Raw genomic sequence first — 57,671 nt, 5'->3', positions numbered from 1 at the left:
CCACGCGCATATACGGGTTCAGCGAGGTCATTGGGTCCTGGAAAATCATCGAGATCTGCTCGGCGCGCAGTTTGTTCAGCGCCTGCTCCGGCAGGTTAAGGATCTCTTTGCCGTTGAACGTCGCCGAGCCGCCAATGCGCCCGTTCGCCGCCAGCAACCCCATCAGAGCAAACGCCGTCTGGGATTTACCGGAACCCGATTCACCCACGATACCCAGTGTTTCACCGGCACGCAGCGAGAAGTTCAGGTCATTCACCGCCGTGACGTCGCCATCCGGGGTCTGGAAGGTCACTCGCAGATCTTTCACGTCCAGCAGGAGATTGGATTGCTGCTGCGTCGCCGACGCGAATGAGGTTTCAGTTATGCTCATAACAGCACTCCTTAACGGTCTTTCGGATCGAGGGCATCACGCAGGCCATCGCCGATAAAGTTAAAACAGAACAAAGTGATAACCAGGAAACCTGCCGGGAACAGCAGCAACCACGGCGACACTTCCATCGAGTTCGCACCATCGCTTAACAGCGCGCCCCAGCTGCTTAGCGGCTCCTGGGTACCCAGACCGAGGAAGCTCAGGAAGGATTCGAACAGGATCATGCTTGGCACCAGCAGTGAGGCATACACCACCACCACGCCCAGTACGTTTGGCACAATGTGGCGCACAACAATATTAGCGGTAGAAACCCCGCCGACCTGCGCCGCTTCGATAAACTCTTTCCGTTTCAGGCTCAGGGTCTGACCACGCACAATACGCGCCATATCGAGCCAGGAAACCATGCCGATAGCAACAAAGATGAGCAGAATGTTTTGCCCAAAGAACGTCACCAGCAGGATCACAAAGAACATAAACGGGAAGGAGTTGAGGATCTCCAGCAAACGCATCATCACCGAGTCCGTTTTGCCGCCCAGGTAGCCGGAAAGTGAACCGTACAGCGTTCCCAGGATAACGGCCACCAGCGCCGCAGCGATACCCACCATCAGCGAGATACGTCCGCCGATTGCCACACGCACCAGCAGGTCGCGCCCCGAAGAGTCAGTACCAAAATAGTGACCGGACTCCATATCCGGCTTGCTGGACATCATGCCCCAGTCGGTATCGAAATAACTAAACTGCGACAGCATCGGTGCTAATGTCACAAACAGGGCTATCAGCAGCAATACGATCAGGCTTGCTACCGCAGCACGGTTATGCATAAAGCGACGGCGTGCGTCCTGCCACAGGCTTCGTCCTTCGACTTCCAGTTTCTCACTGAAGTTTTCCAGCGCCTCGCTGTTTTTCTTACTTAACATCATGGCGAACTCCAGTATTAATAACGAATCTTCGGATCGATAACGGCATACAGCACATCAACAATCGCGTTAAACAGAATGGTCAGCGTGCCAACCAGAATGGTCAGGCTCAGCACCAGCGAATAGTCACGGTTCAGCGCGCCGTTAACGAACAGCTGGCCGATACCCGGCAGACCATAAATGGTCTCGATAACCATGGAACCGGTAATGATGCCGACAAACGCCGGGCCCATATAGGAGAGCACTGGCAGCAGCGCGGGTTTGAGCGCGTGGCGGAAAATGATCCGGCGCATCGGCAACCCTTTGGCACGCGCAGTGCGAATAAAGTTTGAGTGCAAAACTTCAATCATCGAACCGCGAGTGATACGTGCAATGCTGGCAATATAAGCCAGAGACAACGCCACCATCGGCAGGATCATGAATTTCAGTGCCCCGCCATTCCAGCCGCCCGCGGGCAGCCACTTCAGCACGATGGCGAAGATCATCACCAATAACGGCGCGACAACGAAGCTCGGGATAACGACCCCGGTCATTGCCAGCCCCATCACCGTATAGTCCCATCGGGTATTCTGGTTAAGCGCGGCTACGACACCGGCCGTAACGCCAAAGACAATCGCCAGAATAAATGCCGCCGCACCTAATTTTGCGGAAACCGGGAAGCTTGCCGCTACCAGGTCATTCACAGTGTAGTCTTTGTATTTGAATGACGGCCCGAAATCGAAATGCGCCAGCTGTTTCAGATAACTGAAATATTGCGTGGTGATCGGGTCGTTTAAATGATATTTCGCTTCAATATTCGCCATGACCTCTGGCGCCAGCGCACGTTCACCGGTGAATGGACTTCCCGGCGCGAGACGCATCATAAAGAACGAGATGGTAATAAGAATGAAAAGTGTTGGGATCGCTTCAAGACAGCGACGTAGGATAAATTTCAACATTGCCCGTACCTTCTGGCCTGTGCCTTTTACACATTCTCTTTCAGGCGGTTAAGCCTGCGACCGATGTGTGTTCTGGTGCGATAAAATAAGACACTGTGGGGCAGGTCGCCCTACCCCACTCATTGCCATTAATGCTTGATAATATACAAGTTTTTAACGTAGATATTATCCATCGGGTCTTTACCGGTGTAGCCACCAACCCAGGTTTTCACCAGACGGGCGTTCACGTAGTAGTAAACCGGAACGATCGCCGAGTCTTTATCCAGTTGCTGTTCAGCTTTGGAATAAAGTTCGCTGCGCTGTGCTTCGTCAGTGACTTTCAGCGTGTCGCCGATCAGCTTGTCAAACGCCGGGCTCTTATAGTGCGCGGTGTTGTTGGAGCTGTCAGAAAGCATGGTATTCAGGAAGGAGGTCGGTTCGTTGTAGTCCGCACACCAGCCCGCACGTGCAACATCAAAAGTGCCCTGATGACGCGTGTCGAGGAAAGTTTTCCACTCCTGGTTTTCCAGCTTAACGTCTACGCCAAGGTTTTTCTTCCAGATGGAAGCCACAGCGATCGCCAGTTTTTTATGCAGATCGGAGGTGTTATACAGCAGGCTGAACGACAGCGGTTTGTCTGCGGTGTAGCCAGCTTCGGCCAGCAGTTTTTTCGCTTCCGCGTTACGCTGTTCCTGGGTCATTTTGAACCAGGCCGGTTCAGTCAATTTTGCGCCATCGGTGTACGGCGGCGTGTAGCTGTATGCCGGCAGATCGCCCTGGTTTTTCACTTTGTTGACGATGATGTCGCGATCCAGCGCCAGTTTCAGCGCGGTACGAACGCGAACGTCAGTGAACGGGGCTTTCTGGTTGTTGATTTCGTAGTAATAAGTACACAGGTACGGGTCGACGTGTACTTCTTTAGGAATCTCTTTTTTCAGCTTCTGGAACAGTTCGATCGGCATGTTGTTATAAGTCATGTCGATTTCGCCGCTGCGGTAGCGGTTAACGTCTGTCACTTCAGAAGAGATTGGCAGGTACGTTACCTGGTTAATAACGGTTTTCGCGTTATCCCAGTAGTTGGTGTTGCGCTCAAGAACGATACGTTCGTTGACCACCCAATCTTTCAGTTTGTAAGCACCGTTGGTCACGATGTTAGCCGGCTGGGTCCATTTTTCGCCGAATTTTTCAATGGTGGCTTTAGGCACAGCGGAAACAGATGGGTGAACCAGCAGTTTATAGAAATAAGGAACCGGCTCGCTCAGGGTGACTTCAAAGGTGTAATCATCAATTGCTTTTACGCCAAGATCGCTGGTCGGTTTTTTGCCAGCGATAACATCGTCGATATTGGCGATGTGGCCGTACTGCAGATAGCTCGCATACGGAGAAGCGGTTTTCGGATCCGCCAGACGCTGCCAGCTATAAACAAAATCATGCGCCGTTACAGGCGTACCGTCGGACCATTTCGCGTTTTTACGCAGATGGAAGGTCCAGACTTTAAAATCTTTATTATCCCACGACTCTGCGACACCGGCAGTCGGGTGACCCTGAACATCGGAGATCAGCAGACCTTCAAACAGGTCGCGGTTGATGTTGGATTCAGGAACCCCTTCGATTTTATGCGGATCGAGAGATTGCACTTCAGAACCGTTGTTACGAACCAGCGTTTGCTTCTCCGCCAGTTGTACTCCTGCCGGTACATCGGCAGCCATTGCCGCGTTACCGGTAATTAGTGCAGCCAAAATCCCCGCAGCTACCAGACTTTTCTTTGTGATGATGGACATTGTGTTGTTACTCCACTCATTATAATTACTGACGTTCACGCCAGCGTGTTTCATCCCCTGTTGGGGGCCTGTATAGCGCAGGAGCTTTTTGGCGCTATCAGACATCTTTTTTACTGCTGCTATCACCGACTTTTTTTATTACGGACTGCTCAAACGGCAATCTTGCGTCGATTCTGTTACGCGTCTCCCCTGTCGAGACGCGCGGTATTCATTATGACGAGCGTTTCATATGAAAACGATTCTCATCTGAGCTGTTTATTCTGCAAATTATAAGGTCGAGAAACATAATGGGCGGAAAATAACAAATGCCCTCTGCTGCCGCCAATACATTTTGCAAATTTGTTAACCATTTCTCTTTTACGACACAGCATCAAGCGCAAGGCGATAGCTTTTCAGCCTCCCTGTTAAATTTTTATCTATTATTATCAATGAGATAAATGAACATCACCACCATGTGATGTTTTTCGACTGACGCTGCGCTTTTTTGCACAAAAAAGCAACAATTGACTACTTTTTAGCACATTCATCTGCGAGAAGATTGAAAGTACTAATATCATTTCAATTATGTCACGGCAAGCCCAATAGTATTATGTGACAGAAATAACAGGTGCGATTGCGCGAATTCCGCACAGCAGAGATTCGTTATACTTATAATTCGCTGATTGACAACAGATTTTCTGATTAGTGTAATTTATTATACTTTCCGCCGTTTTGCGCTTTCGTCATATGTTTTGCTGATTTTGCGCGTTCCTTGACAGCCATTTTGCAACGTAAAACGGTCATCGCTATATAGAAGAAAGCATAACGACAACCTTTTTATTTCCTTATTAAAGGAAGAAGTGAATCAGTTCAGCAAACCAGGAAATAGCGATCTCGCCCCCGCGACAATAAACTCAATACCCAGCGCCATAAGTAACAATCCCATAATACGCGTAATGACGTTGATTCCCGTTTGCCCAAGCAAACGCACCAGCCAGGGCGCGATACGAAATAGCCCCCAGGAGCTGAGCGCAAACAGCGCGATCGCAACGGTAAAACCGATCAGATGCTCAACGGTGTGGTAGCGTGTTCCCCAGACAATGGTGGAACTGATCGCCCCCGGCCCCGCCATCAGAGGCAAAGCTAACGGTACAACGCCAATACTTTCGCGGATGGCTGTCTCTGACTTTTCTTGTTTATTCTGCTTATCTTCACCCAGTTTCCCGCTGATCATCGACATGGCAATAGTCACCACCAAAATGCCCCCGGCAATGCGGAACGAATCGATCGAAATACCAAACAGCTGCAATATGGCATCGCCAAGAAACAGAGACGTCCAGAGAATAATGGCCACGGACAGATTGGCGGTGAGATTCGTTTTATTGCGTGCGGCGGTCATCTGGTAGCTGGTCATGCTAATAAAGACCGGAATAATGCCGACCGGATTGACCAACGCAAACAGGCCAATAAAAAATTTAAAATAGAGGGGAAGATCGAACACGATGTGCTCCACAGTAGGTTTCGTAACATTGTCAGATAAATAACCTATCGGCACGACAGGAAAATCCATGCAGAAGATACGCGTTTTCGCTGCGTAGTTCATCATGATTTCCGTGGAAATTCGCAGCAATACAGCATGTTATTCAGTTGTGGGAATTGTGATAATCTTAGAGCGCGCCTGGCCATATGCCATTAACATTTGCTACAAACGCCCAAAAATGGGCTGCTGAAAGGTGTCAGCTTCGCTGAAATTTGATGTAGATCACGCAACGCTTACTCAGAAGTGGGTAATCTTGATGACACGAAAAGAGCTCAAAAGTGTCAGTAAGTGCGTAGTATCCTCGAGGCTCTTTCAGTAAATCAGTGGTGGATGGTTTAGCGTTAACTCTTTGTTTTTATGAAATTTACGCAACCTGCAGCCGGTCTGTCTATACTATCCAATTAGGCAGCTGGTTTACTAAAAGAGTTTAAACATTATCAGGAGAGCATTATGGCTGTTACTAATGTCGCTGAACTTAACGCACTCGTTGAACGCGTGAAGAAAGCCCAGCGTGAATATGCCAACTTTACTCAAGAGCAAGTAGATAAAATCTTCCGTGCTGCCGCTCTGGCCGCCGCAGATGCTCGTATCCCGCTGGCAAAAATGGCGGTTGCCGAATCCGGCATGGGTATTGTTGAAGACAAAGTGATTAAAAACCACTTCGCTTCCGAATATATTTACAACGCGTATAAAGACGAGAAAACCTGCGGCGTTCTGTCAGAAGATGATACCTTCGGCACCATTACCATTGCAGAACCAATCGGCATTATCTGTGGTATCGTTCCGACCACTAACCCAACCTCTACCGCTATCTTTAAATCACTGATTAGCCTGAAGACCCGTAACGCCATCATTTTCTCCCCGCATCCGCGCGCTAAAGATGCCACCAACAAAGCAGCTGATATCGTACTGCAAGCAGCCATTGCCGCTGGCGCCCCGAAAGATTTGATCGGCTGGATTGACCAACCGTCTGTCGAACTGTCTAACGCATTAATGCACCACCCGGATATCAACCTGATCCTCGCCACTGGCGGCCCAGGCATGGTAAAAGCGGCGTACAGCTCCGGTAAACCAGCGATCGGTGTAGGTGCAGGTAACACCCCGGTTGTGATTGATGAAACTGCTGATATTAAACGCGCAGTGGCATCCGTACTGATGTCTAAAACCTTCGATAACGGCGTTATCTGTGCTTCTGAACAGTCCGTAGTTGTAGTTGATTCTGTCTACGATGCGGTTCGTGAGCGTTTCGCCAGCCACGGCGGTTACCTGCTTCAGGGCAAAGAGTTGAAAGCCGTTCAGGACATCATCCTGAAAAATGGCGCGCTCAACGCCGCTATTGTTGGTCAGCCTGCTTATAAAATCGCTGAACTGGCCGGTTTCACCGTTCCAACAACCACTAAGATCCTGATTGGTGAAGTGAAAGTTGTCGATGAGAGCGAACCGTTCGCCCACGAAAAATTGTCCCCGACGCTTGCCATGTACCGCGCGAAAGATTTCGAAGACGCGGTCGAAAAAGCAGAGAAACTTGTCGCCATGGGCGGTATCGGTCATACCTCTTGCCTGTATACCGACCAGGATAACCAGCCAGATCGCGTTGCTCACTTCGGCCAGAAGATGAAAACCGCGCGTATCCTGATTAACACCCCGGCTTCTCAGGGTGGTATCGGTGACCTGTATAACTTTAAACTCGCGCCTTCCCTGACTCTGGGTTGTGGTTCCTGGGGTGGTAACTCCATCTCTGAAAACGTTGGTCCGAAACACCTGATCAACAAGAAAACCGTTGCTAAGCGAGCTGAAAACATGTTGTGGCACAAACTTCCGAAATCTATCTACTTCCGCCGTGGCTCTCTGCCAATCGCGCTGGATGAAGTGATTACTGATGGTCACAAACGCGCGCTTATCGTGACTGACCGTTTCCTGTTCAACAATGGTTATGCAGATCAGATTACTTCTGTACTGAAAGCGGCCGGCGTTGAAACCGAAGTGTTCTTTGAAGTTGAAGCAGACCCAACACTGACCATCGTACGTAAAGGCGCTGAGCTGGCGAACTCCTTTAAACCAGACGTGATTATCGCGCTGGGTGGCGGTTCCCCGATGGACGCCGCGAAAATTATGTGGGTGATGTACGAACATCCGGAAACCCATTTTGAAGAACTGGCGCTGCGCTTTATGGATATCCGTAAACGTATCTACAAGTTCCCGAAAATGGGCGTGAAAGCGAAAATGATCGCTATCACCACCACTTCCGGTACCGGTTCTGAAGTTACGCCGTTTGCGGTAGTAACCGATGATGCCACCGGTCAGAAATATCCACTGGCAGACTATGCTCTGACGCCGGATATGGCGATTGTTGACGCCAACCTGGTGATGGATATGCCGAAATCCCTGTGCGCCTTCGGTGGCCTGGATGCGGTCACTCACGCACTGGAAGCTTACGTATCCGTACTGGCTTCGGAGTTCTCTGACGGCCAGGCGCTGCAAGCGCTGAAATTGCTGAAAGAGAACCTGCCAGCGTCTTACAACGAAGGTTCAAAAAACCCGGTTGCTCGTGAACGCGTTCACAGTGCCGCTACCATTGCCGGTATCGCCTTTGCCAACGCCTTCCTTGGTGTGTGCCACTCCATGGCGCACAAACTGGGTTCGCAGTTCCACATTCCGCACGGTCTGGCTAACGCCCTGCTTATCTGTAACGTTATTCGCTATAACGCGAACGACAACCCGACTAAGCAGACCGCGTTCAGCCAGTATGACCGCCCGCAGGCACGCCGCCGTTATGCAGAAATCGCTGACCATTTAGGTCTGACTTCTGCCGGTGACCGTACTGCAGCGAAAATCGAAAAACTGCTGGCATGGCTGGAAAGCATCAAAGCTGAACTGGGTATTCCGAAATCTATCCGTGAAGCTGGTGTACAGGAAGCTGACTTCCTGGCTAACGTGGATAAGCTGTCTGAAGATGCGTTTGATGACCAGTGTACTGGTGCGAACCCGCGCTACCCGCTGATCTCCGAACTGAAACAGATCCTGCTGGATACTTTCTACGGTCGTGAATACAAAGAAGGTGAAGTGGCGGTAGTAAAAGCTGAAGCTGCTCCAGTTAAAGCAGACAAAAAAGCGAAGAAACCCGCTTAATTGTTAACGCTAATAAAAAACCCGCTTCGGCGGGTTTTTTTATTGCGAAAGAGAGGAAACAAAAACTAACCTCTGAAGCGTTGCTGAATCGTCGTTAAAGAGCCCTCTTGCAGCGCTTCTTTGTAGTGTTTGCGGCACACGGACACATAGCGTTCATTGCCGCCAATGACCACCTGTTCTCCTTCGTTATAAGGGCGCCCTTCTTGATCAAGGCGCAGCACCATACTGGCTTTACGCCCGCAGAAACAGACAGTTTTCAGCTCAACCAGTTTATCTGACCAGGCCAGCAAATATTGGCTGCCTACAAATAACTCACCGCGAAAATCCGTACGCAAACCGTAACAGAGCACCGGAATATCCAGTTGATCGACAACTTCCGATAACGCATGAACCTGTTCACGCGTTAAAAACTGGCACTCGTCGACCAGAACACAGTGCACAGCTTGTTGTTGATGCTCTGCGTTGATTTCGTCAAACAACGAGGAGTTGTGATTAAACAACCGCGCGGGTGAAGATAAACCGATACGAGAGCTAACCTTGCCTGCTCCGAAACGATCGTCAATTTCGGCGGTGTAAACCACCGTGCGCATCCCTCTTTCTTGATAATTGTAAGAGGATTGTAGTAACGCTGTTGATTTCCCCGCATTCATTGCTGAATAGTAGAAATAAAGCTGTGCCATTGCGTGCAAAACCCCAATCAAAGTGTGATATTCCCGGCGAGGAGTGTACCATATTTTATCTGCTCCTCCTGTGGTCGCTCCGCGATTGAAGTAAATCCATCCTCAATAGCAGACTCATAGATATTCCAATAGTTAATCCTTTGAGTTGTTACTGCCAAAGAAACAGCAATAAGAAATTCATGATCTTACAAATTTTTTTAATCGGAACATTCTCACCCAGGCATACGGAAATTATTAATAATTTAAGGAAGAAGCACTTTCAACGCTGGAATACTTAAGGTCGATATTTATCCATAATGGCTATAAACACCGATCAGATTAATCAGAAGTTCATGCATAAACACGCCGTAAACGGCGCTGCCAGTACATCGGTATAAGTGGTTTTTTGTGCGTTTCTTCAAGAAAAATTTAAGTTAGCGATATTTATAAATCGACTTAATAAAGCGGCATTTTGAATTCCTTACATTCACAGCTATTGCACTGACGAAATTAACGCTCTATTATTAGCCCGACAAACCACCCCAATATAAGTTTGAGATTACTACAATGAGCGAAGCACTTAAAATTCTGAACAACATCCGTACTCTTCGTGCGCAAGCAAGAGAATGCACTCTGGAAACGCTCGAAGAGATGCTGGAGAAATTAGAAGTTGTGGTTAATGAGCGCCGCGAGGAAGAAAGCGCTGCCGCAGCTGAAGTTGAAGAACGTACGCGTAAATTACAACAATATCGTGAAATGCTGATCGCTGACGGTATTGATCCGAACGAATTGCTGAACAGCATGGTTACCGCTAAGACTGGTACTAAAGCAAAACGTGCAGCACGCCCGGCTAAATATAGCTATGTTGATGAAAATGGCGAGACTAAAACCTGGACAGGTCAGGGTCGTACTCCAGCAGTAATCAAAAAAGCAATGGACGAACAAGGCAAACAACTCGACGATTTCCTGATCGAAGAGTAATCAAGCCAGATTTCAAAAGGATCCCGCCAACTGGCGGGATTTTTTTGATAAAGCACACATTCTCTTCACAAATATAGTGTATGGCATCTGGAATATAGGTTTCTCAAATGCGTGCTGCTCAAATCCTGGTCAATTCATTTATTGTTTTGTGCGGTATCTTCTGCACCGCTTTGACATAACCTTTTCATTAGGAACATTCACAAATAAAAAAGGCCGGAGATAAGCGGTGCGATGCACTATTATCTCCGGCCTTATTCAGACTACTAAAGAAAGCGTATTATGCTTTCCCGGCGCCGACAGTTTCTTCGAGCCAGGCTTTAAATTCCTCGCCCAGCGAATTGTGACGAATACCGTACTCTACAAATGCGCGCATATAGCCAAGTTTATTACCGCAGTCATGGCTTTTGCCTTTCATATGATAGGCTTCTACGGTTTCTTTCTCGATTAGCATGTCGATAGCATCGGTAAGCTGGATCTCATCACCTGCTCCCGGAGGTGTTTTCGCCAGCAGCGGCCAAATTTCTGCGCTCAGAACATAGCGACCCACAACGGCAAGATTAGAAGGTGCGACATTAGCTTTCGGTTTTTCAACCACGCCCACCATTGGAACGCTATCACCCGGGTTCAGCGTTGCGCCTTTGCAATCCACTACGCCGTAAGCAGTAACATCATCCACAGGCTCAACCATGATCTGGCTGGCACCGGTTTCATCAAAACGTTTAATCATCTCAGCCAGGTTATCCTGGGAGAGATCGGATTCGTATTCATCCAGAATAACGTCCGGCAGAATAACCGCTACGGGCTCGTTACCTACTACCGGGTGCGCGCACAATACGGCATGTCCCAGACCTTTCGCCAGCCCCTGACGCACCTGCATAATGGTTACGTGCGGCGGGCAAATAGACTGAACTTCTTCCAGCAACTGACGTTTTACGCGTTTTTCCAACATTGCTTCGAGTTCGAAGCTGGTATCGAAGTGGTTTTCGATAGAGTTTTTAGATGAATGTGTTACCAGAACGATTTCAGTAATGCCGGCAGCGATACACTCATTTACGACATACTGAATTAATGGCTTATCAACCAGCGGTAACATTTCTTTAGGAATTGCCTTAGTCGCTGGTAACATCCTGGTTCCCAATCCCGCAACCGGGATTACTGCTTTAGTCACTTTCGAATTTATTGCAGCCATTGAAAATCTCCTGGACTGTCCATGCTTGAACATGTTCATGAATTAACTCGCGTCTGAGTATATCAGTACCAACCCATTGACCAGGTCTGAAAAGGACGCGCTAACATCTAATTAGGACTAATACGCATAAACTGCGGCGATAGTACCACCCGTTTTTATGCGGAGGGTAAATCTATCTGCAAAGTATGATTCGATCGCTCATTCCGCGCTCAACATTAAACGCAGCCGGCCGCCGGCGCCCCACACCTGACATTGCCAGGAGTCGCAACGCTGGCTCAGCTGATTTAAATAGGTATTGCCAAGCGTACCGAGAGGCACACCATTGCTGATTTGAATTTGATGATCGCCGGTATTTAACGTTGCGTTAAGACCAGCCGAAACAAGTATCAGGTTTTTCAGTTCACTGTGGTAATAACCGACAAGCAGTGGAAACTGACCGGGTAAATTAGCCTGATGCAATAATTGGTTTACCTGCTTGAGCAGCGCGCCCATCTCGGGTAAACGCTGGCGCTGGTGAGAAAGCTGTTCTTGCAGTAATCCATTAAATAAGGCGCGCAACAACAGCGCCGCCAGCACACCGTTATTTTCTGCACGCGTCACGTCCAGGCAATAAAACGCCAGGTCCTGACCTGATATCGGTGCGATATCAAGCACCAGGCCAGGGCTTTCAACAGAAACCAGTTGCCGATAATTGACCCGGCAACCGGAAATAACTTGCTGCACCGGAGGCTGAAGTTCCTGCAACAAATTCGCCGCGGCCTGAGGATTATCGACCAGCGCATCCCAGTCCTGGAACAAGCGCTCCTCTTCCTCAACGCGTGAATTAAACATATTGGGATAAAGACAAGCGAAAAGCGTTTCTTTTAAACGATTAAGATCTTTAACGGGTTTAAGAACGACATCCTGAACGCCAAGACGCAATGCTTTAGCGATATCCGCCATATTTTCTGTCGCCGATATCACAAGCACCGGCGTTTGCATGCCCCGATTGCGTAACGTCTCAATGAGGACCAGGCCATTCATGCGCGGCATAGCAAGATCGCAAATCATCAGATCGGGATTATTTGCTGCCAACAGCTCAAGCGCGACAACCCCATCTTCTGCCAGCAGCGTTATCGCGCCTAAAGATTGCAACCACGAATCCAGCAGAGAGCGGAAAACGGGCTCGTCTTCAACGATCAGTATCTGTTTTCCGGCCAACGGCTGCGTCATCTTATCTCCCCTGCCTGACGATAGATCAATAGTGGCATGCTTCGCCGATAATCGCCTGTCAGAATTTGCTGAAGTCTATAAAAAATCTACTTACGAAAGGGTCCGTACTAAAGGAAGCAACTCATCCATTTTCTTTTCTGTCGCCAGTTGCCCCGCAGCAATAGCAGCATCAGCTCGATGAAAATCGAGTGTCGAAATTTGTGGGCAGAGAGGTTGCAACAGAATATCTGGCGGATCGCCAGCCATACGATTACGTTTGAGCCGGTTTTCAAGCACCTGAATCGAGGTACTCATGATTTCCATCGCCGTCGGCGCGATCGGCCGTTTTGGCGCGATCCGCCCCAGCCGTTCACGCAGACGTTGATGCCAGCGCTGCGTGGCAACCGTGTCGCTGTCTTTATCATTATTAGAAAGATTCACCGACAGCAGATCTTGCTGCATCAGATGGGCGTCATGCTGCAAATCTACGGCAATCACCACATCCGCACCTAACGCGCGGGTAAGGGAAACCGGTACGGGATTCACTACCGCGCCATCTACCAGCCAGTAACCGTTATGCGGAACCGGTGACATTAACCCGGGCATACTACAGGAGGCGCGAACAGCATGATGTAAATCCCCTTCAGTGAACCATAGCTCGCGCCCTGTGCTAAGGTTAGTTGCCACCGCGCCGAAGCGTTTCTGGCAATGGTTAAAATCCGCGAACGGCAGCAACTGGCGATACTGATTGAACACGCGTTCACCGCGCAACAGACCACCACGCTGCCAGGAGAGATCCATCAGTCGCAACACATCCCAGTAGCCAAAAGAGCGTACCCATTTCTCCAGTGCCGGCAGACGACCACACGCGTAAGCGGCACCGACCAGTGAGCCAATGGAACACCCCGCTACAATATCAATTTCGATACCGGCACGCTGTAATGCGTTAATCACGCCGATATGCGCCCAACCTCTGGCCGCGCCGGAACCGAGCGCCAGACCAATTTTCACCTTTCTCATAACGCTTATTTTACTTCCCCCGGCTTACTGTAGCCACAGCGCTACGGCTCAGTTAACATATCGCTACCCTGGCGCTAACGCGCCGTTATTTTTATTCCTGGAATGCTATTTTGTCACAATCTTGCCCTTGCGGTAGCGCTCTGGAGTATAGCCTATGTTGCCAGCCTTATCTGTCTGGTGCGCAGCTTGCGCCGGATCCGTCACGCCTGATGCGATCGCGCTATACGGCTTTTGTGTTACATCAGTCAGAGTACCTGGTAAAAACCTGGCACCCATCTTGTGGCGCGGAGGCGTTCCGCCAGCAAATTGAAGCGGGCTTCGCGGCGACCACATGGCGCGGGCTGACGGTATTTGAGCATGCTTACGACGAAAATGATAATGAAGGCTTCGTCAGCTTCGTGGCGCGGTTTAATGAGCACGGCAAAGACGGCGCAATTATCGAGCGTTCCCGATTCTTAAAGGAGAACGGCCAGTGGTACTATATCGACGGAACGCGGCCGCAATTTGGCCGTAACGATCCCTGCCCTTGTGGGTCAGGTAAAAAATTCAAAAAGTGCTGCGGGCAATAGGCCTGCCAGCACCTTATAGCAAACACCATCAACAGGATTTACCCGGCAATGCATTCAACACAACGTAAAATTTTGCGCACCATTTGCCCCGATCAGAAAGGCCTCATCGCGCGAATCACCAATATTTGTTACAAGCACGAACTGAACATTGTGCAGAATAATGAATTTGTCGATCACCGCACCGGTCGTTTCTTTATGCGTACCGAGCTCGAAGGTATTTTTAACGACGCCACATTGCTTGCGGATCTCGATAGTGCGCTCCCGGAAGGTTCGGTACGCGAGCTGAATCCAGCCGGTCGCCGCCGCGTTGTCATTCTGGTCACCAAAGAGGCGCATTGCCTTGGCGATCTGCTGATGAAAGCAAATTACGGTGGCCTGGATGTCGATATTGCCGCCGTGATTGGCAACCATGAAACGCTGCGTTCTCTGGTTGAACGGTTTGATATTCCGTTTGAACTGGTTAGTCATGAAGGCCTGACGCGTGAAGCCCATGACCAGCAGATGGCACAGGCCATTGAAGCACACCAGCCGGATTACGTGGTACTGGCGAAATATATGCGCGTATTAACGCCAGAATTCGTGTCCCGCTTTCCGAATAAAATCATCAATATTCACCACTCGTTCCTGCCCGCTTTCATTGGCGCCCGCCCCTATCATCAGGCTTACGAGCGCGGCGTGAAGATAATCGGTGCCACTGCGCACTATGTGAATGACAATCTGGATGAAGGCCCAATCATTATGCAGGACGTGATCCATGTGGATCACACCTATACCGCCGAAGATATGATGCGCGCGGGCCGCGATGTCGAGAAGAACGTATTGAGCCGCGCGCTGTATCAGGTGTTAGCGCAACGCGTGTTCGTTTACGGCAATCGCACGATTATTCTTTAACCATTAATAAAATGTGTTGTTCGGCTTTGCAGCGTTACGGGCAAAAAGCAGACAACTGATTCATTTTTCTCGTTTCAACGCTTTACAGCGGCGCGTCATTTGATATGATGCGCCGCGCTTCCCGAGATGGAAGCAGGCCAGTAAGAAATAGCTTTACTCCGTGGTGGGGTTCCCGAGCGAGCATAAGGTAGCTGACTGCAAATCTGCCGTCATCGACTTCAAAGGTTCGACTCGAGTGCCAGCGAGAGAACGTTGCCAGAGGCAACGCCCCGAAGGGTGAGGAGCGTTAGCTCCGAATAATCCTTACCTTTCGCAACATCACAATACTGTAGTAGCCCCGTGGTGGGGTTCCCGAGCGGCCAAAGGGAGCAGACTGTAAATCTGCCGTCATCGACTTCGAAGGTTCGAATCCTTCCCCCACCACCATTATTCATCACAGCGATGTGATAACACCGTTAAGTGGTTTTGATGCATGCACTTAGTGGGAAGGGTGAGAACCTTCGATTAAGGTTCGACTCGAGCGAAGGCGAGAGAACGTTGCCAGAGGCAACGGCCCGAAGGGTGAGGAACAAAGTGACGAATAATCATTCCCCCACCACCATCTACATCCTGCATCGACAATTTGATTTTCCCCTGGTGGGGTTCCCGAGCGGCCAAAGGGAGCAGACTGTAAATCTGCCGTCATCGACTTCGAAGGTTCGAATCCTTCCCCCACCACCATCCTTAAATGAACTTCCTGTTTTATCATTTACTCCGATTCCTCAGATTCTCCGTTCGGGGAAGGACGAGAACCTTCGATTAAGGTTCGACCCGAGCGAAGGCGAGAGAACGTTGCCGCAGGCAACGGCCCGAAGGGCGAGGACCGCAAGCGACGAGTCATCCTTCCCCCACCACCATCCTTAAATAAACTTCCAGTTTTACCATTTACTCCGATTCCTCAGATTCTCCGTTCGGGGAAGGACAAGAACCTTCGATTAAGGTTCGACCCGAGCGAAGGCGAGAGAACGTTGCCGCACCGGGAAACCTGACGCGCGTCTGGCAGCCGGGCCTTACAGCGGCGGTAACCGCCGTTTAACCGGCGAGCTTTTCACTATCGACGTATTACACTGCGCATATTCGGCAATGCCATCCAGTAACGTATCCAGTTGCTCAATCGAGCGCACCACCAGCCGCATAACAAAACAGTCTTCCCCCGTCACTTTGTCGCATTCGATGCACTCCGGCAGCGCCTGGAGCATTTTATCCACCTTCTGCAACATGCCTGGCATCGGGCGAACACGCACCAACGCCTGCAAGCGGTAATCCAGCGCGGCCAGGTTTACGCGCGCGCCGTAGCCTTCAATTACGCCGCGCTCTTCCAGCCGTTTCACGCGCTCTGCCGTGCTGGGCGACGTCAGCCCCACTCTCGCACTTAACACCTTCAGTGACTGGCGGGCATCCTCGGCCAGAGAGGCCAGAATCGCTCTGTCGATATCGTCAATAAGGTAATCCATCATCTTCACCTAATTTTTAAAGGAATTGGCCGTCATACACCTTACAACAACCATATAAAGCTGGCCGCCGTTTTTTCGCAATATGCCAACAACCTTCAGGAGATGAAAAAATGAAAACTATCCCTAATGGCACCTGGCAGATGAGCCTGGCGATGCTGATTTCCGGGTCGATTGGCGCATTTGTGCTGCTTAGCGGTCTGCCGGTGATTGATGTTGTGTTCTGGCGCTGCCTGATTGGCGCAGGCGCGCTATTTCTTTTTATCCGCTTTGGCCGCCAGCCGTTCGCGCGCCTTGCGTTCCCGGTGTTACTGCTGGCGATAGCGGGCGGTATCGCGCTGGTGATTAACTGGCTGCTGCTGTTCGCCGCTTACAGCCGCATTTCAATGGGGCTGGCAACCGTGGTCTACAACACCCAGCCTTTTATGTTAGTGCTGATGAGTATGTTGCTCGGCGAGCGCGTTACGCTTACGAAGTGGGGATGGCTGCTGCTGGCGTTTTCCGGCGTTGTCCTCTTGTTACTCAGTGAATTGCATCATCCGAACACCCAGTGGCTTCTCGGCATTGCCATGGCGCTGGGTGCTGCCTTTTTCTATGCCGTCACCGCGTTAATCGCCCGCCACCTGAAGCAACTTCCGCCACAGCATATCGCCCTGATTCAGGTATTAACCGGCACGGTGATGTTATTACCGCTGGTGCATCTGCCTGCGGCCGGCGGGACATTCCCGTGGGGTATTTTGTTAACGCTCGGCATTGTGCATACCGGCGTGATGTACCAGTTGTTGTATAGCGCGATACAAAAGCTACCCACCCCGCTGATTGGCTCGCTGTCGTTGATCTATCCGCTGGTGGCGATTGTGGTGGATAACGCGCTGTTCGGGCATACATTAAGCGCGGTGCAAATGGCGGGTGGCGTGTTAATTCTGCTGGCTGCCGCAGGCAATAACCTTGGCTGGGGTGAGCGGAAAAGCGCGCCCGCGACAATGCCAACGCGACAGTAAAAAACCCCGCGTTGCGGGGCTTTTTCTGATTAGCGACGGGCGCGAACAATCTGGTATTTGCGTGTCAGGTACTCTACCGGCGCGCTCCAGATATGCACCAGGCGGGAGAACGGAAACAGCACAAACAGCGTCATGCCCAGCACCAGGTGCACGCGGTAAATAAACGCCACACCCTCAAGATGCGAGGAAGCGCCAACATGGAACGTCACGACCGACTGCGCCCAGCCAACCAGCTTCATCATTTCGCTGCCATCCATATGCCGGGCAGAGAACGGAATGGTCAGCAGACCCAGCGCACACTGCACCATTAACAGCGACATGATCAGGATATCCGCCGTGGTTGAGGTCGCACGAATACGCGGGTTGAATAAACGGCGTTTCAGCAACAGCAAACCACCCACCAGGCACAACACGCCGCTGGCACCACCGCCAATCATCGCCATCTTCTGTTTCACTTCAATCGGCAGGAAGGATTCATACATCCAGTGCGGTGTTAACATACCGAGGAAGTGACCGGCAAAGATCCCCAGAATACCGATATGGAACAGGTTCGACGCCAGCGTCATCCCTTTACGATCCAGCATCTGGCTGGAGCCCGCCCGCCAGCTGTACTGACCATAGTCGTAGCGCAGCCAACTGCCGAGCAGAAAAACGGCGCCGGCAATATACGGATAGATGTCAAAGAAGAACATATTAAGGAAGTGCATTAGCGCTCTCCTCCTGTTGTGATATTCAGATATTGCGGCGCAACGGCACCGGCAAAACGACGCTGATGCGCAGTGATGTCGGCATCACCGCAGCCCTGTTCGGCGAAGAATTTCACCTGCTCTTCTTCCCACACAGCATCCAGCGCCTGCGGCGTATCATCGCGGGCTTCACCGGCAATTTTTTCCGCGACCTGCGCGCTATCCACCTGCATATTCGCCAGCGATAACAGCGCGTCGAACAGCGTTGCATAATGGCTTTCGCGCTGCGCTAAACGCGCTTTTAACAGCGCGAGGATCGGCGCGATATCCTGCAAACCACCGATAGCCTCAGACCGGGGCAGCTGCGCCAGATATTCCAGATAGAGCGGCAGATGGTCCGGCAATTCACGGCTATCCAGTTGCAGGCCGTGGCGCTCATACTGCGCCAGCAGATCGACCATCGCCTGCCCGCGATCGCGGGATTCACCGTGGACGTGTTCGAACAGCAGCAGCGAGGTTGCGCGGCCACGATCGAACAATTCGCTGTAATTCGCCTGGGCGTCCAGCAGATCCTGAGACGTCAGATCCCGCAGGAAGACGCCAACCCTCTGGGCGTCGGCTTTTGTCAGGTTTTCACCCGACGCCAGCGCATCGAAAACTTCCTGCTGATGCTGCCATAAGGCAGCATCCGGGTACTCGAGCAAACGGGAAATAACCACAAGTTCAATCATGGGTGCGGCTCCGTTTTCACTGTGACATCCACCGCGTCAATGCGACGGCTGTTGAACAGGTTGAATTTGGTATCCGAACCGTGGCAACCATCGCCGAAGCTAAAGCCGCAACCGTTTTTCTCCGGGAAGGCTTCACGCGCCAGCTCACGGTGGCTCGACGGCACCACGAAACGATCTTCATAGTTAGCAATCGCGAGGTAACGGTACATCTCCTGCGCCTGGGCGGTTGTCAGGCCAACTTCTTCCAGCGCGCGGGTATCTTCCACACCATCCACAGTTTCCGCACGTTTGAAATGGCGCATTGCCAGCATACGTTTCAGCGCCAACAGAACCGGACCGGTGTCGCCAGCGGTCAGCAGGTTTGCCAGGTACTGCACCGGAATGCGCAGGCTTTCCACATCCGGCAGAATGCCGTTGCTGCCCAGTTCGCCCGCATCCGCAGCAGACTGGATCGGTGACAAAGGCGGCACGTACCAGACCATCGGCAACGTGCGATATTCCGGATGCAGCGGCAGCGCCAGTTTCCAGTCCATCGCCATTTTGTAAACCGGCGATTTCTGCGCCGCGTCAATCACGCTCTGCGGCACGCCATCTTCCAGCGCCTGAGCAATCACCGCCGGGTCGTTTGGATCGAGGAACACATCCAGTTGACGCTGGTAGAGATCTTTTTCACTCTCGGTGCTGGCGGCATTTTCAATCGCGTCGGCGTCGTACAGCAGAACGCCGAGGTAACGAATACGGCCCACACAGGTTTCCGCGCAGACTGTCGGCATGCCCGCTTCAATGCGCGGGTAGCAGAAAATGCACTTCTCGGATTTGCCACTCTTCCAGTTGAAGTAGATTTTTTTGTACGGGCAGCCGGTCACGCACATGCGCCAGCCGCGGCATTTATCCTGATCGATCAGCACAATGCCGTCTTCTTCACGCTTGTAGATAGCACCGCTCGGGCAGGTCGCGACACAGGCCGGGTTCAGGCAGTGTTCGCACAGGCGCGGCAGATACATCATGAAGGTGTTTTCAAACTGGCCGTACATCGCCTTCTGCATGTTCTCGAAGTTCTGATCGCGGCTCAACTTGTCGAACTCACCGCCCAAATCATCTTCCCAGTTCGGGCCTGCGGTGATTTTGTCCATCCGCTGACCGGTTATTACCGAACGCGGGCGGGCAATCGGCTGATGTTTGCCTTCCGGCGCGTTATGCAGGCGCTGGTAGTCAAAATCAAACGGCTCGTAGTAATCATCAATTTCCGGCATGTGCGGGTTAGCGAAAATTTTACCCAGCAACATCGGACGGTTACCCATGCGCGGTTGCAGTTTGCCGTTGATTTTGCGGATCCAACCGCCCTTCCATTTTTCCTGGTTTTCCCAGTCGGTCGGGAAGCCGGTGCCCGGTTTGGTTTCCACGTTGTTGAACCACGCGTACTCCATCCCTTCCCGGCTGGTCCAGACGTTTTTACAGGTCACTGAACAGGTATGACAGCCGATGCACTTATCGAGATTCAGCACCATGCCGACTTGTGAACGAATTTTCATTTTGCGCTCTCCTGTACCTGGTCATTGCCTTCGCCATCCAACCAGTTAATGTTCTTCATCTTACGCACCACCACGAACTCATCGCGGTTGGAACCGACCGTGCCGTAGTAGTTAAAGCCATAAGCCAGCTGGGCGTAGCCGCCGATCATATGGGTCGGTTTCGGGGTGATACGGGTAACGGAGTTGTGGATACCACCGCGCTGCCCGGTAATTTCTGACCCCGGCAGGTTCACAATACGTTCCTGCGCGTGGTACATCATGGTCATACCGGCCGGCACACGCTGGCTGACAACCGCACGAGCCGTCAACGCACCGTTGGCGTTAAAGACTTCGATCCAGTCGTTATCCTCAATGCCGATCTCTTTGGCATCTTTATCGCTCATCCACACCACCGGACCACCGCGCCCCAGCGTCAGCATCAGCAGGTTGTCGCTGTAGGTGGAGTGGATGCCCCATTTCTGGTGCGGCGTCAGGAAGTTCAGCGCTTTTTCCGGGTTACCGTTGGATTTCGTACCCATCACTTCTTTCACCGAATGGGTATCAATCGGCGGACGGTAAACCAGCAGGCTTTCGCCGAAGTCACGCATCCACTGATGATCCTGATACAACTGCTGGCGACCGGAGAGCGTGCGCCACGGAATCAGCTCATGGACGTTGGTGTAACCGGCGTTGTAGGAAACGTGCTCATCTTCAAGGCCAGACCAGGTGGGGCTGGAGATGATTTTGCGCGGCTGCGCCTGAATATCGCGGAAGCGAATTTTCTCTTCCTCTTTATTCGTGGCCAGATGCGTATGGTCGCGACCGGTAAATTCACTCAGCGCCGCCCAGGCTTTCACCGCCACATGGCCGTTGGTTTCCGGGGCCAGCGTGAGGATCATCTCTGCGGCATCAATGGCGGTATTGAGCATTGGTTGCCCTTTCGCCGGGCCGTCCGCTTTGGTGTAGTTCAGCTTACGCAGCAGATCCATTTCGCTCTGGGTATTCCAGGCGATGCCTTTACCACCGTTGCCGATTTTTTCCATCAGCGGGCCGATGGAGGTAAAGCGCTCGTAGGTTGCCGGATAGTCGCGTTCCACCGGAATAATGTGCGGCGCGGTTTTGCCCGGGATCAGGTCACACTCGCCCTTCTTCCAGTCTTTCACACCCAGCGGCTGCGCCAGTTCAGCGGCGGAGTCATGCTGAATTGGCAGCGTCACGACATCGGTCTCTTTGCCTAAATGCCCAACGCACAGCGCAGAGAAGGATTTGGCGATACCTTTATAGATTTCCCAGTCGCTTTTCGATTCCCATGCCGGGTCAACAGCGGCAGAAAGCGGATGAATAAACGGATGCATATCCGAGGTATTCATGTCGTCTTTTTCGTACCAGGTAGCGGTTGGCAGCACAATATCCGAGTAGAGACAGGTGCTGGACAGGCGGAAGTCGAGAGTCACCACCAGATCCAGTTTGCCGTCGAGACCGTTGTCATGCCATTCCACCTCTTCCGGTTTCACACCGCCCTGTTTGCCGAGATCTTTGCCCTGAATACCGTGTTCGGTGCCCAGCAAGTACTTGAGCATAAACTCATGGCCCTTACCGGAAGAACCCAGCAGGTTGGAACGCCAGATAAACAGGTTACGCGGGTGGTTTTTGCCGTTTTCCGGCTGTTCCGCTGCGAAACGCAGCGAACCGTCTTTCAGCGATTTAACGGTGTAATCGACCGCGCTCATGCCCGCTTTTTCCGCTTCAGCGGCGATACGCAGCGGGTTGGTACCCAGTTGCGGCGCGGACGGCAGCCAGCCCATACGTTCAGCGCGCACGTTAAAGTCAATCAGATGGCCGGTATAGCGGGATTTATCCGCTAACGGCGACAGGAATTCCTGCGCAGTTACTGTTTCGTAACGCCACTGGCTGGAGTGGTTATAGAAGTAGGAGGTGCTGTTCATGTGACGCGCCGGACGCTGCCAGTCGAGGGCAAATGCCAGCGGCTGCCAGCCGGTTTGTGGACGCAGTTTTTCCTGGCCAACATAATGCGCCCAGCCGCCGCCGCTCTGTCCCACGCAACCGCAGAAGACCAGCATGTTGATGATCCCACGGTAGTTCATATCGAGGTGATACCAGTGGTTCATCCCGGCACCGATGATAACCATAGAACGGCCATGTGTTTTATCGGCGTTATCGGCGAATTCACGGGCGATACGAATAATTTGCGCCTGTGAAACTCCGGTGACTTTCTCAGCCCAGGCTGGTGTGTAGGCTTTAATTTCGTCGTAACGGGTTGCGCAGTTCTCATCACCCAGACCGCGATCCAGGCCGTAGTTCGCCATGGTCAGGTCGTAAACCGTGGTCACCAGCGCAGTGGAACCGTCAGCTAATTGCAGGCGTTTAACCGGCAGTTTGTGCATCAGGATATTATCAAGTTCAACGCCAGCGAAATGCTCGGTGTTGTCGCCACCGAAGTACGGGAAGCCGACCTGCGCGATATCGTCGTGTTTGCCCAGCAGGCTGAGATTCAGCTCAACATCCGCACCGCTGTTGCCGTCGCGCTGCTCAAGGTTCCACTTACCTTTTTCACCCCAGCGGAAACCGATGGAGCCATTCGGCGCGGTCAGGTTGCCTTCGCTATCGAGGGCAACGGTTTTCCACTCCGGATTATTTTCCTGGCCCAGCGCATCCACCAGATCGGCGGCGCGCAGCATGCGGCCTGCCGCATAGTAACCGTCGCGCTCTTCGAGCATCACCATCATCGGCATGTCGGTATAACGACGAACGTAATCGGTGAAGTACTGGCTCGGTTTATCGAGGTGAAATTCACGCAGCATAACGTGGCCCATCGCCAGCGCCATTGCCGCATCGGTGCCCTGCTTCGGCGCCAGCCACAAATCACACAATTTGGCGATTTCGGCGTAGTCCGGCGTTACCGCAACGGTTTTGGTGCCTTTGTAACGTACTTCGGTAAAGAAGTGCGCGTCCGGCGTACGGGTCTGCGGAACGTTAGAGCCCCAGGCGATGATGTAGCTGGAGTTGTACCAGTCGGCGGATTCCGGCACGTCGGTCTGCTCGCCCCAGGTTTGCGGAGAGGCTGGCGGTAAGTCGCAATACCAGTCGTAGAAACTCAGGCAGGTGCCGCCCAACAGGGAGAGATAACGCGCGCCAGAAGCGTAAGAAACCATCGACATCGCCGGGATCGGCGAGAAGCCTGCGACACGGTCCGGGCCGTACGTTTTCACGGTATAAACGTTCGAAGCAGCAATCAGTTCATTCACTTCCTGCCAGGAGGAGCGCACAAAACCGCCGCGACCACGCGCCTGTTTAAAGCTCTTCGCTTTTTCCGCATCTTCGATGATGGAAGCCCAGGCATTAACCGGATCGCTGTGCTGCGCTTTCGCTTCACGCCACAGTTTGATCAGGCGTTTACGCATCAGAGGGTATTTCAGGCGGTTCGCACTGTAGAGGTACCAGGAGTAGCTGGCGCCACGCGGGCAGCCACGCGGTTCGTGGTTCGGCATATCCGGACGGGTGCGCGGGTAGTCTGTCTGCTGGGTTTCCCAGGTGACCAGACCGTTCTTCACGAAGATCTGCCAGCTGCACGAGCCCGTGCAGTTTACGCCATGGGTAGAACGCACGATTTTGTCGTGCTGCCAGCGGTTACGGTATCCATCCTCCCAGTCCCGGTTGGTGTTTAAGAGCTGGCCGTGCCCATCGGCAAAGGTTTCGCCTTTCTGTTTGAAGTAGCGAAACCGGTCCAGGAATTTACTCATCGGGGGTTCTCCTGTTGGAGCCTGTCAGGCTCTCTTGGTAAATCGACATTGCTGCAATTGCGGCGAAGGTAACCCCCACAAAGACAAAGAGAATTGATGATGATCAAGCTGCCAAAGCTTCGTTTCTGCGCCAGAAACACGGAGTACCCACAAAGAGTTAGGGATTTTTATTTTTTAATCCATTGATAAATAAGGGTTTTATATAAACTCGCAGCGGTACAAGCAGATAATTCCGCGTTCCGGGGTATTAAGGGGTAGATGAACCTGCAAAGTGATGCCCGTCACAGAGGTTTCCGCAGCACGCCGCTGAGAACATCTAAAAGTATGTTGTAACTAATGACGACATAAAAAAAGCGCGGCTTTCACCGCGCAAGGATAATCAACATTTACTGAGTGTTATTGTTTTTTACGCCCGTATATCGCCCAGGTGATCACCACACAGGCGATATAGAACACAAGGAACACTTTCATCGCGCCTGCCGGTGAGCCGGTTAACGCCAGTGAAGTGCCGAATGCTTTAGGAATAAAGAAACCGCCAATCGCGCCAATTGCCGAGATAAAACCCAGCGCCGCGGCTGTCTCGGTGGCGGCTTCACGCATGGCTTCACTTTCTGTGCCGCCACTTTGTTGCACGCGTTCCATGGTTTTTTTCCGGAAAATCACCGAAATCATCTGGAACGTCGAGCCACTGCCCAGCCCGGCGGTCAGGAACAACACGAGGAAGACGCAGAAGAATGCGGTGAAATTGCCCCCGGTGCCGCCGGATGGCAGCGTCAGGAACAGCAAGGCGCTGAAAATCGCCATCAGCACAAAGTTTACCAGCGTTACGCGAGTCCCGCCGAGACGGTCAGAAATCGCGCCGCCTGCGGAGCGAGCCAGCGCGCCCACCAGCGGGCCGAAGAAGGCGAAATGCAGGATCTGCACTTCCGGGAACTGAGTTTTCGACAGCATTGCAAAACCGGCAGAAAAGCCGATAAATGAGCCGAACGTTGCCAGATAGAGGAAGCTCATAATCCACAGGTGCGAACGTTTGAGCACCGGAAGTTGCGCGCTAAGCGAGGCTTTAGAGGTCGCCAGCTCATTCATACCGAACCAGGCTGCCAGGGTAAACACCGCCAGTAACGGTACCCATATCCAGGCGGCGTTTTCGAGGTATAACAACGAACCATCAGGTTGTGCAACACCGGTACCGCCAAAGGCGGCAAAAATGGAGAAAGAGACCGCCAGCGGTGCGATCAACTGCATCACGCTCACACCGAGGTTGCCAAAGCCACCGTTAATACCGAGCGCGCCGCCCTGCTTCTGTTTTGGAAAAAAGAAGCTGATGTTCGCCATGCTGGAAGCAAAGTTCGCACCAGCAAAACCGCACAGCAGCGAGATAATGATAAACGTGCTAAACGGCGTGCTCAGATCCTGCACGGCAAAACCGAGCCACACACATGGAATGATTAAGATCCCGGTACTGAAAGCTGTCCAGCGACGGCCGCCGAACACCGGCACCATGAAGGAGTACGGGACACGTAGCAGTGCGCCGGAAACGGATGGCAACGCTGTCAGCATAAAGAGCTGGTCAGTGGTAAACTGAAAACCCACTTTCGGGAGATTGACGGCGACTGCGCTAAAAAGCATCCAGACGCAGAAAGCCAGAAGAAGACAAGGCACGGAGATCCACAAGTTGCGGCTCGCAATCTTATTGCCCTGCTGTTGCCAGAATGCCGGATCTTCAGGACGCCAGTCGGTAATAACCCGCGCTGACGAACTTTTTTCCGGGATGGTTGAGTGCTGCATATACACCTCTGCTGTTCGGTTTGATGCCTGCCACCTTAGTTTTTATAGCGGTAGTTAAGTTGATATAAATCAAAGGAAAAGCAGCCCATTTCGCGGGTGAAAAATCGCCATGCTCATTTATGAGTACCTTTTACCGACAAAAAAGGTGTGGTTTTTCACGGTTCTGACCTTCCCTACTCAGATTGTTCCCACTCTTGTCAGCTCGCTGGCAATAAAGGGGTAATCCTTTAGAGGTATGGGTATACCCCAGGCGATGGCAGACAATAGCGACATCCGCACCGCACGCGGCCGAGGAGCCTTAATCACCTATGCTAAAACGCCTTTTTTCACCGATCTCGCTAGTTAACCAACTGGCGTTGTTGATGCTGCTGTCGACCGCCATCGGCGTGACGGGCATGGCGATCTCCGGCTGGCTGGTACAAGGCGTTCAGGGCAGCGCACATGCGATCAATAAAGCCGGTTCACTACGTATGCAGAGCTACCGCCTGTTGTCCGCCATTCCGCTGCATGAAGACGAGCAATATTTGCTCGACGAAATGGAGTACACCGCATTCAGCCCGGAACTGGCGCAGGCGGCACAGCGCGACGGCCAGCAAGCGCAGCTCGCGGCATTGCAAAACTACTGGCGCAGCGAAGTCGTACCGGCGATAAAACAGGCACAACAACCATCGCAAGCAGCGGAAATTATTGCGATTTTCGTTGGGCGAATCGACCGGCTGGTTACCTCGTTTGACCGCAGCACCGAACACCGTATTGAACAAGTGGTGGTGATGCACCGGCTCATGGCGATAGTGATGGGTCTGTTATTGCTGTTTGCCGTGGTCTGGCTGCGGGCGCGTCTACTCCGTCCGTGGCAGCAATTACTGAGCATGGCACGTGCGGTCAGCCAGCGTGATTTTACCCAGCGCGCACGCATCAGCGGGCGCAACGAGATGGCGACGCTTGGCGAGGCGTTAAATAACATGTCGGCCGAGCTGGGCGAGAGCTACGCGATACTGGAACGCCGGGTACAGGAGAAAACCGCCGGGCTTGAGCAAAAGAACCAGATCCTGTCGTTTTTATGGCAGGCTAACCACCGGCTGCATTCGCGTATCCCGATGTGCGAGCGCCTGTCACCGGTGTTGAACGGTTTGCAGAATTTAACCCTGCTGCATGATATTGAGCTGCGGGTGTACGATCTGGAAGATGAAGAAAATCATCAGGATTTTACCTGCCAGTCGGATGCGAGCTGCGATGACAAAGGCTGCCATTTATGTCCGCGCAACGGTATTCTCACCGAATCCAGCGGGTTTGGCACCACGCTGAAATGGCGACTGGCGGATGCGCATATGCAGTATGGTTTGCTGCTGGCAACGCTGCCGCCGGGCCGCCATTTAAGCCATGACCAGCAGCAACTGGTCGACACGCTGGTGGAACAACTCACCGCGACGCTGGCACTTGATCGCCATCAGGACAGGCAGCAACAGTTGATGGTCATGGAAGAGCGCGCCACCATCGCCCGCGAATTACACGACTCTATCGCGCAGTCCCTCTCCTGCATGAAGATGCAGGTGAGTTGCCTGCAAATGCAGGGCGACGCGCTGCCGGAAAACAGCCAGCAGTTGCTGGGGCAGATCCGCAACGAGCTGAATACCTCATGGGCGCAGCTGCGCGAGTTGCTGACCACGTTTCGTTTACAATTAACCGAACCAGGGCTGCGCCCGGCGCTGGAGTCCAGTTGCCAGGAGTACAGCGGTCGTTTCGGCTTCCAGGTACGTCTTGATTACCAGCTCCCGCCCCGGCTGGTCCCGGCGCATCAGGCGATTCACCTGTTACAGATAGCCCGCGAGGCGTTGAGCAATGCATTAAAACACTCCGGCGCAACCGCGGTCAGCGTCGCAGTGCAACAGCAGGAAAACCGGGTAATATTGCGCATCACCGACAATGGTTGCGGCATCCCGGTCAATGCTGAAAGGACGAACCATTATGGATTGATAATTATGCGTGACCGCGCGCAAAGCCTGCGCGGCGATTGCCAGGTTCGCCCCGGAGCATCCGGCGGCACCGAGGTCGTCGTGACGTTTATTCCAGAGACGTTTCTCTCATCCATGCAAGGAGATACCCATGAGTAATCAGGATCCGGCCACCATCCTCCTGATCGACGACCATCCAATGCTGCGAACCGGCGTGAAGCAGTTAATCAGCATGGCTCCCGACATCACCGTGGTCGGCGAAGCCAGCAACGGGGAACAAGGCATTGAACTGGCGGAATCGCTGGACCCGGATTTGATTTTGCTGGATCTCAACATGCCAGGCATGAACGGGCTGGAAACGCTGGATAAGCTGCGGGAAAAAACCCTGTCGGGACGCGTTGTTGTCTTTAGCGTCTCCAACCATGAAGAAGACGTGGTGACCGCGTTAAAACGCGGCGCAGATGGCTACCTGCTGAAAGATATGGAGCCGGAAGATCTGCTGAAAGCGCTGCAACAAGCCGCGGCGGGCGAAATGGTGCTCAGCGAAGCGCTCACCCCGGTGCTGGCCGCCAGCCTGCGCGCCAACCGCGCCACCACTGACCGGGATATCACCCAGCTTACGCCACGCGAACGCGATATTCTCAAGCTGATTGCCCAGGGGCTGCCGAACAAAATGATTGCCCGCCGCCTGGACATCACCGAAAGCACGGTTAAAGTTCACGTCAAACACATGCTGAAGAAAATGAAACTGAAATCCCGCGTTGAAGCCGCCGTTTGGGTGCATCAGGAACGTATTTTCTGACAGGTTACGGGTCTGGTAGCGTCCAGCCCGTATTACTGTTTTCCGCTGGAGGGATCACCGGCTCCGTCAGCTTCAGTTCGATAGTGTTCGATTCAACGCGCTGCCCTTTATCGTCTTCCACCAATGCCGACAACGTCCAGCGGTTGGTGGCACCTTCTGCGCTATCCCAGCGCGGCATAATCAGTGTCCAGCCATCGCTGCTGCGCCCATTGGCTGGCGGCGTGAGGCTTAACGCCTGCGTATCGCCCTGCCAGGTTATCGAACGTACACCGTGCGTGCTGTTAATTTGCAGTTTCAGCGCCACCGTCTCACCCGGCTGCAAATCCCACGGCGGCGTGGCGAGAAATACCGATAACGTTTTACGCTGACGATATTCGAAAACCGGTGCATTGTTGCGCGTCGGGCTGTCATAGCGGCTACCCCGTAGCGAACGGCTCTCTGCCACCTCGCTGGCAGAGAGCTGCTTCCACAGAGGTACACCAAAGCGATAATTCACTTTCAGCCCTAAATCGTTCTGACTAACCCCACTCTCCCCCTGCCGGTGTTCGGCGGTCAGCGTCACCAGCGGGACCGGCGTGTAATTCACCCCCAGCTTCACCGCCACCGGGTTGTGATAGCCGGTACCGGTGTCAAACAGATCAACGCTGTTGCCGAAATATTGCTCGACACTGACGCTGGTATTAAGCTGCTGATAAAACGGCAATCGCGCCTGCGCCGTAACATCGTAGCCCCGCGCCATACGCTGTTGCAGCGTGGCGGTCTGGTACTCCCAGCTGTTTACCGGCTGGTAGTAGTTTGCTGAAAAGCGTAAGTACTCGCCCCAGGCCTCAGCGCCCAGCCCGGCGCGACCAAGATTGTCATCAAGCAGATTATCGTAAAAGGTGTTGTAGCCGAGCAGCCAGTCGCCGGCGATCCAGCGCTGACCGACGCCAACATTTCCCACCAGCCCGGCATCCTGCTGCGTCAGTCCAAGCTGGCTCCAGCTGAGATAGCGATTATTATCCTGCAATGGCACAAACCAGTCGCCGTGGCTGCCGGTGAACCCGCCTTCATTATCCACTTTGAAATCCACGCTGGCGCTGCCCCACGGCGAAAGCCAGGACTCCACTTGCTGATTCACTTCATCACTGACGACATCGCGCAGTTGTCCGAAAGCAAACTGCCGCGCCTGCTCGCCGGTGGTCAGGCCGTTATCATTCATACTGGCTTCGCCGAACGCTTTCGCCATCTCTGCGAAATGCTTTTCCTGCGCACCATTTTCCGCGGCCATGCCAAGATCCGGCAAACCATCGCCGTCATTATCAAAGGGGTTTTCTGCTTGCTGTACGAAGCTATTCTGCCGGGCACTGGCGACGCCGCTTATCAGTGACAGCATCAGAAGTGTAAGGAGAGGATAATTCATACCGTCAAGTTTAACGGTTTTGCCAGGGCTTTACAGCCGCAGACAAAATACCAGGAAAAACCTTATCCCTGCGCTTCGCTGCAGCTACAGTTAATGCACCCCTTACCGGAGAGCTGACATGAACACTAAGCATAAAATTTTGTGTAGTGCGATCCTGTTTTATGCCGCGCAGGCCGGCGCCAGCGAGCTGTTTACCCTGCAATCTTCCGCATTTGCCGATAACGCCTTAATGGAGAAAAAATTCGCCGGTAACGCCAGCAATAATCCGAACTGTACCGGCGAAAATTATTCGCCGTCGCTGGTGTGGAACAACCCACCTGCCAATACGCAGAGTTACGCGCTGGTGGTGCACGATCCCGAAGGCGCGACCGGGCTGGGCGTAACGCACCTTGTGGCTTATAACATCGCCCCGTCCAGCACGGGCTTTGCGCAAAACGATCTGCGTGATGGCAAAGGCTATACGGGCGGCAAGAACACACCGGGGAATCTGCGCTGGCATGGCCCGTGCCCGCCTCCGGGCAGCGGCGCGCATCATTACACCTTTACCCTGATCGCCACGTCGCTTAAACCAACGCTGCCCGAAGGGCTGACGCGCGAAGAGTTATTCGCAAAACTGAAAGGTCACACGCTTGCCGCCACCGGGCTTATCGGTCGCTTTGGTCAGTAATTGTTGTGACTGCCTTTCGCCCGTTGCGCCGGCGCAGTAGCATAAGCGCCACGAATCCTGTTTATCGAAGGAGTGAAGATGCAAAAAATCGTGATTATCGCTAATGGTGCGGCGTACGGCAGTGAGTCGCTGTTCAATAGCTTACGGCTGGCCATCGCGCTGCGTGAGCAGAGTAGCGACACTGAACTGCGGCTGTTTTTGATGTCCGACGCAGTAACCGCCGGGTTGCGCGGACAAAAACCCGCTGAGGGCTACAACATCCAGCAGATGCTGGAAATTCTGACGGCGCAAAATGTACCGGTGAAACTGTGTAAAACCTGCACCGACGGGCGCGGCATCACCGCGTTGCCGCTGATTGACGGCGTGGAGATCGGCACGCTGGTGGAGCTGGCGCAGTGGACGCTGGCGGCCGACAAAGTATTAACGTTTTAATATTGCGGCGAGTTTAATATTTTTTTCTTATGGGTGGCGTTACGTCATCAAGTTTGCCTGCTGTGTTGCCGATAGCCCTTTAAGACAACACAGCAGGTACTATAACTATGTTCAGATCGATTAAGTCCCGTATTATTGCAGCAACGGCGGGGTGTCTCGCCGGCGCTTTGCTGCTTAACACCATCATTAACTATCAGGTAACTAGCCAGCATAGCCAACAAACCCAGCAGGATATTCTCTCCAGCACCAGCGCCAGTCACAGTATTGCGATTGCCGACTGGGTCGCCAGCAAAATGAACATGATTGCCTCTTTGCAAAGCGTGGCGTTAACCGACGATCCCGTGCCGGTTTTCACGCAGATCGCGCGCGCCGGTGGGTTTATCAACGTTTATGTCGGTTACGCCACGAAAACGGCGAAATTCTCCGATCCGGGCGGCGTCCCGGCGGATTACGACCCGACAATCCGTCCGTGGTATCAGCAAGTGGTAAAAGCCGACGCGCCTGTCGTCACTGCACCTTATGTTGACGCCAGCACCGGTGCGCTGGTAGTAACCTTCGCCGTCCCGGTCAAAGAGAACGGTACGTTAAAAGCCGTGGTCGCAGGCGACGTCTCGATGGATAGCGTCGTGGCTAACGTGCGCGGTATCAGCCCAACACCGAACAGCACCGGCATGTTGCTGGCAAGCGATGGTTCTGTAATTGCCGCCGCCAACGACAAACTGACCATGAAGCCCTTCAGTGAGGCGATTGGCGGGGTCAGCTTCGAACAGTTACGGGCTGGAAAACGGGTGGAAGGTGTGTATGCCGGCGAAGATAAAGCACTGCTGGCAAGCCCGGTCAAAGGCACCAACTGGCTGCTGGCGGTGGCGCTTGATAGCGCTGATTCTACCGCCGGGTTGCGCGCGCAACTGAAAGCCTCTGCGCTGTCGCTGATTGTGCTGGTGCTGATTGCCGGTACATTGATGCACTGGATTGTCGCCACCCTGCTTAAACGCCTCTTGACGGTGCGCGATGCCATGAACGCGATCAGCAGCGGCACCAACGATCTCTCGCAGCGCTTACCGGTGGATGGTCATGACGAGGTGTCACAAATAGCGCATGCCTTTAACGCCTTCAGCGACAAACTTTCAGTGGTAATGATTAAACTGCGCGATTCCAGCAATTCGGTACAAGTGGCCGCGCAACAGATTGCCGCCGGCAACCAGGATCTCTCCGGGCGAACCGAACAAGCGGCCTCCAGCCTGCGCGAAACGGCCAGTGCGGTCGAGCAAATCACCGCATCGGTGGCGCAGTCTACCGACGCCGCAGCACAGGCCAACGATCAGGCGCATGTGGCTTCGCAAGCGGCGTCGCGCGGCGGTCAGGTAGTAACGCAAGCGATCAATACGATGCAGTCGATTGAAGTGGCTTCGGCAAAAATCGGCGATATCACCAGCGTGATTGACGGCATTGCTTTCCAGACCAATATCCTGGCGCTCAACGCCTCGGTTGAAGCTGCCCGTGCGGGTGAACAGGGTCGCGGTTTCGCGGTGGTTGCCGGTGAAGTGCGTAATCTGGCAAGCCGCAGTGCACAAGCGGCGAAAGAGATCAAAACGCTGATCGACTCCACCACCGAAAGCGTGGCGACCGGTTCGCGCTTTGTCCGCCTCGCGGGCGACAGCATGACGGATATTGTCGCCAGCATCGACAGTGTGTCGGTGATCATGCGTGAAATTTCCGTCGCCACCAGCGAGCAGATGAAAGGCATTCAGGAAATTAACCATGCGGTGCTAGATCTTGACCGTATGGTGCAGCAAAACGCGGAACTGGTGGTTGAATCGACCGCCGCCGCAGGCGCGCTGCGCTCGCAGGCGACGGAGCTTGCTGAAACTGCCGGTCATTTCCGCATTTAATTTTTTATCGGCGCGTTTTAACCACGGTTTTACGCGCCGTCTTCTTCCCCTGCCGAATAATGTAATTTTTGTTTAATCGTTACGTCATTATTTGATCAAAATCAGCATTCGAACCCCCTCCGTTTGGTGTTATGCACTGAGTGAATTGTGAACAAAGTCACGCACGGGGATCCTTCCCGCACGGATCGCGTTGTTAAAAAACTACGGGGTTAAAAATGGCGGTGGTAAAAGCAAGTCTGAAGTTGTTTGGTGGGGATACAGTAGTTGTTCGTTGTTCCGAAAGTTGTCACATTCATTTGATGAGCGAGAAGAGCCGAACGCCGAACGCTCAAACGGATATTCTGAGTGTACAGAATCGCGCAAGTGCCTATCTGGCTGTGCCATACAGCGGCGTCTGGAGTGTGCTGATCGACAGCCACAGCCAGTCGCTGGAGCACTCGATCAGCTACGTCGCCGCTTAACGGTTACGGTTAGCAGGCAAAACCAGGCTGCATCTCCGGGCCTGGTTTTTCTCCCTCCAGCAGCAAACGCACTTTCCCCACCAGATCGTTCAGGCAATCATCCCGCATACCGAGCTTCATCAGCTCCTGTTCCAGTGAAAAAAGATACTGCGCATTCGTACCGAGCGGGCCGCTGGCGGCGGCAATCAACGGGGCGATGGTCTGCGCACGCGTATCGGATTCATACAGCGGATGGCGCGGATCCATAATAAACACCAGCGCATTTACCGTGCGGCCATCATCAAGCGCCAGTTTGCACCAGCTTGGCATGTAACAGCCGGTGATCATTTCGCGTTTCCACAGCAGCGTCAGCTCATCAAGCAAGGTGTCGTCGGATAAACGGTACGCCACGCCCGTGGTACGCCCGCCCTCTTTAAGCGCCAGCATGCGTCCAGGCTGGCAGGCGGTGCCGCGACCAGCGGTTAAGCGCAGACAAAACGCACGGTGCCACCCCGTCAGCGTACCGGTGCAGGATTCGTCAAACTCCAGCGCCGGGTTCCACATCAGCGAACCATAACCAAAAATCCACACCGGGCCATCATCCGGCCGACATGCCAGCGTCGCCGCAAGCGATGCCGCGCGCTGTTCCGCCGACCAAAGTAACGACTCGTCAATATCGCCGAATGCCGTTTTGCAATCTGCTGTTCGCAAAAAATCACGCGTTAACATCTTCTACCTCCGCCACTGCCTGCTTCCGTGCGACTGCTCAACTGCTGCCTTCCCGGCATATGCTGCTTTAAGCGCAGCTTACTACGACCTTATGCAATTCACAGGCCGCTGGCAATAGCGTCAATCCATCGAATAGAGCTATAAATGGCGAAAAGTAATTATTTCAGTGCGTTACTTCTTTTTATGCCATTTGTCATCGTCGCCTTTCTGGTAATCGTTTTTTACCGCCGCCCAGGCCACGCGGTGCGCCGTCTCCTCGCGGCTGGCATCCCCTTTGCGATCGTCTTTGTCCTTATATTGCTCCCAGGCGCTGTTAAACGCCTCTTTATAAATTTCCTGCGCATGCGCCGGCAGGACATGTTGCACGCTCTCTGGCAGATCGGACTTCGCTTTATACGGCATTTCACGCTCCTTTTGGCTTAAAGAAGTAAGCCTGGACGACAAATAGCGGGCACGCCAGAAAAAGTAACAGTTTGCCAGATTGTCACACCTATCTCACTGTAAGATAAATAGAAATTAAATGAGAGCGCGCATTTTATTTAGTTGATAACAAAACGAAGCTCTGAGGGTAAAACTACGTAAAAAAGCCCAGCAAAACAGTGATTTTTGTTATTTTATGACCCGTTCTTTTTCTATCTATAATTCGCAAACACCTGCACTGTGATGGAGCATCATAATGACAACAACGCACGAGGCGGTGAAAACCCGCCACAAGGAAACATCCCTTATTTTCCCGGTGCTGGCGCTGGCAGTGCTGCTTTTCTGGGGAGGTTCGCAGTCACTACCAGCGGTTATCGGCATTAATTTGTTAGCACTGGTTGGTATCTTATCCAGCGCGTTTAGCGTGGTACGCCATGCCGACGTGCTTGCCCACCGGCTTGGCGAGCCCTATGGTTCACTGATCCTCAGCCTGTCGGTGGTTATCCTCGAAGTCAGCCTGATTTCCGCATTGATGGCCACCGGCGACGCCGCGCCAACGCTTATGCGTGACACACTCTATTCCATCATCATGATTGTCACCGGCGGTCTGGTGGGCTTTTCGCTGCTGCTGGGCGGGCGTAAGTTCGCCACGCAATATATGAATCTGTTTGGCATTAAACAGTATCTGATAGCGCTGTTTCCGCTGGCGATTATCGTGCTGGTGTTTCCGATGGCACTGCCGCAGGCCAATTTTACAATTGGTCAGTCGCTGCTGGTGGCGTTGATCTCAGCGGCCATGTACGGCGTATTTTTGCTTATCCAGACCAAAACGCACCAGAGCTTGTTCGTCTATGAACATGAAGACGAAGGCGATGATGACGATCCGCACCACGGCAAACCTTCCGCGCACGGAAATCTGTGGCACACGCTGTGGCTGATTATCCATCTGGTTGCGGTCATTGCCGTGACGAAAATGAATGCGACGCCGCTGGAAGCGCTGCTGACAGAAATGAATGCGCCGGTGGCATTTACCGGTTTCCTGGTGGCGCTGTTGATCCTCTCGCCGGAAGGATTAGGGGCGTTAAAAGCGGTGCTGAATAATCAGGTACAGCGCGCAATGAACCTGTTCTTTGGCTCGGTACTGGCAACGATTTCCCTCACCGTCCCGGTTGTGACGCTGATTGCGTGGCTAACCGGTAATGACCTGGTGTTCGGCCTGGGCGCGCCGGAAATGATTGTCATGGTCGCTTCGCTACTGCTGTGCCAAATCTCGTTCTCTACCGGGCGAACCAACGTGCTTAATGGCGCGGCGCACCTGGCGCTGTTCGCAGCCTATCTGATGACAATATTTGCCTGACAGGCAGAAACAAAAAACCCCGCACTCGCGGGGTTTTTTATGCTTACTCGGTATCGAGTTCGTCGAAGCTTTTCACCAGATCGTCAATCGCTTTGATCTGTTTTAAGAACGGCTCCAGTTTATCCAGCGGCAGCGCGGACGGGCCGTCGCATTTTGCGTTATCCGGATCCGGGTGCGCTTCAATAAACAGCCCTGCCAGACCGGTTGCCATCCCGGCACGCGCCAGTTCAGTAACCTGAGCACGACGACCGCCAGACGCCGCGCCGAACGGGTCGCGGCACTGCAACGCGTGGGTGACATCGAAAATCACCGGCGAGTTGTTGGAGACTTTCTTCATTACGCCGAAGCCCAGCATGTCGACCACCAGGTTGTCATAGCCGAAGTTCGCGCCGCGATCGCAGAGGATCACTTTATCGTTGCCGCCTTCGTGGAATTTATCCACGATATTGCCCATCTGGCCCGGGCTGACAAACTGCGGTTTTTTCACGTTGATGACCGCGCCCGTTTTCGCCATCGCTTCAACCAGATCGGTCTGACGCGCCAGAAACGCAGGCAACTGGATCACATCCACCACATCAGCCACCGGCTGCGCCTGCGACGCTTCATGCACGTCGGTGATCACTTTCACGCCAAAGGTCTGTTTCAGTTCCTGGAAGATTTTCATCCCCTCTTCCAGACCCGGTCCACGGTAGGACTTGATGGAAGAACGGTTGGCTTTATCAAAAGAGGCTTTGAACACGTACGGGATACCCAGTTTCTGGGTCACGGTGACGTAGTGTTCGCAAATGCGCATTGCCAAATCGCGGGATTCCAGCACGTTCATACCACCAAACAGTACAAACGGCAGGTCGTTCGCGACGTTAATGTCGCCAATGCTGACCACTTTTTGTTTCATAAAATCGCCTTATCGAGTGTGAATCGGAACAAATCTTTAATGCAGGGTAATCTGCTTGTGCGCAATCGAATTGATTTGCGCGCGGATCATTTCACTTATCGGATCCTCAGGACACTGCTCTACAAAGTAGTTCAAATCATTCAGCGCCACATGGTCACAATCCAGCTGCGCATAAATCAGACCGCGATCGCGGATCTCATACGGATCTTCGGGATTGAACTGCAACAGCGCTTCACTGGCGCGCAACGCCAGTTCCATCTGCTGCTCTTCCATCAGCGCCGACTTCAGTGTATCCAGTAATTTGCGGATCACTTCGGCGTTGTCGGCCTCATCGAGATCTTCGTTAAACAGCTCGGCCACCGGGCTGATATTGCCTTTCAGCCACACTTCCAGCGTGTGTTCATCCAGCGTGTCTCCGTTAAACGGGTTGATCAGCCACATTTCACCATCCAGCCATTCGGCACGCAGGATGAGCTGAGTCGGGAAAATCACCGGCGTCAGGGGAATATCCAGCTGACCGGCGACCCACAGTAAAATCGCGCCCAGCGATACCGCGCTACCCTGACGGTTTTGCAGCACTTTATCCAGCCACAGCGCGTCAGATAAACGGTACACGCCGCGCGTATCTTTAAAACCCCATTCGCCGTAAAACAGCTCAACGAGTTTTTCCAGTTGCCAGTCCTGAGGCTTTGCCTGACCTATCTCCTCACGTGCCAGACTGAGCAACCGCTCCAGTTCGTCTTGCACATATTGCGAAGGAAAGTCATCGCGAATCAGCTCGGAAACAAGGATCATCCCGTCGCATAACGGCGCTTTGTTAAATTCGAAATCAGCTAACGATCTCATGTCTTACCCCAGTATCGGTACTTTTGTGGCGGCGAGTTTAATGATGATGTACAGCACCACCAGCCCCAGCAAGAAAGCGATAAAACCTGTTTGCTGGCTGCGCGGGCGATGTCGCCCCAGCGCAATAAAACCCAAAACGATGTAGATGATAACGCCAAACAGCTTTTCAGTCAGCCATGCGCCTTTAACCGTAAATGGCAAATAGCCTGTCACCCACATCAAACCCGCGCCGCTCAGCAGCAGCACGGTATCCACCGTGTGCGGCACCACCCGCACCCAGCGGGCGTTAATACGCGGATCGCCCGACCAACGCCACCAGTAGCGTAAAACAAACAGGCTAACGGTGAGCGCCACAGAGGTCAAATGCAATGTAATCAGCAGCTTAAAAGCATTCATTGCCCATTACTCCTGTAAAGGCCATTGCCCCAGCGTCAGGCGTTCGTTATCACCGTAATCCCGGCACGTTGCCACGTGCTGCCAGCCATAATGTTTGAAGATAGCGCGAACATCTGCGCCCTGTTGCCAGCCATGTTCCAGCAGCAGCCAGCCGCCGGGCAACACATGCTGGCGGGCAGCATCAATGATGGTGTGTAAATCCGCCAGTCCGTTGTTGGCCGCCACCAGCGCACTGAGCGGTTCAAAACGCACATCGCCCTGCGCAAGATGCGGATCATGCTCATCAATGTAAGGCGGATTGCTGACAATCATGGCAAATTGCTGCCCTTCAAGCGCGCTGAACCAGCGGCTTTGCAGGATTTCAATATTGGTGATGTTCAGATGTGCGGCGTTACGTTGTGCCAGCGCCACCGCATCCGGGATCAGATCGACCGCTGTGACATTGCAGTCCGGGCGCTCGCTCGCCAGCGCCAGCGCGATGGCGCCAGTGCCGGTGCCTAAATCGAGAATGCGACACGGTGAGGAAGGAAGGCGCGCCAGCGCCTGCTCTACCAGGCACTCGGTGTCGGGGCGCGGAATAAGGGTTGCAGGCGAGACAAACAGCGGCAGTGACCAGAACTCCCGTACGCCAATCAGATGCGCCACCGGCTCGCCATTCACACGACGAGCCAGTAACGTCGCCAGCTGTTGCTGCTGTCCGCCGTCAAGCAAGGTTTCACCAAACGCGAGAATGAACGTACGCGATTTGCCAGTGACAAAGCCCAATAAGATCTCCGCATCGCGGCGCGGGCTTTCGCTCGCTGCCAGCTCACTTATCGCCTGGCGCAACCACTGTTGATAATCCATTAGTCCTGCTCGGAGAGCGCCGCCAGCTGGTCGGCCTGGTATTCCTGCACAATCGGTTCTATCAGCATATCCAGCTTGCCTTCCATCACTTCGTCAAGGCGGTACAGCGTGACGTTGATACGGTGATCGGTCACACGACCCTGCGGGAAGTTATAGGTGCGGTTACGGTCGCTGCGATCGCCACTGCCCAGCAGGTTACGCCGTGTTGAGGCTTCTGCCTGCTGGCGTTTCGCGGCTTCTGCGGCGTGGATGCGCGCGCCGAGCACTGACAAGGCTTTCGCTTTGTTTTTATGCTGCGAGCGTTCATCCTGGCACTCGACCACAATCCCGGTCGGCAGGTGGGTAATACGGATTGCGGAATCGGTGGTGTTAACGTGCTGACCGCCCGCGCCGGAAGAGCGGAAGGTATCAATACGCAGATCGGCCGGGTTGATATCCGGCATTTCGGCTTCCGGCAGCTCCGGCATCACGGCCACGGTGCAGGCAGACGTGTGAATTCGGCCCTGCGATTCCGTCGCCGGAACGCGCTGGACGCGATGGCCGCCGGATTCAAATTTCAGACGTCCGTAAACGCCCTCGCCGCTAATTTTGGCGATCACTTCTTTAAAACCGCCGTGCTCACCTTCGTTGGCGCTCATGATCTCGACGCGCCAGCGGCGGGATTCGGCATAACGGCTGTACATACGGAACAAATCGCCGGCAAACAGCGCAGCTTCGTCGCCCCCGGTTCCGGCGCGAACTTCGACAAACGCGTTACGTTCATCATCAGGATCTTTTGGTAGCAGCAACAGCTGCAATTGCTGCTCAAGTTGCTCGCCTTTTTCTTTCGCGTCGCGCAGTTCATCCTGCGCCAGGTCGCGCATTTCCGGGTCGTCGAGCATCATCTGCGCGGTTTCGATATCTTCCTGAACCTGTTGCCAGTCAGTAAAACAGCGCGACACATCGCTCAGTTGTGCGTATTCGCGCGACAGCGCACGGAATTTATCCTGGTCGGCGATGGTTTGGGCGTCACCGAGCAGCGCCTGAACTTCTTCATGGCGCTCATGCAGGGCTTCCAGTTTGGCAACGATAGAAGGCTTCATAGGCGTAAATGCACCTTTTAATAATAAGAGAGTGTTGTGCTAATCCAGCCCGAGGCTGTTGCGCAGAATATGCAGGCGCTCATCGTCCCCGTCACGGGCGGCCTGCTGAAGAGATTTGGTTGGGGCGTGGATAAGGCGGTTGGTCAGTTTCCACGCCAGATCTTGCATGATAGCTTGCGGATCGCCGCCCTGCTCCAGCGCGGCAAGCGCTTTGGCAGTCAGTTCATCGCGTGCCGTTTCAGACTGGCTGCGGTATTCGCGAATGGTCTCGCTGGCGCTTTGCGCACGCAGCCAGGCCATAAATTCACTGGTTTCCTGGGCGACGATGGTTTCCGCCTGCACCGCCGCGGCTTTACGCTGCGCCAGGTTGTGCTGAATAATACTTTGCAGATCGTCGACGCTATAGAGATAGGCGTTCGCCACTTTGCCCACTTCCGGCTCGACATCGCGCGGCACGGCGATATCCACCAGCAAAACAGGCTGATTACGCCGCGCTTTCATCGCGCGTTCCATCATTCCTTTACCAATAATTGGCAGCGGGCTGGCGGTGGAACTGATCACGATATCAGCATCTTTCAGGCGCTCATCAATATCGCTTAAAGCAATGACTTCCGCACCGACCTCATCCGCCAGCACCTGCGCGCGTTCACGCGTACGGTTGGCGATGATCATTTTCTGCACTTTATGCTCGCGCAGGTGGCGCGCAACCAGCTCAATGGTTTCGCCTGCGCCCACTAACAGCACGGTCACCGACGCAAGGGATTCGAAGATTTGCCGCGCCAGCGTACAGGCGGCGAAAGCGACCGATACCGCACTGGCGCCAATATCGGTTTCCGTGCGCACACGCTTGGCGACGGAGAATGATTTCTGGAACATACGCTCCAGATCGCTGGCGTTGTCATGACCACGCCGGGAATCGGCAAAGGCCTTTTTCACCTGGCCTAAGATTTGCGGCTCGCCGAGAACCAACGAATCCAGCCCGCTCGCCACGCGCATTAAATGGCTGACGGCGTCGTTATCCTGGTGCCAGTAGAGGCTCTGGCGCACTTCGTCTTCACGCAAATGGTGATAATCACACAGCCAGCGCACCAGCGCTTCTTGCAGGTTGTCCCGCTCTTCAACACTCAGATAGAGCTCGGTACGGTTGCAGGTTGACAGCACCACGCCGCCTTGCACCATCGGCTGTGACAGCAGGCTTTCTAACGCCTGGTCAAGCGTTTCCGGCGAAAATGCAATGCGTTCTCGCAACGAAACGGGAGCCGTTTTGTGATTGATGCCAAGTGCTAAAAGGGTCATGAGCGCGGGAATAGTACCAACGTTGATAAGGTTAGACTGTACGCATCATACAGGATGAGTGAGGTCAATAAAAGAGACACTACCCTTTCGGAGTAATTGGTAATTTAATGATTTAAGACAACTTGAACGTAGACGCTGTTTCAGAGCGGCGCTAGCATTAAGCGTAATACTGCAACCTCGCAAGGATTTCCCCTCGTTATGACTCTGCCAGACTTCCGTTTTATTCGCCTGCTGCCGCTGGCAAGCCTCGTGTTAACCGCTTGTACGCTCAATGCACCAAAAGGGCCGGGACAAAGCCCGGATTCGCCACAGTGGCGCGAACATCAGCAACAGGTGCGCAGCTTAAATCAGTATCAAACGCGCGGCGCATTCGCTTATATCTCTGACGAGCAAAAAGTGTATGCCCGTTTCTTCTGGCAGCAAACCGGCCAGGATCGCTATCGTCTGTTGCTGACCAACCCACTGGGCAGCACTGAACTGGAACTGAACGCCCAGCCGGGTAACGTGCAACTGGTGGACAACAAAGGCAAACGGTATACCGCCGATGATGCCGAAGAGATGATTGGCAAACTGACCGGCATGCCGATCCCACTTAATAGCCTGCGCCAGTGGATCCTTGGTCTGCCAGGCGATGCCACCGATTATAAGCTCGATGCGCAATACCGCCTGAGCGAGTTGAATTACAGCCAGGGCGGCAAAAACTGGAAAGTGGTATATGGCGGGTATGACAACAGCCAGCCCTCCCTGCCGGCCAATATGGAGCTGAGCGACGGCAAACAGCGCATTAAGCTGAAAATGGACAACTGGATTGCCAAATGACGACCTGGCCCGCTCCGGCGAAACTCAACCTGTTTTTATACATTACCGGCCAGCGCGCCGATGGCTACCACACGCTGCAAACCCTGTTTCAGTTTCTTGATTATGGCGACACGCTGAGCATTGAACCGCGCCGCGATGGAGAGATCCGCCTGCTGACACCAGTCGAAGGCGTGCCGGACGAAGAGAATCTGATTGTACGCGCCGCACGTCTGCTCATGCAGCGCGCGGCGCAAAGCGGTCGTCTGCCTGCGGGTAGCGGCGCAGAGATCGCTATCGACAAACGCCTGCCGATGGGCGGCGGGCTCGGCGGCGGGTCGTCGAATGCTGCCACCGTGCTGGTCGCCCTCAACCACTTGTGGGGCTGCAAGCTGAGCGTCGATGAGTTAGCCGAACTCGGCCTGCGACTGGGTGCCGATGTGCCAGTATTTGTCCGCGGTCACGCGGCTTTCGCCGAAGGGGTTGGCGAAATCCTCACCCCGGTCAATCCGCCGGAAAAATGGTATCTGGTGGCGCACCCTGGCGTCAGCATTCCCACGCCGGTGATTTTCAAAGATCCCGAGCTGCCGAGAAATACGCCGCAAAGGTCAATTGATACGTTATTAAAATGTGAATTCGGCAACGATTGCGAGGTTATCGCAAGAAAACGTTTTCGCGAGGTTGATGCCGCGCTTTCCTGGCTGTTAGAATACGCGCCGTCGCGCCTGACTGGCACAGGAGCCTGTGTCTTTTCCGAATTTGACACCGAATCCGCCGCTCGTCAGGTGCTTGAGCAAGCCCCGGAATGGCTGCACGGTTTTGTCGCGCGAGGCGTCAACCTCTCGCCGCTAGCGCAGACCATCGCCGGGCAAGCTGAGCTCTGGTGACAACGTCACACCTGTTCCAGACGTTGCATCGCGCTCTTTAATACACCGCATGGATAGAATTCAGCCCTGACCGCACATTTTGGCCGATTCTATCCACCACTGGACGCATGCCTGAGGTTCTTCTCGTGCCTGATATGAAGCTTTTTGCTGGTAACGCTACCCCGGAACTAGCACAACGTATTGCCAACCGCCTGTACACTTCTCTCGGCGACGCCGCCGTAGGTCGCTTTAGCGACGGCGAAGTCAGCGTACAAATCAATGAAAATGTACGCGGTGGTGATATTTTCATCATCCAGTCCACTTGTGCCCCTACCAACGACAACCTGATGGAATTGGTTGTGATGGTTGATGCCCTGCGCCGTGCTTCCGCAGGTCGTATCACCGCGGTCATTCCTTACTTTGGCTATGCCCGTCAGGATCGCCGCGTGCGCTCCGCCCGTGTACCGATTACCGCAAAAGTGGTTGCCGATTTCCTCTCAAGCGTCGGCGTTGACCGTGTACTGACCGTTGACCTGCATGCTGAACAGATTCAGGGCTTCTTCGATGTACCGGTAGATAACGTATTCGGTAGCCCAATCCTGCTTGAAGATATGCTGCAACTGAATCTGGACAACCCGATTGTGGTTTCCCCGGATATCGGTGGCGTCGTTCGCGCCCGTGCGATTGCCAAGCTGCTGAACGATACCGATATGGCGATCATTGATAAACGCCGTCCGCGCGCTAACGTCTCCCAGGTGATGCATATCATCGGTGACGTGGCAAACCGCGACTGCGTCTTGGTTGACGACATGATCGATACCGGCGGTACGCTGTGCAAAGCAGCAGAAGCGCTGAAAGAGCGTGGTGCGAAACGCGTGTTCGCCTATGCCACTCACCCGATTTTCTCCGGTAATGCGGTAAATAACCTGCGCAACTCTGTGATCGACGAAGTGGTTGTCTGCGACACCATTCCGCTGAGTGATGAGATCAAAGCGCTGCCGAACGTACGTACGCTGACGCTGTCTGGCATGCTGGCTGAAGCTATCCGTCGTATCAGTAACGAAGAATCGATTTCCGCCATGTTCGAACATTAATCGTTGCTGTATAAAAAACCCGCTCAGGCGGGTTTTTTTAGCTTTAAATATTATTTGTATGATTTATTAATTAGTTATCGAATGATTTCCAGGGGACGCCAGACCATTGTGAACAGATTGTTCTCACCTCATGTCATGCCTTTTCGCGCGCTAATCGACGCGTGCTGGAAAGAAAAATACACCACCGCCCGTTTCACCCGCGATCTGATTGCCGGGATAACGGTTGGTATTATCGCTATCCCGCTGGCGATGGCGCTGGCGATCGGCAGTGGCGTGGCACCGCAATACGGGCTTTATACATCGGCGGTTGCCGGGATTGTTATTGCCCTGAGCGGCGGTTCGCGCTACAGCGTTTCCGGTCCGACGGCCGCCTTCGTGGTGATCCTGTACCCGGTTTCGCAGCAGTTTGGTCTGTCGGGCCTGCTGGTAGCGACGCTGATGTCCGGTGTGTTTCTGATCCTCTTCGGGCTAGCGCGCTTTGGTCGGTTAATTGAATACATTCCGCTTTCTGTGACGCTCGGTTTCACTTCCGGGATCGGTATTACCATCGCCACCATGCAGATAAAAGATTTTCTCGGCCTGCAAATGCCGCATGTGCCGGAACACTATCTGCAAAAAGTCGGCGCGCTGGTGATGGCACTGCCGACAGTCAATCCGGGTGATGCGGCGATTGGTATTGTCACCCTCGCCACGCTGGTGCTGTGGCCGCGCCTGCGTTTACGTCTACCGGGGCATCTGCCCGCGCTGCTGGCGGGCTGCGCGGTGATGCTGGTGGTCAATCTGCTCGGCGGTCACGTCGCGACCATCGGTTCGCAATTTCACTACGTGCTGGCAGATGGTTCGCAGGGCAACGGCATCCCGCAGCTGCTGCCGCAACTGGTGCTGCCGTGGGATCTGCCAGGTTCTGAATTTACCCTGAGCTGGGATTCGCTGCGCGCGTTGCTGCCTGCGGCATTTTCTATGGCAATGCTTGGTGCTATCGAATCGCTGCTGTGCGCTGTCGTGCTGGACGGTATGACCGGCACCAAACATAAAGCCAACAGCGAGCTGATTGGCCAGGGGCTGGGGAATATCGTTGCACCGTTCTTCGGTGGGATCACCGCGACCGCAGCGATTGCCCGTTCGGCGGCCAACGTCCGCGCAGGGGCCACGTCACCCATTTCGGCGGTGGTTCACTCACTGTTAGTGATCATGGCGTTACTGGCGCTGGCTCCCCTGCTCTCCTGGCTGCCGCTGTCTGCCATGGCGGCGCTGTTGCTGATGGTGGCGTGGAATATGAGTGAAGCGCACAAAGTGATCGATCTGCTGCGCCGCGCGCCGGTGGATGACATTGTGGTGATGCTGATTTGCATGTCACTGACCGTGTTGTTCGATATGGTGATCGCCATCAGCGTAGGGATTGTGCTCGCGTCGCTGCTTTTTATGCGCCGTATCGCGCGGATGACTCACTTGTCCGTGGTAAACGTCAGCGTACCGGATGATGTGCTGGTGCTACGCGTGATCGGCCCGCTGTTCTTTGCTGCTGCAGAAAGTGTGTTCAGCGATCTGGAAACCCGTATCGCCGGGAAGCGCATTGTGGTGCTGAAATGGGATGCGGTGCCGGTGCTGGATGCAGGCGGGCTGGACGCTTTCCGTCGTTTCGTCAACCGCCTGCCGCAGGGTACTGAACTGCGCGTCAGCAACCTTGAGTTCCAGCCGCTACGCACGCTGGCACGCGCGGGTATACAGCCAATCCCTGGCCGTCTGTCCTTCTTCCCTAACCGTGATGCGGCCTTAGCCGACCTGTAATCATGATGCGCGGCGGCGCATCATCACCTCGATCGCCCGTTGTAGCCATTGCAGCACGTCGGGCGTCATCCAGGTTCCCTTCATCAGATGCGGCTCCTGTTGCATCGCCCTGCGGAATTTTTGCTGCGTTTGCGGATCGGTTCCAGCATAAGACTGGAACAGCTCCAGCCAGTTAGCGGCCAGCGCCTGCGCTTCGTCAGACTCTGGATCTACTGCCTGACGTTGAGCGGTATGCAGTTTCGCCACCAGCGGCGGCCACTCCATCATGCGGTCAAAATAGTGCGCCCGGGTAAACGCCATCTCTTGCGCAGACAAATAACGCTGCCAGATAGCGAGCTTGCTTTCCGCAAAACTGTGGGTAATAAAATCGACCGCTTCCTGCGTAATGCCTGTTTGCTCACGCATTTGGGGCTCCACGCGGTGCATCTCATTTAAGCGGGTCAGAAACTCCGGTTTGTTGGCAGTATCCTGCTCCAGCCGCGTCATCCAGCGGGTTGCCAGCTCCATCGCGCGCGGATCATCCACCGGGCACTTCTGCGCTAAAAGGGTTTGCACTTCGCTCACCATATGCGCCCAGAATCGTTCGCGAGCCTCATCGCGCGAGGCAAACGGTAATTCCTGTAACTCTTGCGGACTAAACCAACGATCGTACATTTTCATTAACTCCAGGGTCTGTAGCCAGGACTCCAGATCGGGCTCCACGCCGCTGGCGAGACCATCACGCAACACCGCAAGCTGTTCGCGCAGCGTGACAATATTGCGCATTTGCTTGTCGAGCAGCATGATTTGGTCATCCAGTAATTCCGCCAGCGGACGCGTTTCCCGCGCCAGATAATCCCCGATTGCCGCCAGTTCCATACCCGCTTTCGCCAGCGCCTGAATCATATGCAGGCGTTTGACATCCGCGAGCGCATAAAGCCGGTATCCGGCGGCGCTTCGGGCAGAAGGCAACAGCAAACCGATTTGCTCGTAGTGGTGCAACGTACGCACACTGATCCCCGCACGTCGCGCTAACTCCCCCACCTGAATCAACATAGCTGCTCCTTTCTCGCCCACAGACTGGACTATCGGGCCTCACGTTACGTGAGGGTCAAGAAAAAAGCCAAAAAAAAACGGCTCCCGCAGGAACCGTTATCGAAACTGACTTTTTAACTATGATGTTGCCGGTCCCTGCGGCAGCGTTTGTCATAATGACGCACCCACCAGTACTTATCGCACACCTGCTCATGACCACTTACGCGGGCGCCAGCGAGCCAGAGAACGGCGCCGAGGAAGATGCTCAGCACAGCGCCATGGGCAAAAAACTGCGGCAGGTTAAGTTGCGGCAACTGGTTTAAAATGGAATAACCGACGCCGACAACCATCACGACCAACCCCAACCCCATAAGCACATTACCGAGCAACGAAGCGTTTTTGCGTTTCATCTGTCACCTCCGGAACGACGGGTTGGATGGGATAACCCCAATCCTTGTGTGTAAAGTATAGACAGCCACCCTTTTAGCGGTTGCGGGCACGATCACAATTACACATCTATGACTAACACAAATTTACAAATAACCTACTGAACTACATGAAATTCGAATGGTTGATGTGAGCAATCATTATCATTTTTCGCGTTTCGCCGGGAGAATTTTGTCTTCGCGTCCCGCACAACGTAAACTACGCGCCGGACATTGATCTGGTCAGGAATAAAAAGTGACGATTAAACTGATTGTCGGGCTGGCGAACCCCGGCGCTGAATACGCCGCGACGCGCCATAACGCGGGCGCCTGGTATGTCGATTTGTTGGCGGAGAGAGCCCGCGCACCGCTGCGCGACGAACCGAAGTTTTTCGGCTATACCTCGCGCATCAATCTGACGGGTGAAGACGTGCGTCTGCTGGTTCCCACGACATTTATGAACCTGAGCGGTAAGGCGGTCGCGGCAATGGCGACGTTTTATCGCATCAACCCGGACGAAATCCTCGTCGCCCACGATGAGCTGGATCTGCCGCCAGGCGTGGCGAAATTTAAACTGGGGGGCGGCCACGGTGGGCATAATGGTCTGAAAGATATCATCAGTAAATTGGGCAATAACCCCAATTTTCACCGTTTACGCGTTGGAATTGGTCATCCGGGTGATAAAAACAAGGTTGTCGGTTTTGTGCTGGGTAAGCCACCGGTTTCCGAACAGAAGCTGATTGACGAAGCCGTAGACGAAGCGGCGCGTTGTACCGAGATCTGGCTGAAAGACGGTTTAACCAAAGCCACCAATCGCCTGCATGCCTTTAAGGCGCAGTAAGCGGGTTGCGGCGGCATTTTTGCCGCGCGTAACAGCGGTTACGTGTATAATAGCCAAAGTTATTCACTTTTCTACAATCTGTTTTTCGCAACAGGTTGATTATCAAGATATTAAGGTAATTACATCATGGGATTCAAATGCGGTATCGTTGGCCTGCCCAACGTAGGTAAATCCACCCTGTTCAATGCGCTCACCAAAGCAGGTATTGAAGCGGCTAACTTCCCGTTCTGTACTATTGAGCCGAACACCGGTGTCGTACCGATGCCCGATCCGCGTCTGGATAAACTCGCGGAAATCGTGAAACCGCAGCGTATTCTGCCGACCACCATGGAATTCGTCGACATCGCCGGTCTGGTAAAAGGCGCGTCCAAAGGCGAAGGTCTGGGCAACCAGTTTTTGACCAACATTCGCGAAACGGAAGCCATCGGCCACGTTGTGCGCTGTTTTGAGAACGACAATATCATCCACGTTGCGGGCAAAGTGAACCCGGCGGAAGATATTGACGTGATCAACACCGAGCTGGCGCTTTCTGACCTGGATACCTGCGAACGCGCTATCCATCGCGTGTCCAAAAAAGCGAAAGGCGGCGACAAAGATGCGAAAGTTGAGCTGGCCGCGCTGGAAAAATGCCTGCCGCAACTGGAAAACGCCGGTATGCTGCGCGCGCTGGATCTGAGCAAAGAAGAGAAAGAAGCGATTCGTTACCTGAGCTTCCTGACACTGAAGCCGACCATGTATATCGCTAACGTGAACGAAGACGGCTTTGAAAATAACCCTTACCTTGACCAGGTTCGCGCTATCGCTGAGCAAGAAGGCTCCGTCGTGGTGCCGGTTTGTGCCGCCGTTGAAGCAGATATCGCCGAGCTGGACGATGAAGAGCGTGACGAGTTCATGGCCGAACTGGGTCTGGAAGAGCCGGGGCTGAACCGCGTGATCCGCGCAGGTTACGCCCTGCTGAACCTGCAAACTTACTTCACCGCCGGCGTGAAAGAAGTGCGTGCTTGGACCATCCCGGTTGGCGCAACCGCGCCGCAGGCGGCGGGTAAAATCCATACCGACTTCGAAAAAGGCTTTATTCGCGCGCAGACCATTGCGTATGAAGATTTCATCGCTTACAAAGGTGAGCAAGGTGCGAAAGAAGCCGGCAAGATGCGTGCAGAAGGCAAAGAGTACATCGTGAAAGATGGCGATGTGATGAACTTCCTGTTCAACGTCTAAATAAGTTTTGTTGTCTCATGAGGTATCAGAACATCTCATGAAGCTCACAAAACCCGCTAAAATCCACGCACTTGCGTGGATTTTTTATTCCACATTGTCTCATGTAATCTCATGGAAGCGCAGTCTAAAATGAGTACATAGATGAGTACAATCCGTTTCCATTATCATTTTAGGTGAGTACAATAACGGTATAAGAAATAGTCAAGGATCCGCTATGCTCACTGATACGCAATGCCGCAATGCCAAGGCGAAAGAAAAACTCTATCGGCTCAATGACTTTAATGGTCTCTACCTTGAAGTGAAACCCAATGGCAAAAAGGCATGGCGCTATCGATTTAAACTCAACGGAAAATCAAGCATGTTTGCTTTGGGTGAGTATCCAGCGGTAAAACTCTCCGAAGCACGAGAGAAATGTGAGCAAGCGAGAAAGCAAGTTGCGGATGGAGTCAACCCGGCACTGGCTCGTCAGTTAGATAAAATCCGCAAGGTTAATGATGCATCAAACACCTTTGAGCTTATCGCTAAAGAGTGGTTGCAAATGAAAGACTGGGCAGAAATTACCAAAACGCGCCGACTGGATATGCTAGAACGCGTGGTATTCCCCTTAATCGGTAAGCTCCCTATCAGGGAGATCACTCCACACCACATTCTTAAAATTCTTCAGGAAACCACTAAACGCGGCGCTCCGACTGTTGCAGCTGAAGCGCGACGTACTATTTCATCAGTTTTCGAGTTGGCAGTGGCAACGCTTAGAGCTGACAGCGATCCTGTCTGGCCTGTACGCAAGGCGCTTCCGGCGAATAAGACACAGCACAAACAGGCATTGAATCCGCAGCAAATCGGGAAGCTATTAAGCTGTTTTGATAACAGTCGCGGCTCATATCAGGTTAACTATTGCATGTGGCTAATGTGGTGGACGCTGGCGCGACCAGCCGAAGTCACCGAGGCAGAATGGGCAGAATTCGATATCGATAATGCCCTATGGACCATTCCGGCAACGCGCATGAAAGCTCGCAGAGAACACGTTATTCCCCTTCCCTCCCAGGCTGTTAATATGCTCAGAACGTTACAAGGATTAACCGGGCATCGACAGCACCTTTTTCCGGGCCGAGACAACCCACGTGGCCCGATGACATCACACTCGCTGCGTCAGCTACTTAAAAGCCTCGGCTGGAGCGGAACTTATAGTCCGCATGCAACCAGAACAACAGGAAGTACCCGTTTAAACGAGATGGGCTATCGACCTGATGCTATCGAAGCTCAGCTTGCGCATGCTGATACCAACAATGTTCGCCGCGCGTACAACCATGCGACCTATCTTGATGAGCGTAAAGTGATGATGCAGGAATGGGCTGATAGGCTTGATGGATGGGTAAGCAGCACCTACATCAGCGTTGATGTTTCGTAAACGCTGATGCATTGGTGTTTTATTATTGATTAAAATAGATATTTATTGAAATTTAATTAAAACCTACAATTCAACCTATAGTATATGCAAACAGTGCATACGAATGCCCATAGTTTTCGGGATCTTTATACATGGCGCATCGCCAGATACTTACAAGCCCTATAAGAACCCCCCTTCCCACTTAATGCCCTACAAAAAATCTTTCTGTGTACAGCATGTAAGCTCTACGAACGTCTGCTGGGTGCCAGGAGCGGACGTTAGAAATGCTAGAATGAACATCCCTTTACCGATGGTATCATAGGAATACTATAACATATTGAATAAAAGAGTTTTTATTCTGATTACGTATAAGATTCATAGCTAGGTAGCTGCTGCTACCTGCATTGACCTTGCAGGTTTCATTTTCGCGATGTCCAAAATAACATATTGAAATAAAAGTATATGAGCGTTAATTTTGTATCGGTAGAAAAAATCATAAAGAGAGAGCACTAATGTTCGTCCTACGGACATCGAACTTTCTATTAAATTGTTAGAGCTACATACCACATGAATCCAAAGATAGGTGATAAACATGTCGGAAGAAAAAGAAAAAACCGAAGCTAAACCACGTGGACCCAAAACAGGAAAAAAACAGGTATCGACAAATGAGCTTCCCAAAAAGACGTTGGAAGAATGCCTTGCAGTTATAAAACCAATATATGAAATATATGCTGGTGGTTCAGCTACGTGGGATGAAATTGCGGGGGCAATGAATGTTGGCTCAAAATCGCCTAATACCAAGTATTTAATTTGGGGGGCTCAAGCTTATGAGCTCATTGTGAAGGAAAACGATAAATTTCATCTCTCTGAAACGGGCCGAAAGTTGTTAGCTCCAAACTATCCAGAAGAAAAAACAGAAGCAGCAATTAAAGCTATACGAATTCCAACAATACCAAGTAAATTTTACTCGGATTATGATGGTAAACTTATTCCAGATGATGAGTTTCTTAACAATGTACTGGAAAATCGTTACTCCATACCAAGAGATCGAGTTGAAGAAGCCAGAAGTATTATTATTTCTAACGCAGAATATGCAGGGATAATTTTAGAACACTCTGGTGGTAAAAAAACAATACGTTTAGATGGACTAGTGACAAGCACAGTAGCAGATACTCCTACGGAAAATAAAAGTATCGGAATTTTAGATGTCGGGGATAAGACAACTGAAATCACGGCCGCTGAAGAAACTATAGATAACCAGTCTAATATATCTAATATGGAAAAGCTATGCTTTTACATTACCCCAATAGGTGAGGAATTATCGGCGGAACGGAAACATGCCGATATGCTTTTAAAACATTTGATCGAACCTGCATTTTCCACCTTCGGAATTCAAGTTGTACGGGCCGATAAAATAGGTAGGTCTGGTCTAATTTCACAACAAATATTTGAGCATATAATTTCTAGTAAATTTTGTGTTGCAGACCTTTCATTCGGAAATCCTAATGCGTTTTATGAACTGGGTGTTAGACATATGACAAAACTCCCCACTATTCAAATAATAAGAAAAGGAGATAAGATTCCATTTGATGTAGCTCAGGGGCGTACGATTGTTATCGATGTCTCGGATATCTATACACTTATAGATAGAATGGAATCGGCTAAAAATGAGCTAATTGACCACATTAAAAATTATCTAAATCCAACAGATAACAACCGAGGTGAAGATAATCCTATAAGTATTTACTTGCCGGGATTGCAGGTGAAACTTCCCAATATTGGGGGGTGATTATATTGACATAAAACTAGAGTTGGACACATGTTTATTAATGGGATGCGGCTTTTAAGTACTAACGGCAGCTCTTCGCTCACAGCAGACCCTTAGCTCAATAAACTCGTCCGCTCAGTGCCAGGAGCAGACATTGATAACATTGAGATATGTTAATTTATGGGGGGCAGGTCAATTGACTGCAGCCTCCAGTTTTGGCGGATAGGTGGCCACTGTAGTTCTTACCAATCATTGAACTCTCCATGGACTGAGTGACCGCTGCCCTGCCAAGGTCGGAGATTCAGCAGAGCTGATCGCAATGGTAAGCAAGTTTCGTTGCGCCCATACTGCTAAAAGACCGCTACTCCAGGTTGCGTGCGAACAGGATCGTTCCGAGTCTTCAAAGCCGCGTTATAGCAGAACCAGCCAGGATAGATAACGTGGTTTGGAACTACTGTTGGGCTGGCTCATGCAAAAAACCTACTGGCTTGAGCACACAGATTTATGCAGCAGCGTCTATTGAGAATCGAACACTAAAGGCTCCGGCGCGATCGAGTTTTAGTGCATTGGTCAGTGCTTTCGCTCCTACGACGCGATAATATTTAGGGAAAATAATTCATATCAAACAGAGAGGTTGGGAGTGACCAAGAGGGATGACTTCAAAGCAGCCACGAAATTAGCGCTTGCCCGTCGGGCTGCACATTTTTGCTCCAATCCGCGTTGTCTCAAGCTCACGATCGGGCCGCACTCCGACCCAAACAAAGCTTTGACTTCGGGTCACGCTGCACATATTCATGCGGCCTCCGAACTGGGGCCACGCTACAAGACCTCGCAGACCGTCGCAGAACGAACGTCCATAGATAACGGTCTGTGGCTTTGTCGGGAGTGCGGAGTCATTGTCGATGGTGACGACTGCGCTTACGACGCGGACTTGCTTCGCAAGTGGAAGCGAGACCACGAGAATATGGTATCAGAGGTCCGCACCGAAGGATATTCACGCAGCCTTGCCTTGCTTCAATCTGGGCGCATGGAACCGCAGATAGCGAAGGAAATCGTCTCTGCAATGACGGACCGTCGTTCGTTATGGGCCACATTCGATGCCGAATGTCCCGACCACGTACGACAGTCGCTTGATGAACTTCGTCGACGATTCACCACTATTCGGGGGAATCTCCTCGACGGAACAGCACTTGATGAAATACTGCTGTCGCTAACCAAGACGATTCTGATTTTCTTCGACGCGATGAAGTCAGTCGACCTTAGAACATTACGATGTAGTTCAGGTAATCCTGAGTGGCTCCATTTCAATGACGCACTGTCAGCACTTCGGAAATCCATAGGAATGCAGATTGCCAACCTTGCAAATGCCTACGGCATTGCCTTGTGCAAAGATCTTCAGAGTATTGCGCCGACCAGAATCTAGCCATCCTTTCACACAGGGGGCGCATAGGGGGCCCATGAAGGCCCAAATAATGCAAGCCCGGGGCTTGCCATCCTTGTTTGAGGAAAATCTTAGTGAATCCAGAGCAGATCGAGTTCAACAAACTTTTGAGCCAAAACCAGAAAGAAGCCAGCATAAAAGCATGCTTGCGAGCCGGCGACGATAAACTTAAGTGTTCTGGGAAAATTATCCACGCCCACTCTATCCAACGGGGAAAAATACTCGAATCTATCGCAGATGTAAGCGGAGAAAACGAGGGGAAAATATACCACCTTGGCTTAGCGCCGGCAGAGGACATGCAATCTATGCAGCCGGAATTTAAGCTACAAGGAATCAAAAAATTCAGCACCTTCACCGGATTCTGCGGCGGCCACGACAAAGCCATATTCCAACCGATTGAAGATGTAGCGTTCAGTGCAACGAACAAGCAGCTGAACATCTACGCCTATCGGGCTGCAGCCAAGGAATTACACTCCATCCTTGAGTCAAAGGCTTTTTGCGAAGTTCTGCTGGGTGACAAGTTAAACGTTAATGACTTTCCAGCGCACTTCCAGATGACGCTACCGCAGATCAAGTCAGGCGAAATCAAGGTCCCTGACTTCATTCTCGAAGCCATGTTGCAAGGGGAGAAGAACCATCAAATTCGGGTACTGCACATGCAGTGCGAACACAGCATTTCTGAACTGCAGCAAATCTGCGACGAGTTGACAGACACTATCGAACGCGAGGAGTCGTTGGGATTCGAGCACGTCTACCATGTCCTCGACGGTGCTTTCCTTGTAGCATGCTGCGCGTCGTTTATCCCATACTTCGACCATGATGGCAGTCGGATCATATCCAAGCAGGAGGAGCAGCGAATGGCTCGATCAAGCGCAGCGAGCAATGCTGAAATAAAGAACGTGATGCTCAACGTTTTTCCGGAAGGCGATAAAACCCATGTCATATTCACCTTCTCTAAGGGTAACCAGAGTTTCAAGGCGTCGATAGAACGACTGCTCAAGCTAGAGGATGAAGCGCTGAAGATTGGCCTTTCAAACATCGTGCTCAACTACGTTGAGAACTCCGCCTACGGTCCGAAGTACATTAACGATAACTTCAGCCCTGAACAGATCAAACACATTGCGGAGGTGTTCGCGGTCTCCGTATTCGACAGAAGTAAGTTTCGAAGGAGCGGTATCAATCTATTTGTTGGAAGACCAACCGCTGCAACCAAGTAACTTACCCCTAGAGGTTTTTTCTGCGCTTGGCATATCCGCCTAGGATTTATTGCACACCTTGCGCAAAGGGCTGGCCACATTGTCGCTATTGGCCAGCAGTTTTCCCTTGTGATCCGTCAACTTGGCCGTCGCCCCCCACAGTGTTAGGCAATCCTGACCAGCTCCCAGTTGATTATTACACGTCAATGTTAGTCCTACATCCCTGCGGTTATGGCAAATGCCAACTTCCGCTGTTCGCTCAGAGCAGACCTTCCTTATCTCTGGCTATGTTGATCCCTAGGAAAGAGGTCATCACGCAGAGTTTATCAACCGGTGATGGGCCTCAGCTAACTGAATGGCCCTTTAATGCTTTTTCTCAATCAAAAGGTATGGATGAGCCCAGTCAGTTACTTCTTCGTATGAAACAAATCCATCGTGCTCCAGTGCGCAAACGCCCTTGTGGCTGATGACGTAATCATATACAGCGCGGCTTTCCAGACCCTGTAACATGTGCGACAACAATTTTCGGCGCATCACATCCGACTTCCTGCGTTTACGCGTTGCCACATTTTTGTAGGTGATGTTGAATGGTTGCCCTACCGCGTTGGTAACGCATTTACCGTAACGATTGGTTTTAGCTGTGCCTTCATAATGATCCAGCAATAAAGCCAAATCTCGCCGTAAAGGCTTCAGAAGGCGTTTCCAGCGTTTCAGTACTCGTTCAGCCTCTGCCTCACCTAATTCACGATTCAACAAGCGTCTTGTGCTGGATTTAAGTGATAGGGTAACAAAACCAGCATTGAATACACTGGAGAACCGAAATTGCTTAACCAGTTCTTCCGCAATACGTAGTACCCGGCAGATATAGCTCGTTTCCAGTACTTCTAGGCTCTTTGCTGAAACACCGATAAACCACAGCTCATGCCGCAGAATCTCAAGCTGGCATCCCTTGATGTCATAATTGACACCACGCGCCAGACACACCCACTTCATGGCAGAGGGCAAGCTCTGAAAGCCTGTACCAACTTCAAAGGATCTCCCGCCAATGTACGCAGTTTTATACGATTGCCTGTAAGCCACCATTAACGGTGACTCTTTCACCATCTCCACGCCAGTTTCAGCCAGTCTCGACAGGAAATTGAAAATGAATATTTTGTTCTTCTTCGTGGGATTCTCGTTATAGTAATCCAGCAGTGCATCCAGATTGATTTCAAGCGGCTCAAGATTGTTCCAGACCCCCACTACCAACTCCCTGAAGGTAGCGTTAGGGATATCGCGTTTAGACTGCTCATGTTTGGCATGCTGCCCACGATCAATAGCAATCCCAATCAGTTCATCAAATGAGTAACTTTTACGCTTGGTGAAAATATCAGTCAGATAATGGTAACGATCCTGACGGCTAAGGTATGCATGGCGATCGTTGCCAAATAACTTACGCAGAAAACGTTGAGAAACAGCATATTCCCGGCAAGAGCTTTGAGCATTGGAATACCCGGTTAGTTTGATAATTCCCGCGCTTGCCAGTGCCTCCATTGCACGCTCATTGGTCGGCCCACTTTTCTTGAATACTCCAGGGAGTTTCGCCCTACCCAGCTCAAAGGGTACTGGCACAGAATAAGACCATTTTTTATTCACCTTAATCTTTGCTTTTTTCTTGTTTTTACGACTACAGGTAGCGACGCAAATAACGTGTTGCAGAAATACTGCAATATTACGATAAAAAGGACACCGTAGACCTGGAACACCATGGTAAGGGATACTGAAAACAACTTCTTTGAAATAATCCAGCGTTGAATCTGTGACAAGAATATTGTTGTACGTAATATATGGCTTCATAATTCACCTGTATATAGAGATCATAGCACCATGCTCTGACCCCATTTATTTACAACTGAATTACTCAAAAACCTTACGTGAACCCAACAAGGTTCAGATGGTTATTAGATGATGATAATATTGGAGGCTGGAGCCTCATGATAGCTGATACTGGGTAATGGCTATAGTATGTAATGACATATATATAATAATACAGCAACAGACCGTATAAATAGCCCTGCAGATGCAGCTATATACCTTGCAGACGAAAATAGCGAATAAATATCAGCTCAGTCAGAATGGGATTAGCGGATATGCAAAATATTACCGGTTTATTAAACGCTGAAACTCACGGCCCGTAATATTGAACAACTGAATCGCCACGGATAATCTAGACACTTCCGAGCCGTTGATAATACTGGTTTTCATATTCTGTCGGTGACATCTGTTCGCTAGAACCATGCCGAC

Annotated in this window: 49 protein-coding genes, 2 tRNA genes and 3 other RNA genes (1 of these 54 running past the window's edge); 27 read left to right on the top strand and 27 right to left on the bottom strand. The window is 52.5% G+C overall.

What is annotated here, in order from left to right:
- The 5 genes from DFO56_RS04120 to DFO56_RS04100 form a co-directional block, all read right to left on the bottom strand.
- Nucleotides 1–370, bottom strand: partial view of an ABC transporter ATP-binding protein gene (locus DFO56_RS04120; RefSeq protein ID WP_045513483.1) — the start only. It extends 644 nt beyond the left edge of the window; only the first 370 of its 1,014 coding nucleotides appear in the window; the start codon lies at nucleotides 368–370; the stop codon falls past the left edge of the window.
- A gap of 11 nt (nucleotides 371–381) precedes the next feature.
- Nucleotides 382–1,290, bottom strand: a complete 909-nt coding sequence (gene oppC / locus DFO56_RS04115) for an oligopeptide ABC transporter permease OppC (RefSeq protein WP_016495841.1) — start codon at nucleotides 1,288–1,290, stop codon at nucleotides 382–384.
- Between the two features lie 14 nt (nucleotides 1,291–1,304).
- Nucleotides 1,305–2,225, bottom strand: a complete 921-nt coding sequence (gene oppB, locus DFO56_RS04110; protein ID WP_016495840.1) for an oligopeptide ABC transporter permease OppB — start codon at nucleotides 2,223–2,225, stop codon at nucleotides 1,305–1,307.
- Nucleotides 2,226–2,353: 128 nt separating this feature from the next.
- A complete protein-coding gene (gene oppA, locus DFO56_RS04105) occupies nucleotides 2,354–3,985 on the bottom strand; it encodes an oligopeptide ABC transporter substrate-binding protein OppA (protein WP_045513534.1) in 1,632 nt (543 codons plus the stop codon).
- An 844-nt stretch (nucleotides 3,986–4,829) separates the two neighbouring features.
- Nucleotides 4,830–5,468 (bottom strand): YchE family NAAT transporter, encoded by a 639-nt coding sequence (locus DFO56_RS04100; protein WP_370447798.1) that lies wholly within the window; start codon nucleotides 5,466–5,468, stop codon nucleotides 4,830–4,832.
- 486 nt (nucleotides 5,469–5,954) lie between these two features.
- Between DFO56_RS04100 and adhE the strand changes: the two genes are divergently transcribed.
- Nucleotides 5,955–8,633 carry a bifunctional acetaldehyde-CoA/alcohol dehydrogenase gene (gene adhE, locus DFO56_RS04095; protein ID WP_016495837.1) on the top strand — a complete coding sequence of 893 codons (2,679 nt, stop codon included), beginning with the start codon at nucleotides 5,955–5,957 and terminating at the stop codon, nucleotides 8,631–8,633.
- Nucleotides 8,634–8,698: 65 nt separating this feature from the next.
- Here the strand turns inward: adhE and tdk are convergent, their stop codons facing one another.
- Complete coding sequence (gene tdk, locus DFO56_RS04090; protein ID WP_045513485.1) at nucleotides 8,699–9,313, bottom strand: thymidine kinase; 615 nt, start codon at nucleotides 9,311–9,313, stop codon at nucleotides 8,699–8,701.
- A gap of 546 nt (nucleotides 9,314–9,859) precedes the next feature.
- Here tdk and hns point away from each other — a divergent pair.
- Nucleotides 9,860–10,273: a histone-like nucleoid-structuring protein H-NS gene (gene hns / locus DFO56_RS04085; RefSeq protein ID WP_017457162.1), complete on the top strand. Its 414-nt coding sequence runs from the start codon at nucleotides 9,860–9,862 to the stop codon at nucleotides 10,271–10,273.
- 277 nt (nucleotides 10,274–10,550) lie between these two features.
- Here hns and galU read toward each other — a convergent pair whose 3' ends face one another.
- The 3 genes from galU to rssA form a co-directional block, all read right to left on the bottom strand.
- Nucleotides 10,551–11,462: a UTP--glucose-1-phosphate uridylyltransferase GalU gene (gene galU / locus DFO56_RS04080; protein ID WP_017457161.1), complete on the bottom strand. Its 912-nt coding sequence runs from the start codon at nucleotides 11,460–11,462 to the stop codon at nucleotides 10,551–10,553.
- A gap of 198 nt (nucleotides 11,463–11,660) precedes the next feature.
- Complete coding sequence (rssB, locus tag DFO56_RS04075) at nucleotides 11,661–12,674, bottom strand: two-component system response regulator RssB (protein WP_016495833.1); 1,014 nt, start codon at nucleotides 12,672–12,674, stop codon at nucleotides 11,661–11,663.
- A 90-nt stretch (nucleotides 12,675–12,764) separates the two neighbouring features.
- Entirely contained in the window at nucleotides 12,765–13,673 is a 909-nt protein-coding gene (rssA, locus tag DFO56_RS04070) for a patatin-like phospholipase RssA (protein WP_045513490.1), read from the bottom strand.
- Nucleotides 13,674–13,783: 110 nt separating this feature from the next.
- On the opposite strand from rssA, the gene DFO56_RS04065 reads away from it, so the two are divergent.
- The 7 genes from DFO56_RS04065 to DFO56_RS04035 all read left to right on the top strand — a co-directional run bounded on the left by DFO56_RS04065 (nucleotide 13,784) and on the right by DFO56_RS04035 (nucleotide 16,029).
- On the top strand, nucleotides 13,784–14,242 hold the full coding sequence (locus DFO56_RS04065) for a YchJ family protein (RefSeq protein WP_072051664.1): 459 nt from the start codon (nucleotides 13,784–13,786) through the stop codon (nucleotides 14,240–14,242).
- A 48-nt stretch (nucleotides 14,243–14,290) separates the two neighbouring features.
- Nucleotides 14,291–15,133, top strand: coding sequence for a formyltetrahydrofolate deformylase (gene purU / locus DFO56_RS04060; RefSeq protein WP_016495830.1), 843 nt, complete (start codon nucleotides 14,291–14,293; stop codon nucleotides 15,131–15,133).
- A gap of 173 nt (nucleotides 15,134–15,306) precedes the next feature.
- A non-coding RNA gene (locus tag DFO56_RS04055) (RtT sRNA) lies at nucleotides 15,307–15,449 on the top strand.
- 25 nt (nucleotides 15,450–15,474) lie between these two features.
- A tRNA-Tyr gene (locus DFO56_RS04050) sits at nucleotides 15,475–15,559 on the top strand.
- Nucleotides 15,560–15,602: 43 nt separating this feature from the next.
- Nucleotides 15,603–15,734, top strand: a non-coding RNA gene (locus DFO56_RS04045) — RtT sRNA.
- A gap of 34 nt (nucleotides 15,735–15,768) precedes the next feature.
- Nucleotides 15,769–15,853: transfer RNA gene (locus DFO56_RS04040), tRNA-Tyr, on the top strand.
- A 43-nt stretch (nucleotides 15,854–15,896) separates the two neighbouring features.
- A non-coding RNA gene (locus tag DFO56_RS04035) (RtT sRNA) lies at nucleotides 15,897–16,029 on the top strand.
- Nucleotides 16,030–16,182: 153 nt separating this feature from the next.
- Here DFO56_RS04035 and DFO56_RS04030 read toward each other — a convergent pair.
- Nucleotides 16,183–16,626, bottom strand: coding sequence for an Lrp/AsnC family transcriptional regulator (locus DFO56_RS04030; RefSeq protein WP_044489636.1), 444 nt, complete (start codon nucleotides 16,624–16,626; stop codon nucleotides 16,183–16,185).
- A gap of 110 nt (nucleotides 16,627–16,736) precedes the next feature.
- Between DFO56_RS04030 and DFO56_RS04025 the strand changes: the two genes are divergently transcribed.
- Nucleotides 16,737–17,624 (top strand): DMT family transporter, encoded by an 888-nt coding sequence (locus DFO56_RS04025; RefSeq protein WP_045513495.1) that lies wholly within the window; start codon nucleotides 16,737–16,739, stop codon nucleotides 17,622–17,624.
- Between the two features lie 29 nt (nucleotides 17,625–17,653).
- On the opposite strand, the gene narI is transcribed toward DFO56_RS04025, so the two are convergent.
- The 5 genes from narI to DFO56_RS04000 all read right to left on the bottom strand — a co-directional run bounded on the left by narI (nucleotide 17,654) and on the right by DFO56_RS04000 (nucleotide 26,101).
- Nucleotides 17,654–18,331 carry a respiratory nitrate reductase subunit gamma gene (gene narI / locus DFO56_RS04020; RefSeq protein WP_045513497.1) on the bottom strand — a complete coding sequence of 226 codons (678 nt, stop codon included), beginning with the start codon at nucleotides 18,329–18,331 and terminating at the stop codon, nucleotides 17,654–17,656.
- Entirely contained in the window at nucleotides 18,331–19,041 is a 711-nt protein-coding gene (narJ, locus tag DFO56_RS04015) for a nitrate reductase molybdenum cofactor assembly chaperone (protein WP_045513500.1), read from the bottom strand. The genes narI and narJ overlap by 1 nt, the downstream gene beginning before the upstream one ends.
- Nucleotides 19,038–20,573 carry a nitrate reductase subunit beta gene (narH, locus tag DFO56_RS04010; protein WP_045513502.1) on the bottom strand — a complete coding sequence of 512 codons (1,536 nt, stop codon included), beginning with the start codon at nucleotides 20,571–20,573 and terminating at the stop codon, nucleotides 19,038–19,040. The genes narJ and narH overlap by 4 nt, the downstream gene beginning before the upstream one ends.
- Nucleotides 20,570–24,313: a nitrate reductase subunit alpha gene (locus tag DFO56_RS04005; protein ID WP_045513503.1), complete on the bottom strand. Its 3,744-nt coding sequence runs from the start codon at nucleotides 24,311–24,313 to the stop codon at nucleotides 20,570–20,572. The genes narH and DFO56_RS04005 overlap by 4 nt, the downstream gene beginning before the upstream one ends.
- Nucleotides 24,314–24,709: 396 nt before the next feature.
- The gene (locus DFO56_RS04000) at nucleotides 24,710–26,101 is read right to left on the bottom strand and encodes a NarK family nitrate/nitrite MFS transporter (protein WP_016495823.1); all 1,392 of its coding nucleotides are present in this window, start codon (nucleotides 26,099–26,101) and stop codon (nucleotides 24,710–24,712) included.
- Nucleotides 26,102–26,409: 308 nt separating this feature from the next.
- Here DFO56_RS04000 and narX point away from each other — a divergent pair, with 308 nt between their 5' ends.
- Entirely contained in the window at nucleotides 26,410–28,212 is a 1,803-nt protein-coding gene (gene narX / locus DFO56_RS03995) for a nitrate/nitrite two-component system sensor histidine kinase NarX (protein ID WP_016495821.1), read from the top strand.
- Nucleotides 28,205–28,855 (top strand): two-component system response regulator NarL, encoded by a 651-nt coding sequence (gene narL, locus DFO56_RS03990; RefSeq protein WP_016495820.1) that lies wholly within the window; start codon nucleotides 28,205–28,207, stop codon nucleotides 28,853–28,855. Before narX ends, narL begins: the two co-directional genes overlap by 8 nt.
- Nucleotides 28,856–28,859: 4 nt before the next feature.
- On the opposite strand, the gene DFO56_RS03985 is transcribed toward narL, so the two are convergent.
- The gene (locus DFO56_RS03985) at nucleotides 28,860–30,230 is read right to left on the bottom strand and encodes a YchO/YchP family invasin (protein ID WP_016495819.1); all 1,371 of its coding nucleotides are present in this window, start codon (nucleotides 30,228–30,230) and stop codon (nucleotides 28,860–28,862) included.
- A gap of 145 nt (nucleotides 30,231–30,375) precedes the next feature.
- On the opposite strand from DFO56_RS03985, the gene DFO56_RS03980 reads away from it, so the two are divergent.
- The 4 genes from DFO56_RS03980 (at nucleotide 30,376) to DFO56_RS03965 (ending at nucleotide 33,709) form a co-directional block, all read left to right on the top strand.
- On the top strand, nucleotides 30,376–30,924 hold the full coding sequence (locus DFO56_RS03980) for a YbhB/YbcL family Raf kinase inhibitor-like protein (RefSeq protein WP_016495818.1): 549 nt from the start codon (nucleotides 30,376–30,378) through the stop codon (nucleotides 30,922–30,924).
- Between the two features lie 78 nt (nucleotides 30,925–31,002).
- Complete coding sequence (locus DFO56_RS03975; RefSeq protein WP_016495817.1) at nucleotides 31,003–31,356, top strand: DsrE/DsrF/TusD sulfur relay family protein; 354 nt, start codon at nucleotides 31,003–31,005, stop codon at nucleotides 31,354–31,356.
- 107 nt (nucleotides 31,357–31,463) lie between these two features.
- On the top strand, nucleotides 31,464–33,248 hold the full coding sequence (locus DFO56_RS03970) for a methyl-accepting chemotaxis protein (RefSeq protein WP_045513506.1): 1,785 nt from the start codon (nucleotides 31,464–31,466) through the stop codon (nucleotides 33,246–33,248).
- Between the two features lie 215 nt (nucleotides 33,249–33,463).
- Nucleotides 33,464–33,709: a DUF1883 domain-containing protein gene (locus DFO56_RS03965; protein ID WP_016495815.1), complete on the top strand. Its 246-nt coding sequence runs from the start codon at nucleotides 33,464–33,466 to the stop codon at nucleotides 33,707–33,709.
- Nucleotides 33,710–33,718: 9 nt separating this feature from the next.
- Here the strand turns inward: DFO56_RS03965 and DFO56_RS03960 are convergent, their stop codons facing one another.
- A complete protein-coding gene (locus tag DFO56_RS03960; protein WP_045513508.1) occupies nucleotides 33,719–34,417 on the bottom strand; it encodes a gamma-glutamylcyclotransferase in 699 nt (232 codons plus the stop codon).
- Nucleotides 34,418–34,588: 171 nt separating this feature from the next.
- Nucleotides 34,589–34,819, bottom strand: coding sequence for a putative cation transport regulator ChaB (gene chaB / locus DFO56_RS03955; protein WP_016495813.1), 231 nt, complete (start codon nucleotides 34,817–34,819; stop codon nucleotides 34,589–34,591).
- 274 nt (nucleotides 34,820–35,093) lie between these two features.
- Between chaB and chaA the strand changes: the two genes are divergently transcribed.
- Entirely contained in the window at nucleotides 35,094–36,194 is a 1,101-nt protein-coding gene (gene chaA, locus DFO56_RS03950; protein WP_016495812.1) for a sodium-potassium/proton antiporter ChaA, read from the top strand.
- A 43-nt stretch (nucleotides 36,195–36,237) separates the two neighbouring features.
- Here the strand turns inward: chaA and kdsA are convergent, their stop codons facing one another.
- The 6 genes from kdsA to hemA are packed head-to-tail and all read right to left on the bottom strand — an operon-like array spanning nucleotide 36,238 to nucleotide 41,555.
- Nucleotides 36,238–37,089 (bottom strand): 3-deoxy-8-phosphooctulonate synthase, encoded by an 852-nt coding sequence (gene kdsA, locus DFO56_RS03945; protein WP_016495811.1) that lies wholly within the window; start codon nucleotides 37,087–37,089, stop codon nucleotides 36,238–36,240.
- Nucleotides 37,090–37,125: 36 nt separating this feature from the next.
- The gene (gene sirB1, locus DFO56_RS03940; RefSeq protein ID WP_016495810.1) at nucleotides 37,126–37,935 is read right to left on the bottom strand and encodes an invasion regulator SirB1; all 810 of its coding nucleotides are present in this window, start codon (nucleotides 37,933–37,935) and stop codon (nucleotides 37,126–37,128) included.
- A gap of 3 nt (nucleotides 37,936–37,938) precedes the next feature.
- Entirely contained in the window at nucleotides 37,939–38,331 is a 393-nt protein-coding gene (sirB2, locus tag DFO56_RS03935; protein ID WP_016495809.1) for an invasion regulator SirB2, read from the bottom strand.
- 6 nt (nucleotides 38,332–38,337) lie between these two features.
- Nucleotides 38,338–39,177 carry a peptide chain release factor N(5)-glutamine methyltransferase gene (prmC, locus tag DFO56_RS03930; protein WP_045513511.1) on the bottom strand — a complete coding sequence of 280 codons (840 nt, stop codon included), beginning with the start codon at nucleotides 39,175–39,177 and terminating at the stop codon, nucleotides 38,338–38,340.
- Nucleotides 39,177–40,259, bottom strand: a complete 1,083-nt coding sequence (prfA, locus tag DFO56_RS03925) for a peptide chain release factor 1 (protein WP_016495807.1) — start codon at nucleotides 40,257–40,259, stop codon at nucleotides 39,177–39,179. The genes prmC and prfA overlap by 1 nt, the downstream gene beginning before the upstream one ends.
- 39 nt (nucleotides 40,260–40,298) lie before the next feature.
- Entirely contained in the window at nucleotides 40,299–41,555 is a 1,257-nt protein-coding gene (hemA, locus tag DFO56_RS03920) for a glutamyl-tRNA reductase (RefSeq protein WP_045513513.1), read from the bottom strand.
- Nucleotides 41,556–41,753: 198 nt separating this feature from the next.
- Here hemA and lolB point away from each other — a divergent pair, with 198 nt between their 5' ends.
- The 4 genes from lolB to dauA all read left to right on the top strand — a co-directional run bounded on the left by lolB (nucleotide 41,754) and on the right by dauA (nucleotide 46,098).
- Entirely contained in the window at nucleotides 41,754–42,374 is a 621-nt protein-coding gene (gene lolB / locus DFO56_RS03915) for a lipoprotein insertase outer membrane protein LolB (RefSeq protein WP_016495805.1), read from the top strand.
- A complete protein-coding gene (gene ispE / locus DFO56_RS03910) occupies nucleotides 42,371–43,237 on the top strand; it encodes a 4-(cytidine 5'-diphospho)-2-C-methyl-D-erythritol kinase (RefSeq protein ID WP_045513515.1) in 867 nt (288 codons plus the stop codon). The genes lolB and ispE overlap by 4 nt, the downstream gene beginning before the upstream one ends.
- 125 nt (nucleotides 43,238–43,362) lie before the next feature.
- Nucleotides 43,363–44,310 (top strand): ribose-phosphate diphosphokinase, encoded by a 948-nt coding sequence (gene prs / locus DFO56_RS03905; protein ID WP_017457137.1) that lies wholly within the window; start codon nucleotides 43,363–43,365, stop codon nucleotides 44,308–44,310.
- 108 nt (nucleotides 44,311–44,418) lie between these two features.
- Nucleotides 44,419–46,098, top strand: coding sequence for a C4-dicarboxylic acid transporter DauA (gene dauA, locus DFO56_RS03900; protein ID WP_114413846.1), 1,680 nt, complete (start codon nucleotides 44,419–44,421; stop codon nucleotides 46,096–46,098).
- Here dauA and DFO56_RS03895 read toward each other — a convergent pair whose 3' ends face one another.
- Together DFO56_RS03895 and ychH are read right to left on the bottom strand one after the other, a co-directional pair.
- Nucleotides 46,099–47,133: a MerR family transcriptional regulator gene (locus DFO56_RS03895; RefSeq protein WP_045513519.1), complete on the bottom strand. Its 1,035-nt coding sequence runs from the start codon at nucleotides 47,131–47,133 to the stop codon at nucleotides 46,099–46,101.
- Nucleotides 47,134–47,246: 113 nt separating this feature from the next.
- The gene (gene ychH, locus DFO56_RS03890; RefSeq protein ID WP_016495800.1) at nucleotides 47,247–47,522 is read right to left on the bottom strand and encodes a stress-induced protein YchH; all 276 of its coding nucleotides are present in this window, start codon (nucleotides 47,520–47,522) and stop codon (nucleotides 47,247–47,249) included.
- A 271-nt stretch (nucleotides 47,523–47,793) separates the two neighbouring features.
- Between ychH and pth the strand changes: the two genes are divergently transcribed.
- The 6 genes from pth to DFO56_RS03860 all read left to right on the top strand — a co-directional run bounded on the left by pth (nucleotide 47,794) and on the right by DFO56_RS03860 (nucleotide 55,409).
- On the top strand, nucleotides 47,794–48,378 hold the full coding sequence (gene pth, locus DFO56_RS03885) for an aminoacyl-tRNA hydrolase (RefSeq protein ID WP_045513521.1): 585 nt from the start codon (nucleotides 47,794–47,796) through the stop codon (nucleotides 48,376–48,378).
- Between the two features lie 126 nt (nucleotides 48,379–48,504).
- Complete coding sequence (gene ychF / locus DFO56_RS03880) at nucleotides 48,505–49,596, top strand: redox-regulated ATPase YchF (protein ID WP_016495799.1); 1,092 nt, start codon at nucleotides 48,505–48,507, stop codon at nucleotides 49,594–49,596.
- A 214-nt stretch (nucleotides 49,597–49,810) separates the two neighbouring features.
- The gene (locus DFO56_RS03875; protein ID WP_045513522.1) at nucleotides 49,811–51,004 is read left to right on the top strand and encodes an integrase arm-type DNA-binding domain-containing protein; all 1,194 of its coding nucleotides are present in this window, start codon (nucleotides 49,811–49,813) and stop codon (nucleotides 51,002–51,004) included.
- Between the two features lie 571 nt (nucleotides 51,005–51,575).
- Entirely contained in the window at nucleotides 51,576–52,772 is a 1,197-nt protein-coding gene (locus DFO56_RS03870) for a hypothetical protein (protein WP_052679828.1), read from the top strand.
- Nucleotides 52,773–53,391: 619 nt separating this feature from the next.
- Nucleotides 53,392–54,174 (top strand): hypothetical protein, encoded by a 783-nt coding sequence (locus tag DFO56_RS24875; RefSeq protein WP_045513525.1) that lies wholly within the window; start codon nucleotides 53,392–53,394, stop codon nucleotides 54,172–54,174.
- A 92-nt stretch (nucleotides 54,175–54,266) separates the two neighbouring features.
- Nucleotides 54,267–55,409, top strand: coding sequence for a hypothetical protein (locus DFO56_RS03860; RefSeq protein WP_011977806.1), 1,143 nt, complete (start codon nucleotides 54,267–54,269; stop codon nucleotides 55,407–55,409).
- 342 nt (nucleotides 55,410–55,751) lie between these two features.
- Here DFO56_RS03860 and DFO56_RS03855 read toward each other — a convergent pair whose 3' ends face one another.
- Nucleotides 55,752–57,224, bottom strand: coding sequence for a hypothetical protein (locus DFO56_RS03855; protein ID WP_045513531.1), 1,473 nt, complete (start codon nucleotides 57,222–57,224; stop codon nucleotides 55,752–55,754).
- Nucleotides 57,225–57,671: the final 447 nt, after the last annotated feature.

The organism is Kosakonia sp. AG348 (genome assembly GCF_003337365.1).
Classification (GTDB): domain Bacteria; phylum Pseudomonadota; class Gammaproteobacteria; order Enterobacterales; family Enterobacteriaceae; genus Kosakonia.
Note: the sequence above shows the minus strand (reverse complement) of the source record. Positions and strands in the feature narration are given on the sequence as shown.

Bases quoted from the DNA above. Each gene is read 5' to 3' on its own strand.
- chaB (WP_016495813.1), bottom strand. From the start codon at position 34,819: ATGCCGTATAAAGCGAAGTCCGATCTGCCAGAGAGCGTGCAACATGTC.
- narI (WP_045513497.1), bottom strand. From the start codon at position 18,331: ATGCACTTCCTTAATATGTTCTTCTTTGACATCTATCCGTATATTGCC.
- narX (WP_016495821.1), top strand. From the start codon at position 26,410: ATGCTAAAACGCCTTTTTTCACCGATCTCGCTAGTTAACCAACTGGCG.
- galU (WP_017457161.1), bottom strand. From the start codon at position 11,462: ATGGCTGCAATAAATTCGAAAGTGACTAAAGCAGTAATCCCGGTTGCG.
- purU (WP_016495830.1), top strand. From the start codon at position 14,291: ATGCATTCAACACAACGTAAAATTTTGCGCACCATTTGCCCCGATCAG.
- hns (WP_017457162.1), top strand. From the start codon at position 9,860: ATGAGCGAAGCACTTAAAATTCTGAACAACATCCGTACTCTTCGTGCG.
- DFO56_RS03870 (WP_052679828.1), top strand. From the start codon at position 51,576: ATGTCGGAAGAAAAAGAAAAAACCGAAGCTAAACCACGTGGACCCAAA.
- ychF (WP_016495799.1), top strand. From the start codon at position 48,505: ATGGGATTCAAATGCGGTATCGTTGGCCTGCCCAACGTAGGTAAATCC.
- narJ (WP_045513500.1), bottom strand. From the start codon at position 19,041: ATGATTGAACTTGTGGTTATTTCCCGTTTGCTCGAGTACCCGGATGCT.
- DFO56_RS03980 (WP_016495818.1), top strand. From the start codon at position 30,376: ATGAACACTAAGCATAAAATTTTGTGTAGTGCGATCCTGTTTTATGCC.
- DFO56_RS04005 (WP_045513503.1), bottom strand. From the start codon at position 24,313: ATGAGTAAATTCCTGGACCGGTTTCGCTACTTCAAACAGAAAGGCGAA.
- rssA (WP_045513490.1), bottom strand. From the start codon at position 13,673: ATGAGAAAGGTGAAAATTGGTCTGGCGCTCGGTTCCGGCGCGGCCAGA.
- narH (WP_045513502.1), bottom strand. From the start codon at position 20,573: ATGAAAATTCGTTCACAAGTCGGCATGGTGCTGAATCTCGATAAGTGC.
- sirB2 (WP_016495809.1), bottom strand. From the start codon at position 38,331: ATGAATGCTTTTAAGCTGCTGATTACATTGCATTTGACCTCTGTGGCG.
- narL (WP_016495820.1), top strand. From the start codon at position 28,205: ATGAGTAATCAGGATCCGGCCACCATCCTCCTGATCGACGACCATCCA.
- DFO56_RS03975 (WP_016495817.1), top strand. From the start codon at position 31,003: ATGCAAAAAATCGTGATTATCGCTAATGGTGCGGCGTACGGCAGTGAG.
- adhE (WP_016495837.1), top strand. From the start codon at position 5,955: ATGGCTGTTACTAATGTCGCTGAACTTAACGCACTCGTTGAACGCGTG.
- prfA (WP_016495807.1), bottom strand. From the start codon at position 40,259: ATGAAGCCTTCTATCGTTGCCAAACTGGAAGCCCTGCATGAGCGCCAT.
- DFO56_RS03895 (WP_045513519.1), bottom strand. From the start codon at position 47,133: ATGTTGATTCAGGTGGGGGAGTTAGCGCGACGTGCGGGGATCAGTGTG.
- oppA (WP_045513534.1), bottom strand. From the start codon at position 3,985: ATGTCCATCATCACAAAGAAAAGTCTGGTAGCTGCGGGGATTTTGGCT.
- rssB (WP_016495833.1), bottom strand. From the start codon at position 12,674: ATGACGCAGCCGTTGGCCGGAAAACAGATACTGATCGTTGAAGACGAG.
- lolB (WP_016495805.1), top strand. From the start codon at position 41,754: ATGACTCTGCCAGACTTCCGTTTTATTCGCCTGCTGCCGCTGGCAAGC.
- oppB (WP_016495840.1), bottom strand. From the start codon at position 2,225: ATGTTGAAATTTATCCTACGTCGCTGTCTTGAAGCGATCCCAACACTT.
- DFO56_RS03960 (WP_045513508.1), bottom strand. From the start codon at position 34,417: ATGTTAACGCGTGATTTTTTGCGAACAGCAGATTGCAAAACGGCATTC.
- DFO56_RS03855 (WP_045513531.1), bottom strand. From the start codon at position 57,224: ATGAAGCCATATATTACGTACAACAATATTCTTGTCACAGATTCAACG.
- hemA (WP_045513513.1), bottom strand. From the start codon at position 41,555: ATGACCCTTTTAGCACTTGGCATCAATCACAAAACGGCTCCCGTTTCG.
- DFO56_RS03875 (WP_045513522.1), top strand. From the start codon at position 49,811: ATGCTCACTGATACGCAATGCCGCAATGCCAAGGCGAAAGAAAAACTC.
- tdk (WP_045513485.1), bottom strand. From the start codon at position 9,313: ATGGCACAGCTTTATTTCTACTATTCAGCAATGAATGCGGGGAAATCA.
- prmC (WP_045513511.1), bottom strand. From the start codon at position 39,177: ATGGATTATCAACAGTGGTTGCGCCAGGCGATAAGTGAGCTGGCAGCG.
- DFO56_RS04000 (WP_016495823.1), bottom strand. From the start codon at position 26,101: ATGCAGCACTCAACCATCCCGGAAAAAAGTTCGTCAGCGCGGGTTATT.
- DFO56_RS03965 (WP_016495815.1), top strand. From the start codon at position 33,464: ATGGCGGTGGTAAAAGCAAGTCTGAAGTTGTTTGGTGGGGATACAGTA.
- DFO56_RS03970 (WP_045513506.1), top strand. From the start codon at position 31,464: ATGTTCAGATCGATTAAGTCCCGTATTATTGCAGCAACGGCGGGGTGT.
- DFO56_RS04025 (WP_045513495.1), top strand. From the start codon at position 16,737: ATGAAAACTATCCCTAATGGCACCTGGCAGATGAGCCTGGCGATGCTG.
- ispE (WP_045513515.1), top strand. From the start codon at position 42,371: ATGACGACCTGGCCCGCTCCGGCGAAACTCAACCTGTTTTTATACATT.
- kdsA (WP_016495811.1), bottom strand. From the start codon at position 37,089: ATGAAACAAAAAGTGGTCAGCATTGGCGACATTAACGTCGCGAACGAC.
- DFO56_RS04030 (WP_044489636.1), bottom strand. From the start codon at position 16,626: ATGGATTACCTTATTGACGATATCGACAGAGCGATTCTGGCCTCTCTG.
- oppC (WP_016495841.1), bottom strand. From the start codon at position 1,290: ATGATGTTAAGTAAGAAAAACAGCGAGGCGCTGGAAAACTTCAGTGAG.
- sirB1 (WP_016495810.1), bottom strand. From the start codon at position 37,935: ATGAGATCGTTAGCTGATTTCGAATTTAACAAAGCGCCGTTATGCGAC.
- ychH (WP_016495800.1), bottom strand. From the start codon at position 47,522: ATGAAACGCAAAAACGCTTCGTTGCTCGGTAATGTGCTTATGGGGTTG.
- chaA (WP_016495812.1), top strand. From the start codon at position 35,094: ATGACAACAACGCACGAGGCGGTGAAAACCCGCCACAAGGAAACATCC.
- DFO56_RS03985 (WP_016495819.1), bottom strand. From the start codon at position 30,230: ATGCTGTCACTGATAAGCGGCGTCGCCAGTGCCCGGCAGAATAGCTTC.